Source organism: uncultured Methanobrevibacter sp., assembly GCF_902771435.1.
In the GTDB taxonomy this organism is placed as follows: Archaea; Methanobacteriota; Methanobacteria; order Methanobacteriales; family Methanobacteriaceae; genus Methanocatella.
On sequence record NZ_CACXXB010000019.1, the window covers coordinates 1 to 43,992 of the forward strand.

The 43,992-nt window shown below is 35.5% G+C and carries 52 protein-coding genes and 1 tRNA gene; 19 read left to right on the top strand and 34 right to left on the bottom strand.

The window, feature by feature from the left end; all coding sequences use genetic code 11:
• The 15 genes from QZU83_RS06420 to QZU83_RS06490 all read right to left on the bottom strand — a co-directional run.
• Positions 1-153: S1 RNA-binding domain-containing protein (locus QZU83_RS06420; protein ID WP_295610692.1), on the bottom strand; the 153-nt coding region annotated here is incomplete at its 3' end.
• A 63-nt stretch (positions 154-216) separates the two neighbouring features.
• Positions 217-396, bottom strand: coding sequence for a 30S ribosomal protein S27e (locus QZU83_RS06425; protein WP_067044971.1), 180 nt, complete (start codon positions 394-396; stop codon positions 217-219).
• 9 nt (positions 397-405) lie between these two features.
• Positions 406-684 (bottom strand): 50S ribosomal protein L44e, encoded by a 279-nt coding sequence (locus tag QZU83_RS06430; protein WP_295610613.1) that lies wholly within the window; start codon positions 682-684, stop codon positions 406-408.
• A gap of 237 nt (positions 685-921) precedes the next feature.
• Positions 922-1,776, bottom strand: a complete 855-nt coding sequence (locus QZU83_RS06435) for a hypothetical protein (RefSeq protein ID WP_295610614.1) — start codon at positions 1,774-1,776, stop codon at positions 922-924.
• Positions 1,777-1,833: 57 nt separating this feature from the next.
• Positions 1,834-2,568 (bottom strand): proliferating cell nuclear antigen (pcna), encoded by a 735-nt coding sequence (gene pcn / locus QZU83_RS06440; RefSeq protein WP_295610616.1) that lies wholly within the window; start codon positions 2,566-2,568, stop codon positions 1,834-1,836.
• A 71-nt stretch (positions 2,569-2,639) separates the two neighbouring features.
• The gene (gene trpA / locus QZU83_RS06445) at positions 2,640-3,413 is read right to left on the bottom strand and encodes a tryptophan synthase subunit alpha (protein WP_295610617.1); all 774 of its coding nucleotides are present in this window, start codon (positions 3,411-3,413) and stop codon (positions 2,640-2,642) included.
• Positions 3,406-4,590, bottom strand: coding sequence for a tryptophan synthase subunit beta (gene trpB, locus QZU83_RS06450; RefSeq protein WP_295610619.1), 1,185 nt, complete (start codon positions 4,588-4,590; stop codon positions 3,406-3,408). Before trpB ends, trpA begins: the two co-directional genes overlap by 8 nt.
• The gene (locus tag QZU83_RS06455) at positions 4,587-5,186 is read right to left on the bottom strand and encodes a phosphoribosylanthranilate isomerase (RefSeq protein ID WP_295610621.1); all 600 of its coding nucleotides are present in this window, start codon (positions 5,184-5,186) and stop codon (positions 4,587-4,589) included. The genes trpB and QZU83_RS06455 overlap by 4 nt, the downstream gene beginning before the upstream one ends.
• Complete coding sequence (gene trpC / locus QZU83_RS06460) at positions 5,179-5,955, bottom strand: indole-3-glycerol phosphate synthase TrpC (protein WP_295610622.1); 777 nt, start codon at positions 5,953-5,955, stop codon at positions 5,179-5,181. Before trpC ends, QZU83_RS06455 begins: the two co-directional genes overlap by 8 nt.
• A gap of 5 nt (positions 5,956-5,960) precedes the next feature.
• The gene (gene trpD, locus QZU83_RS06465) at positions 5,961-6,968 is read right to left on the bottom strand and encodes an anthranilate phosphoribosyltransferase (protein WP_295610624.1); all 1,008 of its coding nucleotides are present in this window, start codon (positions 6,966-6,968) and stop codon (positions 5,961-5,963) included.
• On the bottom strand, positions 6,965-7,549 hold the full coding sequence (locus tag QZU83_RS06470; protein ID WP_295610625.1) for an aminodeoxychorismate/anthranilate synthase component II: 585 nt from the start codon (positions 7,547-7,549) through the stop codon (positions 6,965-6,967). Before QZU83_RS06470 ends, trpD begins: the two co-directional genes overlap by 4 nt.
• Before the next feature lies 1 nt (position 7,550).
• Positions 7,551-9,047 (bottom strand): anthranilate synthase component I, encoded by a 1,497-nt coding sequence (gene trpE, locus QZU83_RS06475; protein WP_295610626.1) that lies wholly within the window; start codon positions 9,045-9,047, stop codon positions 7,551-7,553.
• A gap of 89 nt (positions 9,048-9,136) precedes the next feature.
• Complete coding sequence (locus QZU83_RS06480; protein WP_295610628.1) at positions 9,137-9,535, bottom strand: hypothetical protein; 399 nt, start codon at positions 9,533-9,535, stop codon at positions 9,137-9,139.
• 22 nt (positions 9,536-9,557) lie between these two features.
• Entirely contained in the window at positions 9,558-10,328 is a 771-nt protein-coding gene (locus QZU83_RS06485; protein ID WP_295610629.1) for a CPBP family intramembrane glutamic endopeptidase, read from the bottom strand.
• Between the two features lie 98 nt (positions 10,329-10,426).
• Complete coding sequence (locus QZU83_RS06490; RefSeq protein ID WP_295610631.1) at positions 10,427-10,630, bottom strand: helix-turn-helix transcriptional regulator; 204 nt, start codon at positions 10,628-10,630, stop codon at positions 10,427-10,429.
• A 156-nt stretch (positions 10,631-10,786) separates the two neighbouring features.
• Between QZU83_RS06490 and purB the strand changes: the two genes are divergently transcribed.
• On the top strand, positions 10,787-12,136 hold the full coding sequence (purB, locus tag QZU83_RS06495) for an adenylosuccinate lyase (protein ID WP_295610632.1): 1,350 nt from the start codon (positions 10,787-10,789) through the stop codon (positions 12,134-12,136).
• 8 nt (positions 12,137-12,144) lie between these two features.
• Positions 12,145-12,996, top strand: coding sequence for a hypothetical protein (locus QZU83_RS06500; protein WP_295610634.1), 852 nt, complete (start codon positions 12,145-12,147; stop codon positions 12,994-12,996).
• A gap of 5 nt (positions 12,997-13,001) precedes the next feature.
• On the opposite strand, the gene QZU83_RS06505 is transcribed toward QZU83_RS06500, so the two are convergent.
• From QZU83_RS06505 to cfbD, 10 genes are all read right to left on the bottom strand, one after another.
• Positions 13,002-15,494, bottom strand: coding sequence for a heavy metal translocating P-type ATPase (locus tag QZU83_RS06505; RefSeq protein WP_295610636.1), 2,493 nt, complete (start codon positions 15,492-15,494; stop codon positions 13,002-13,004).
• A gap of 203 nt (positions 15,495-15,697) precedes the next feature.
• The gene (locus tag QZU83_RS06510) at positions 15,698-16,912 is read right to left on the bottom strand and encodes an amidohydrolase family protein (RefSeq protein ID WP_295610638.1); all 1,215 of its coding nucleotides are present in this window, start codon (positions 16,910-16,912) and stop codon (positions 15,698-15,700) included.
• Positions 16,913-16,919: 7 nt separating this feature from the next.
• Positions 16,920-17,309 carry a DUF126 domain-containing protein gene (locus QZU83_RS06515; RefSeq protein ID WP_295610639.1) on the bottom strand — a complete coding sequence of 130 codons (390 nt, stop codon included), beginning with the start codon at positions 17,307-17,309 and terminating at the stop codon, positions 16,920-16,922.
• Positions 17,310-17,331: 22 nt separating this feature from the next.
• Positions 17,332-17,976, bottom strand: coding sequence for a zinc-ribbon domain-containing protein (locus QZU83_RS06520; protein ID WP_295610641.1), 645 nt, complete (start codon positions 17,974-17,976; stop codon positions 17,332-17,334).
• Positions 17,977-18,004: 28 nt separating this feature from the next.
• A complete protein-coding gene (gene truD / locus QZU83_RS06525) occupies positions 18,005-19,261 on the bottom strand; it encodes a tRNA pseudouridine(13) synthase TruD (RefSeq protein WP_295610642.1) in 1,257 nt (418 codons plus the stop codon).
• 21 nt (positions 19,262-19,282) lie between these two features.
• A tRNA-Arg gene (locus QZU83_RS06530) sits at positions 19,283-19,356 on the bottom strand.
• A gap of 50 nt (positions 19,357-19,406) precedes the next feature.
• Positions 19,407-19,844 carry a hypothetical protein gene (locus QZU83_RS06535; RefSeq protein WP_295610644.1) on the bottom strand — a complete coding sequence of 146 codons (438 nt, stop codon included), beginning with the start codon at positions 19,842-19,844 and terminating at the stop codon, positions 19,407-19,409.
• Between the two features lie 118 nt (positions 19,845-19,962).
• Positions 19,963-21,327, bottom strand: coding sequence for an AIR synthase-related protein (locus tag QZU83_RS06540; RefSeq protein ID WP_295610646.1), 1,365 nt, complete (start codon positions 21,325-21,327; stop codon positions 19,963-19,965).
• Between the two features lie 2 nt (positions 21,328-21,329).
• The gene (gene hisH / locus QZU83_RS06545; RefSeq protein WP_295610648.1) at positions 21,330-21,926 is read right to left on the bottom strand and encodes an imidazole glycerol phosphate synthase subunit HisH; all 597 of its coding nucleotides are present in this window, start codon (positions 21,924-21,926) and stop codon (positions 21,330-21,332) included.
• A complete protein-coding gene (gene cfbD, locus QZU83_RS06550) occupies positions 21,923-22,996 on the bottom strand; it encodes a Ni-sirohydrochlorin a,c-diamide reductive cyclase catalytic subunit (RefSeq protein ID WP_295610694.1) in 1,074 nt (357 codons plus the stop codon). Before cfbD ends, hisH begins: the two co-directional genes overlap by 4 nt.
• A gap of 88 nt (positions 22,997-23,084) precedes the next feature.
• Here cfbD and QZU83_RS06555 point away from each other — a divergent pair, with 88 nt between their 5' ends.
• The 3 genes from QZU83_RS06555 to QZU83_RS06565 all read left to right on the top strand — a co-directional run bounded on the left by QZU83_RS06555 (position 23,085) and on the right by QZU83_RS06565 (position 25,036).
• A complete protein-coding gene (locus QZU83_RS06555) occupies positions 23,085-23,483 on the top strand; it encodes a C-GCAxxG-C-C family protein (RefSeq protein WP_295610650.1) in 399 nt (132 codons plus the stop codon).
• 61 nt (positions 23,484-23,544) lie between these two features.
• On the top strand, positions 23,545-23,991 hold the full coding sequence (locus QZU83_RS06560; protein ID WP_295610652.1) for a hypothetical protein: 447 nt from the start codon (positions 23,545-23,547) through the stop codon (positions 23,989-23,991).
• Between the two features lie 31 nt (positions 23,992-24,022).
• Entirely contained in the window at positions 24,023-25,036 is a 1,014-nt protein-coding gene (locus QZU83_RS06565; protein ID WP_295610653.1) for a hypothetical protein, read from the top strand.
• Between the two features lie 5 nt (positions 25,037-25,041).
• Here QZU83_RS06565 and QZU83_RS06570 read toward each other — a convergent pair whose 3' ends face one another.
• The 6 genes from QZU83_RS06570 to QZU83_RS06595 all read right to left on the bottom strand — a co-directional run bounded on the left by QZU83_RS06570 (position 25,042) and on the right by QZU83_RS06595 (position 29,451).
• Positions 25,042-25,590 (bottom strand): DUF2115 domain-containing protein, encoded by a 549-nt coding sequence (locus QZU83_RS06570; protein ID WP_295610655.1) that lies wholly within the window; start codon positions 25,588-25,590, stop codon positions 25,042-25,044.
• A gap of 209 nt (positions 25,591-25,799) precedes the next feature.
• Positions 25,800-26,270 (bottom strand): DUF2115 family protein, encoded by a 471-nt coding sequence (locus QZU83_RS06575; RefSeq protein WP_295610657.1) that lies wholly within the window; start codon positions 26,268-26,270, stop codon positions 25,800-25,802.
• A gap of 44 nt (positions 26,271-26,314) precedes the next feature.
• Positions 26,315-27,328 (bottom strand): SLC13 family permease, encoded by a 1,014-nt coding sequence (locus QZU83_RS06580; RefSeq protein ID WP_366925382.1) that lies wholly within the window; start codon positions 27,326-27,328, stop codon positions 26,315-26,317.
• Positions 27,329-27,355: 27 nt separating this feature from the next.
• Positions 27,356-27,670, bottom strand: coding sequence for a TIGR04076 family protein (locus QZU83_RS06585; RefSeq protein WP_295610660.1), 315 nt, complete (start codon positions 27,668-27,670; stop codon positions 27,356-27,358).
• Positions 27,667-28,227: a DUF6434 domain-containing protein gene (locus QZU83_RS06590; protein ID WP_295610662.1), complete on the bottom strand. Its 561-nt coding sequence runs from the start codon at positions 28,225-28,227 to the stop codon at positions 27,667-27,669. The genes QZU83_RS06585 and QZU83_RS06590 overlap by 4 nt, the downstream gene beginning before the upstream one ends.
• Positions 28,228-28,260: 33 nt before the next feature.
• Positions 28,261-29,451, bottom strand: a complete 1,191-nt coding sequence (locus tag QZU83_RS06595) for a redox-regulated ATPase YchF (protein WP_295610664.1) — start codon at positions 29,449-29,451, stop codon at positions 28,261-28,263.
• A 78-nt stretch (positions 29,452-29,529) separates the two neighbouring features.
• Here QZU83_RS06595 and QZU83_RS06600 point away from each other — a divergent pair, with 78 nt between their 5' ends.
• Both QZU83_RS06600 and QZU83_RS06605 read left to right on the top strand, forming a co-directional pair.
• Positions 29,530-30,399 (top strand): metallophosphoesterase, encoded by an 870-nt coding sequence (locus QZU83_RS06600; RefSeq protein WP_295610666.1) that lies wholly within the window; start codon positions 29,530-29,532, stop codon positions 30,397-30,399.
• On the top strand, positions 30,396-32,519 hold the full coding sequence (locus QZU83_RS06605; RefSeq protein ID WP_295610668.1) for a phage holin family protein: 2,124 nt from the start codon (positions 30,396-30,398) through the stop codon (positions 32,517-32,519). Before QZU83_RS06600 ends, QZU83_RS06605 begins: the two co-directional genes overlap by 4 nt.
• On the opposite strand, the gene QZU83_RS06610 is transcribed toward QZU83_RS06605, so the two are convergent.
• Positions 32,508-33,359 carry a hypothetical protein gene (locus QZU83_RS06610; protein ID WP_295610670.1) on the bottom strand — a complete coding sequence of 284 codons (852 nt, stop codon included), beginning with the start codon at positions 33,357-33,359 and terminating at the stop codon, positions 32,508-32,510. The two genes, QZU83_RS06605 and QZU83_RS06610, sit on opposite strands and share 12 nt — an antisense overlap.
• Before the next feature lie 14 nt (positions 33,360-33,373).
• Positions 33,374-34,150: a protein-ADP-ribose hydrolase gene (locus tag QZU83_RS06615; RefSeq protein WP_295610671.1), complete on the bottom strand. Its 777-nt coding sequence runs from the start codon at positions 34,148-34,150 to the stop codon at positions 33,374-33,376.
• A gap of 121 nt (positions 34,151-34,271) precedes the next feature.
• Here QZU83_RS06615 and QZU83_RS06620 point away from each other — a divergent pair, with 121 nt between their 5' ends.
• The 5 genes from QZU83_RS06620 to QZU83_RS06640 all read left to right on the top strand — a co-directional run bounded on the left by QZU83_RS06620 (position 34,272) and on the right by QZU83_RS06640 (position 38,827).
• Positions 34,272-34,655 carry a helix-turn-helix domain-containing protein gene (locus QZU83_RS06620; protein WP_295610673.1) on the top strand — a complete coding sequence of 128 codons (384 nt, stop codon included), beginning with the start codon at positions 34,272-34,274 and terminating at the stop codon, positions 34,653-34,655.
• A gap of 1 nt (position 34,656) precedes the next feature.
• Positions 34,657-35,295 (top strand): cobalt-precorrin-7 (C(5))-methyltransferase, encoded by a 639-nt coding sequence (locus QZU83_RS06625; RefSeq protein ID WP_295610674.1) that lies wholly within the window; start codon positions 34,657-34,659, stop codon positions 35,293-35,295.
• 131 nt (positions 35,296-35,426) lie between these two features.
• Positions 35,427-38,297 carry a carboxypeptidase-like regulatory domain-containing protein gene (locus QZU83_RS06630; RefSeq protein WP_295610676.1) on the top strand — a complete coding sequence of 957 codons (2,871 nt, stop codon included), beginning with the start codon at positions 35,427-35,429 and terminating at the stop codon, positions 38,295-38,297.
• Between the two features lies 1 nt (position 38,298).
• The gene (locus QZU83_RS06635; protein ID WP_295610677.1) at positions 38,299-38,499 is read left to right on the top strand and encodes a hypothetical protein; all 201 of its coding nucleotides are present in this window, start codon (positions 38,299-38,301) and stop codon (positions 38,497-38,499) included.
• Positions 38,486-38,827, top strand: a complete 342-nt coding sequence (locus QZU83_RS06640) for a hypothetical protein (RefSeq protein WP_295610679.1) — start codon at positions 38,486-38,488, stop codon at positions 38,825-38,827. The genes QZU83_RS06635 and QZU83_RS06640 overlap by 14 nt, the downstream gene beginning before the upstream one ends.
• A gap of 37 nt (positions 38,828-38,864) precedes the next feature.
• On the opposite strand, the gene QZU83_RS06645 is transcribed toward QZU83_RS06640, so the two are convergent.
• Positions 38,865-39,929: an ArsA family ATPase gene (locus QZU83_RS06645; RefSeq protein ID WP_295610680.1), complete on the bottom strand. Its 1,065-nt coding sequence runs from the start codon at positions 39,927-39,929 to the stop codon at positions 38,865-38,867.
• Positions 39,930-40,161: 232 nt separating this feature from the next.
• Between QZU83_RS06645 and QZU83_RS06650 the strand changes: the two genes are divergently transcribed.
• The 7 genes from QZU83_RS06650 to QZU83_RS06680 all read left to right on the top strand — a co-directional run bounded on the left by QZU83_RS06650 (position 40,162) and on the right by QZU83_RS06680 (position 43,922).
• On the top strand, positions 40,162-41,337 hold the full coding sequence (locus QZU83_RS06650) for a tyrosine-type recombinase/integrase (protein WP_295610682.1): 1,176 nt from the start codon (positions 40,162-40,164) through the stop codon (positions 41,335-41,337).
• 722 nt (positions 41,338-42,059) lie between these two features.
• Positions 42,060-42,254, top strand: a complete 195-nt coding sequence (locus tag QZU83_RS06655; protein WP_295610683.1) for a hypothetical protein — start codon at positions 42,060-42,062, stop codon at positions 42,252-42,254.
• Positions 42,255-42,416: 162 nt separating this feature from the next.
• Complete coding sequence (locus tag QZU83_RS06660) at positions 42,417-42,740, top strand: hypothetical protein (RefSeq protein WP_295610685.1); 324 nt, start codon at positions 42,417-42,419, stop codon at positions 42,738-42,740.
• A complete protein-coding gene (locus QZU83_RS06665) occupies positions 42,733-42,867 on the top strand; it encodes a hypothetical protein (RefSeq protein ID WP_295610686.1) in 135 nt (44 codons plus the stop codon). Before QZU83_RS06660 ends, QZU83_RS06665 begins: the two co-directional genes overlap by 8 nt.
• A 10-nt stretch (positions 42,868-42,877) precedes the next feature.
• Positions 42,878-43,441: a hypothetical protein gene (locus tag QZU83_RS06670; RefSeq protein WP_295610688.1), complete on the top strand. Its 564-nt coding sequence runs from the start codon at positions 42,878-42,880 to the stop codon at positions 43,439-43,441.
• Positions 43,442-43,476: 35 nt separating this feature from the next.
• The gene (locus QZU83_RS06675; RefSeq protein WP_295610689.1) at positions 43,477-43,779 is read left to right on the top strand and encodes a hypothetical protein; all 303 of its coding nucleotides are present in this window, start codon (positions 43,477-43,479) and stop codon (positions 43,777-43,779) included.
• Positions 43,758-43,922, top strand: coding sequence for a hypothetical protein (locus QZU83_RS06680; RefSeq protein WP_295610691.1), 165 nt, complete (start codon positions 43,758-43,760; stop codon positions 43,920-43,922). The genes QZU83_RS06675 and QZU83_RS06680 overlap by 22 nt, the downstream gene beginning before the upstream one ends.
• Positions 43,923-43,992: the final 70 nt, after the last annotated feature.

Consider the following 43,992-nt stretch of genomic DNA (forward strand, 5'->3'; position numbering starts at 1 on the left):
AACCCAACCGGAAGATACTTCAGAAATATGAATAAAAGCTTCTTTGCCCTGATATTCTTCCAATTTAGCAAAAGCCCCATAATTAAGAACTTTATAAACAGTACCTACAATAAGTTCTCCTTCATCAGGCCATTCTTGACTTTTTCTTACCATACTCTCACCAACATTATATAAAAATTATAAAAAATAGTAAAAAATAAGTTAAAAACTAGATATCTAGTTTAAAACTTTTTCAATGTGTGCGGTGATTTTAGCTTTAGCACCGCGAGATTTGACAAGGGTTTTACCACAAATAATACATTTTACATCAGATGCAGCACGATCGAATATTACTTGTTCATTGTCACAATCTAAACATTTAACTTTTAAAAAGTTTCCTCTACCTTTACTAACCATGTTAATCACCTATTTAGCTACAAATTCAGGTTTTCCTGTTCTGAAAGATTGTTTGATGTGAGATTTACCACATTCTTTACATTTAAGTCTTAAGTCTAATTTTTTAACTGGTTTGTTTCCAGCAGGTAAAGGCCTTGGATAACCTCTGTAACCAGCAGTTACACGTCTGAATTGTCTTTGTCCCCAAGTTAACTCACTAGCTTTTCTTCTTTTAGCAGTGTGTACTTCATGTACTGTGTGTTTTTTACAGTGAGGACAGTATGTTCTTTTTTCTTTTGGTATTTTCATTTTTTCACCGTCTTATACACTTTAAAGTGTTTAATCAATTAATCATTGTAAATCTATTCATAAATTTATCTAACACAGGGTTTTATCAAAAAACGTTAGAGATTAAAACTGCAGTGTAACGCATCAAGTCTACAAACAGCAAAAATCCAAATTATAAAAATATAATTTTTTATTATCACAAATAGATATGTTCTTTATTTATATAATACAAGTTATATAAACTTAATGGAAAACTAGCTAAATTTTAACTAGACGACCCTTTCGATTTTTAAAAAATATTTTTGCATTAATCATGGGAAGGGTTACCAGATCTTGGGGTCGGAACGGACCATAAACTTTTTCATCAACACCCACAATGGAATCAACATCATCAAAAACAAGCATTGTTACCAATTCCATGTCTTTAGCTAATTTTTGAGATTCCAAATCATAAAATTCTTCAACTTCATCAGCTACATTCGGATTATCTTCAATGCTTGGTTTCGGAGCAGTATCCTTTGGTTTGGCATCAGCAACTGAAGGTTTTTTTGAATCTTCAGTCTGCTTTTCGACTGGTTTTGGCTTTTCATCAACAATTGGTTTTGCCCTGCTAATCTCATCCAGTCTGTTGAGAACCTCGTCCTTTTCAGGACTTTCACTTGGAGGAGTTAAAGTTGTATTTTGAGTTTCCTCCTGGTTTATTTCATCGTCTTCCTCGGATATTTTTTCCAATGAAATATTTCCTCTGTGATTTTTTAATGTCTCAATCAATGAGTAGTAAAACCTTTCCTCTTCAGGTGTCAGATTCAATGGGGTGGTATCGACCAGATCGAATTGGGGTTTGCCTGTAAAAAGATGGTAAGACCTGTGAATGTTAACTACTGCAGATTCTGTGATTTTCTTTTCTCGCCTTTCACAAATATCTGTAGCAATCATCTGGGCATTTTTAAGAATGCCGTGGACATTAGAGAATGGATCTTCAATAGCCTGTTTTCTTAAGCCATCCAAATACTCATGTAAATCAGTGTAAAAAGTTTCCTCTACACGAGCCAATGTGCCGTTATTTCGTTCTTTTTTTTGAATTTGACGCAATTCCTGATAAAATTGATCCACTTAATACCATCTCTAATATAATCTATTGAAAATAAAAAAAAGTTAAATCAAATGAAATTATTCATCTGATTCTAATCTAGGAGCGAGTAAAAAGCTTAGTTTACCATCGCCGGTAACCATATTAAGGGTTAAACTCAATGGCATGTCAGTACCTAAGCCAATTTCAGCTTCCTCTGAAAATTTATCTGCTTTAAGCATTTCTCTAATCTTATCCAATGAGAATAATGATTTTGCATGTTCGTTAATGTTTTCTCCGTGGAGATATTTAATGCTTGCATCACCGAATTCACCATCAGCAGATGCTATAAAGTAATCTTCATCAACTTGGAAAGCGATTTTGTCTGAAAATATATCAATATCGTTGATACAATCTTTTAAGATAGAGAAACGAACTTTAAATGATGTTGGGTGTTCGATTTGAGGAGGAACAGGGTTATCATATTCCATATCGATTAATCTTATTTTGAAAGTCCTTGTTGCATCCCCTTCAAAAGTAATGATGAAATTTCCTTCATCAACTGACATTAAAACTCTGTCTTGAGATTTTGCACGTTTAAGTACTCTCATGAATTCATCAGTATCAATATTGATTTTTTCAGGAACATCACAAATATATTCATCAAATAAACTAGATTTGAGTTCCAAATGTACGAAAGTTATGTGACTACGGTCTAAGGCATCTAATCTCATGCCTTCACTATCAGTTTGAATCTGTACTTCATCTACAATTGATGAAATAGCATCAAAACTGGTTTTTAATATACTAGAATCACTTAATTCTGCTTTAAACATAGATAATCCTCTAAATAGTAATATGTTTATATTTATTTTTTATATATTATAAGTTTTACTTTTTAGATAATCTATTCATTACAAGCCTTTTTCATGCTGGAAACATATTCCTTTAATGGTTCTGCAGCATCTTCACCATGCTCTTCGATGATTTTTACGATTGCACTACCAACAATGACACCATCTGCAATCCCTCCAATTTCAGATGCCTGCTTAGGAGTGTTTATTCCAAAACCTACAGCCAGCGGCAAATCGGTGACATCACGAATGTCATCTATTATGGCATTCAAATCTGTTTTAATCTCTGAACGCATTCCTGTGACTCCCAATGATGAAACTACATAAATATAACCGGTTGCTTCACTTGCTATCTTTTGAATTCTCTCCTTTGATGTTGGTGCAATCAAAGAAATGATGTCCACATCATATTTGCGAGCAATATCTGCAATTTCCCCCTTTTCCTCATAAGGAAGGTCTGGAGATATTATCCCATCGATACCAAGTTCATTGCATTTTTTAAAGAATCTTTCATAACCGTAAAAGAAAACAGGATTGATATAAGTTAAAAACACTATCGGAATATCTGATTTTTCGCGAATGGCTTTTATTGCATCAAATACATCGTCAGTAGTTGTGTTTTGTTTAAGCGCTCTTACATTAGCCTCCTGAATTACAACACCTTCAGCCATAGGATCTGAAAATGGAATACCTATTTCTATTAAATCACAGCCTGCCTCTTCCATTGCAAGTGCATATTCTACAGTTTTTTCAATATTTGGATCTCCTGCAGTGAAAAAAGGTATGAATGCTTTTCCGTTTTTAAATGCATTAGCTATCTTACTCATTTAACTCAACTCCTCTGTATTCTGCAATTGACCTGACATCCTTATCCCCTCTTCCTGAAAGACAAATCATAATTATATCATCATTATCCATTGTTGGAGCTATTTTCATGGCATGTGCAACGGCATGAGCACTTTCAATAGCCGGAATAATACCTTCCATTCTTGAAAGATATTCAAAAGCTTCTACCGCTTCCTCATCGTTGATTGGAACATATTCTGCCCTGCCTGTGTCTCTTAAATATGCATGTTCCGGACCCACACCAGGATAGTCAAGACCTGCTGAGACAGAATAAACCGGAGCAATCTGGCCGTAATCTCCCTGATTGAAAATTGATTTCATTCCATGAAATATTCCTATCTTTCCATTAGTCAATGCGGCCGCATTGTATGGGGTGTCAACACCTTTCCCCCCAGCTTCACAGCCTATTAGCTTAACTTCCTCATCCTCAATGAAATTATAAAATGCCCCCATTGCATTACTTCCACCACCAACACAGGCAACAACTGCTGTAGGAAGTCTTCCTTCAATTTCTAAAAATTGCTGGCGAGCTTCAGCACTTATTACCGCCTGAAAATCACGAACAATCATTGGAAATGGATGTGGCCCCATAGTAGAACCGATTACATAGTTAGTATCATGAACACGAGCAATCCAATCTCTAAATGCATCATTTACAGCGTCCTTAAGTGTTTTTGTTCCGGATTTGACTGAATGTACCTTTGCACCAAGCAATTCCATCCTATAAACATTTAGAGCCTGTCTTTTAGTGTCTACTTCACCCATAAATACTTCACATTCCATATCCAGAAGTGCTGCGGCAGTAGCGGTTGCAACTCCATGTTGACCTGCGCCGGTTTCGGCAATTACTCTTGTCTTTCCCATTTTTTTAGCAAGCAAAACCTGTCCTAAAACATTATTTATCTTATGGGCTCCTGTATGATTCAAATCTTCACGTTTCAAATAAATTTTTGCCCCGCCAAGGTCTTCTGTCATTCTTTTTGCATAATACAATAAAGAAGGCCTTCCAGCATATTCCTTCAATAATGTGTTTAACTCTTCTACAAAATCAGGATCATTCATATAATGATGATATTGCTCTTCCAGATACAGCAATTCATTCATTAATGTCTCAGATATGTATTGGCCACCGTATTCACCATATCTTCCGTTATTCAACGTATAACCTCCATAATTTCTTTAATCTTGTTTTCATCTTTATAACCGTCTGTTTCTAAACTTGAGCTTAAATCAATGGCATAGGGGTTGAACTGTTCAATAGCCTCAATGACATTGTCTGAATTAATTCCCCCCGCCAGGAAAAATTCTTTTTTTAAATCATTTCTTATTAAACGCCAGTCAAATGTTTTTCCACTGCCTTTTCCACTATCAAGAAGTAAATAATCCGCAGCAGAATCATCATATTCTGATAAATCTTCATTTTCAGACATTTCAATGGCTTTGATGATTTTTAGTTCATCATTAGTATTTTCTTTTAAATAATTAATATAATCTTCACTTTCCAAACCGTGAAGCTGAGCAATTTCTATTACTCCATCTTCATATAAACTTAAGATTTCACTGCAATCTGCATCAACAAAAACACCGACTGAAACTATATCCGGACTTAAATTAGCTTTTAACTGTGATGCAAGCTCATGAGAGACCTGTCTTTTTGAATCGGCAAATACAAAACCTATATAATCAGGCTCATACATATTTACAATTTCAATATCTTCCAAACGCCTGAGTCCACAGATTTTGATTTTAACCATTTTTCAACTCCAAAATCATAGACTTTTTATCATCACTTTTCATTAAAGTTTCACCAATTAAAACAGCATCAACATCATTTTCCTTTAATTTCCTTACATCTTCAGGTGTTTTAATGCCACTTTCAGAAATAAATATTACATCTCCACTAACACATCTACGTAAGCTGATACTATTTTCAATGTTTACTGTAAAATCTGTCAGGTCCCTGTTGTTTACACCAATAATTTCAGCGCCAACATTGAGAGCTGTTCTTATTTCATCACCGTCATGAGTTTCAACGATTGCAGAAAGGCCCAAATCATGTGCCAAATCCAAAAATTTCTTTAGCTCGACAATTGATAAAATGGAAACTATAAGCAACACCGCTGATGCACCAAGAGCCTTAGCCTCCCAAATCATATACTCATCAATGATAAAATCCTTTCTTAAAGTTGGTATGCTGACACATTGTGAAATTTCCTTTAGATAATCATTGGATCCTTTAAAAAAGTAAGGTTCTGTTAAAACAGAAATGGCTGATGCTCCAGCTTCCTCATACTCTTTTGCAATAGCCAGATAATCAAAATCTTCAGCGATTAAACCTTTTGAAGGAGATGCCCTTTTGACTTCAGCAATGATTGAAATTTCATCTTCGCTTAAGGCTTTTTTAAACGGGAAATCCTGATTAATCTCCAATTTCTGGACTTCCTCTTTAAGCTGGTCCAATGATTTGCTTTCCTTTGATTCTGTTAATCTTTCTTTGGTTTTTTCAACAATCTCTTCTAACATTTTAATCATCTATTAGTACATTCAATAAATCTTTCAAGCTGAGTTAGTGCTTTTCCTGAATCAATAATCTCTTCTGCCAATTTTACACCATCACGAAGGGAATCAACCTTGCCTGCAACATACAGTCCTGCTCCTGAATTCAATAAGACAGCATTTCTTTTAGGTCCCTTTTCGCCATTTAGAATTGATAATGTGATTTGAGCATTTTCTTTTGCATCCCCACCAACCAGATCTTCTTTGGATGCCTTTTCCATTCCAAAATATTCCGGAGTGATTTCGTAAGACATTATATTTCCGTCTTTAAGCTCGCAGACTGATGTTTTATCACTTACTGATATTTCATCCATTCCGTCAACTCCATAAACTGTCAGTGCGGACTTAACTCCCAAATTCTTTAAAACCTGTGTTAGCGGTTCCACAAGATATTCTTCATAAACCCCCAAAACTTCCATTGAAGCACCTGCAGGACTGGTTAGGGGCCCTAAAATATTAAATATTGTTCTTATAGACAATTCCTTTCTAACGCCTGCAACATATTTCATTGCCAAATGGTAGTTTTGAGCAAACAGGAAACATAAATTAATTTCTTTAAGGCATTTTAAACTTTTTTCGGGTTCGATGTAAATATTAACACCCAACTCTTCCAAAACATCTGCTGCACCACATTTACTGGATGCTGACCTGTTACCGTGTTTGGCCACAGGAACGCCTGCTGCTGAAATTACAATTGCAGATGTGGTGGATATGTTGAATGTGTTGGAACCGTCGCCTCCGGTCCCTACAATTTCCAATACTTCCTCGTCATTCAGCAATCTCACACAATGAGCCCTCATGGCTTCAGCAGAAGCAGTGATTTCATCTATGGTTTCCCCTTTCATAGACATTGCAGTCAAATATGCACTCATCTGCACTTCACTGGCTTCACCGCTCATGATTTCATCCATGGTTTGGTAAGCTTCATCATAAGTTAAATCTTCATGTTTATATACTTTTAAAATAGCTTCTTTAATCATAAAATTCCTCTGTTAACTTTTTCTATGAAATTCTTTATAATTGTTAAACCGTCAGGTGTTAATATTGATTCCGGGTGAAATTGAAGACCATAAACATTGAAATCCTTGTGTTTGACAGCCATAATCTCACCATCGTCTTTTGCTTTTGATATTATTTGTAAACTGTCTGGAAGAGTATCACCAAGTAAGCTTAGGGAATGATATCTGCCTACAGTTATTTCGGAGGGCAATTCCTTGAAAATAAAATCATAATCAAGTGATATTTCTGAGGATTTTCCGTGCATCAGTCTTTTCGCATGGGAAACTGTTCCGCCAAAAGCTTCACAAATTGACTGATGACCCAGACAGACACCTAAAATTGGGATTTTATCATAAAAGTTTTTTACCACATCAATACAAATTCCGGCATCCTTGGGTTTTCCAGGTCCGGGAGATAAAATAATGCATTCAGGACTTAAAGTCTGAATTTCCTCAACAGTTATTTTATCGTTTCTTACAACCTTAATGTCAGGATTGACCTCTCCGATTAACTGGTATAGGTTATATGAAAAACTATCGTAATTGTCAATTAATAATATCATATCATTCAATTCCCCCATTTGCAATTTTTAATGCATTTATTACCGCAGCCGCTTTGTTCAATGATTCCTCAAATTCCATTTCAGGTACGCTGTCAGCAACTATTCCCGCACCTGAACGGATGTATACCTTATTGTTTCTTGCAAATGCTATCCTAATTGAAATGCATGTATCTATGTTTCCGCTCAAGTCAACATAACCGATAGCCCCACCGTAAATCCCTCTTTTATTGTCTTCCAATTCATTGATTATTTCACAGGCCCTTATTTTTGGAGCTCCGGACAATGTTCCTGCAGGTAAAATTGAATCTATCGCCACAAGAGAATCCAAGTCGCTTCTTAATGTTCCGCTTACAGTTGATCCTATATGCATCACATGTGAGAACCTTTCAACTGAGAGATATTTGTCGACATGGACGGAGCCGATTTCTGAAATTCTTCCTATGTCGTTTCTTCCCAAATCAACGAGCATGTTGTGTTCGGCCAATTCCTTTTCATCACTCAGCAATTCTCTTTCAAGTTCCAAATCCTCTTCTTCAGTTTTTCCGCGAGGTCTTGTTCCGGCCAATGGGAATGTGTAAAGCTGCCTGTCTGTTAATTTTACAAGGGTTTCGGGAGATGCACCTGCAATCTCTATGTCATTGCTTGAGAAATAAAACATGTACGGTGAGGGATTTGTTGTTCTAAGTACCCTATAAGTATCAAATAGGCTTCCGGATATTTCCGCCTCTATCTTATTTGAAAGGACAACCTGAAAAATGTCGCCTTCCTTAATGTAATGTTTGGCTTTCAATACCATATCACAATATTTTTCACGTGAAAAGCATGGTTTGAAATCGGATTTTAATTTCAACGGTTCAATTTTGGCCTTTTTACCGTTTTTAATCAGGCCCGCCAATTTCCTCAAATCATCACATGCCTTTTCATAGTTGTTTTCCAAATCATCGGTTTTGATATTGGAAATTAAGATGATTTTCTGTTTGAAGTTATCGAATGCAATTACCTTGTCAAACAGCATCAGGTCAATGTCCTTAAACTGATCCTGATTTTCAGCATCTAGATTCAGGGAAGGCTCGGCATACTTTATATAATCATAGGCAAAATACCCGACAAATCCTCCTGTAAACGGAGGCAAATAATCTAGCTTTGGAGACTTATTCTTGTTCACCAAATCCCTAATTATTTCACTTGGATTATCTGTTTCAATAATGATTTCATCATCATTGAACTCATCGAAGTTTTCGCTGCCCCTAATCCTGACAGTACCGTCTTGGCATGTGAATTCTAAAAGCGGATTAAATCCTAAAAAAGAGTATCTTCCCCATTTTTCCGCATCCTCGATACTTTCAAGCATGTAACAGTGATTGCTTATTGCCTTTAAAACTCTTAAAACTTCTATTGGAGTAGCTATATCCGAAAACAATTCAAAGGATACCGGTATTCGCTTATACTCTTTGTTTTTTGAAATATTTTTTGCTTCTTCTAAACTTGGGGAAAACATTCTATCACAAATAATAATCTATACAATGTACTATTTAAAACCTTGTTGTCATTATTTGTACATTGGAAAAAATGTGAAAAAAAATATAGTTATAATTTATCTTGCTCTTTTGAAAATTGAATAACAATCTTTTTAATTTCCCTACTGCTCAAATAAGGGAGTTTTTCTGCTATTTCCTTTTCCAAATCTCTATTTAACTGCAATCTTTTTTTAACATATTCTTCGCCTTCAAATTCCTTTCTATATTGTTGATTCAAATTAGAATATTTTGTAATTAAAGGCTGAAGAATGCTTCCGATATCCTTATCCAGCTTATCATTGACAATCTTCTGTTTTCTGATTTCTGTAACAAACCCGACGACTGTTATGAAAAATCCCAAAACGGTGACAGTCAATGCCGGGACAAAAATCTTATCATTGCCGATGAACATTACTGTAACAAAGATTCCTACAAATATAAGAAGAATTCCAATTTTTCTTAAATCCATGTTAAAATATCTATATTCATTATTATTTAACTTTATTCAATTCTTTAGTAATGGATTTTAACAAAATTATGGCCGAAATTATTGCCAATATGCTGACAACAGACATTACAATACCATTGGTGAACAATAGATTATCATAATCGGCAATCCGTATTAGTTCGGCAAACAGATTGTTTAGAAAGTGAGCCAATATGGGAACACAGATGTTTTCTGTCTTCAAATATAATATGGCCATGCAAACCGCAAATACGAAAGCGGAGATTATGCTTCCAAAACTATGAAGGGCAGCGAACAGCAGTGAAGAAATCAAAATAGCGAATATCGCAGGAGTGTATAATTTCAACCTGTTCAGCAAAACTCCCCTGAAAATCAGCTCCTCCGATATTGGAGAAATTAATACAGTGGAGACAAATATGCCCAAAATCGGCAATGACCCAGTCAATGACATTGAGGGTACGTAAAATCCAACCAAAAAATTTAAAGCCGGAAAATGAACAACACATTCATTTGCCAGATACAGCATGCCATAGGAAAAGAAAATATTGGAAAAAACGATTACAAGAATATATTTTAACTCGATTTTTGAAAAGACATTGAAAAGATCCTCCCTAAAATCTGAAGAATAATCTTTTAATTTGATAATGAAATAGGCTATAATGACCACATACAACCATTTTTCATTAATAACTCCCGTAACCTTACCAAGAACATATAAAACAAAATATGAAACAATTATAAGAATAGCAATGTGATAAATCTTAATTTTCTTTAGATTATCGTTGAATAAAGACATATTATCAAAAATCAGTAAATTTAAATGAGTTCAAAAATTAAATAGCATATATATTAACATAACAAACTATTCAAATAAATACTATCCCAAAATCTCATTCAATCATCTTCATTAAACACAAAAACATCTTCAATGGAATTTTCACCCAAAATCTTAGCAATCTTATAAGCTAACAGTAAGGACGGATTATAACGAGCATTTTCTAAAGCGTTGATTGTTTGGCGTGTTACTCCAACAGATTCAGCTAATTCCTGTTGAGTAATGCCTTTTTCCTGGCGTAATTGCCGAATTTTTGTTTCCATATACTCACCCACCAATTAATCAAGAGATTAAAGTGGTTGTAATAATTTCTTTAAATGAAGTATATATAAATGTTTTGTAAACTAAACAAAATATAATATAAAAGAAAATATTAAATATATACTATATTTTAATGAAGTAAAATGAGTTGATAAAAAATGGCTATACATCCGATTGAATTTAGGTATGGTACCCCGGAAATGAAAAGAATCTGGGAAGAAGAAAATAAACTGCAAAAAATGTTAGATGTGGAATCCGCATTGGCTCAAGCTGAAGGAAAACTAGGCATCATCCCACAGGAAGTCGCTGATGAAATTGCAGCAAAAGCTAATACTGATTACGTCAAATTAGAAAGAATGAAAGAAATCGAAGCTGAAACAAACCACGATATTGCAGCACTGTCCAAATCAATAACCGAAGTATGTGAAAATGGTGCTGGAGAATATGTGCACTTTGGAGCTACATCTAACGACATTGTAGACAGTTCAAATTCATTGCTCATAAAAGATTCAATTGAAGTTTTAAAAGAGAAATTGGAAAGATTAACTAAAATAATGCTCAAGCTAACTGAAGAAAATAAAATGAAAGTGTGCATTGGACGTACTCACGGTCAACACGCTCTTCCAACCACATACGGTATGAAATTTGGTATTTGGGCTGATGAGCTCCACAGACAATATGTAAGATTGGAAAATGCAGAATCAAACGTTTGTATTGGAATGATGGACGGAGCCGTTGGTACAACCGCAGCATTAGGCGAACAAGGATGGGAAATCCACAAAACCGTTGCAGAAATTTTAGGCCTTCCTGCTGCAACAATCACCAACCAGGTTGTCCAAAGGGACAATCATGTAGAATTCATTAGCGTTTTGGCAAATATCGCAAGTACTTTGGATAAAATTGGATTGGAAATCAGAAGCCTTCAAAGAACCGAACTTATGGAAGTTGGAGAATTCTTTGATCCTGAAAAACAGGTTGGAAGTAGCACAATGCCACACAAAATGAATCCTATTACTGCAGAAAGAATTTGTGGTGTTGCCAGAATCATTAAATCCTATGTTAATGCTGCTTTAGACAACAATCCGCTTTGGCATGAAAGAGATTTAACCAATTCCTCATGTGAAAGAATCATGTTTCCGGAAAGCTGCATCTTAACAGATTACATCCTCAACCTAACAATCAAACTAATGAATAATCTTATTTTCTATGATGAAAATATCGAAAGAAATTTAAACCTGACCAACGGTTTGATTATGGCTGAAAGATTAATGGCAGAACTTACCCGTGCAGGAATGGGAAAACAGACTGCATACGGCATTGTAAGGAAAAATGCAATTAAGGCCAACAAAGAAAAACTGTTACTGGGCGAATTAATCCTGGAAGATGAGGAAGTTCAAAAATACCTAACTGAAGAGGATGTTGAAAAAATAATGGATCCACACACCTATGTCGGTTCCATTTCAATAATTATTGATGAATTACTCGAAAAATCTAAAGACTGGTTCTAGGTGTAATAATGAGTGGTTTTAAAGAGTTAAAATCAGTGGATTTAGCTTCCTACACAATAATTTCAACTGCCATTGCAGTATTATTTTCAATAATATCTTCAATAGTTTTAGTTATAGCGATTGGAATTGCAAGTCCTCAGGCCATGAGCGGTGCAATCTTCATAATCTCCACACTTATTGTAGGAACACTGATGTACACAGTATACAATGCGTTTTGTCAAGGATATCTCTATAACATTTTAACACAAAAGCTCAATTCAATAAAGATAGCTTTCAGGGACGATAAGGAAATCGTTAAGGTCTCAACCATTGAAACTGCAATCGTCATTTCAATGATTACTACAATTCAGGTAATTCTATTATACCTGGTTTCAGTATTCCTGTTCCCGTTATTGCTCAATTCATTGATTCAGACATTAATGTATTCCGGCCAGCAATTAATGGCATTCAGCATTTATCAATTCATGATGCTTTTAAGCCAACCTGTTACAATTGCCATGATTATTTTTGGTACATTCGTCATTACATTTGTATTTGTCTTGCTTGGATGTTACATTTACAATATTCTTGCAGGTACCGGAAGAGGAGCCATTGTAAACCTATCCAACGAAGACAACATGACTGCAATCGATTCAATTGATGTTTTAAAATTAGCTATTGTTTTTGCAGTTGTCGGAGGCGTTTTAAATTTAATCCTTGCACTCATTACATTGATAAGCGGAGGAGACGTGATGACTCTCATTATAAATGTAATCGTAGGATTCGTTGGCGCATTTGTAAACGGTGTACTTATGGCCATATTCTATAACTTCCTTGCACCAAAACTCGGAAAATTAAAATTAGAATTAATTGATCAATAGACCAATTAATTTTTACTTTTTCTTTTTATTTCAGGAACATATCTCTTAAGCATCAGTGATAGGGATATGACTGTCACGGAACTCATTGCCATTGCAAGACCTGCCAGTGCAGGTTTAAATGTTATTCCGAATGCAGGATATAATACCCCTGCCGCTACAGGAATCAGTATTGAGTTATATGCAAAGGCCCAGAAGATGTTTTCCTTGATTCTTCTCATTACTTTTTTGGAAAACTGTACTGCTGCAACTACATTTTCCAGATCACCTTCCATAACAACAATATCACCACTTTCCATAGCAATATCTGTTCCATTGCCCATAGCTACACCAATATCTGCCTGTGTCAGTGCCGGAGCGTCATTGATACCGTCCCCAACAAACAATACTTTTTTGGTATGGTTCGCCTGAGTTTCCTTTACAATATCAAGCTTATTTTCCGGAAGGACTCCTGCACGGACATTGTCAATTCCAACTTCACGGGCCACATTGAGTGCGGTGGATTCATTGTCCCCTGTAAGCATATATGTTTCAACATCCATTTTATGCAGTTCATCAATGGTTCTTTTGGAATTGGCTTTGATTTTATCAGATAAGCTTAAAATACCTTTAACGGATTTATCATATGCCAGAAAGATGATTGTCTTGCTTTGGCTTTCAAGTTCATGATACTTATCCTCCAACTCTTTGGAAACGTCAATTTCATTGGCCCTCATCAATGCGAGATTACCTGCAAAAACATCACTTCCATCCAGTTTGGCTTTCAAACCCTTACCTGTTACATTTTCAAAGTCGGTGGTTTGGTCCAAATCCAAATTCAACTCTTTTGCCTTATTTACAATAGCCTTTGCAATCGGATGGTTTGAATTCTGCTCCACGCTGGCTGCAAGCTTAATCAGTTCCTCATCTGAAATGCCATATGAGATTATATCGTCCACTTCAGGTTTTCCTTCAGTTATTGTTCCGGTTTTATCAAATGCAGCAACATCAATTTGGCCTGCATTTTCCAGAGTATCTCCATTTTTAATAAGGATTCCGAATTCGGCTGCCCTTCCAACACCAACGGTAACTGCAGTTGGAGTGGCCAATCCCAATGCACATGGACATGCAACCACCAGAATTGAAATCAGACATGTTAAAGAGAACAGCAATGTAGCTCCCAGTACAAAATACCAAATCAGGAATACCACAATAGCTATTGTCAGGATGACAGGAATGAAGTATGATACAATGGTGTTTGCAAATTTCTGAACCGGAGGCCTAGAGGATTGTGCCTTCTCGACCAAACGAATAATGTTTGAAAGCACTGTTTCCTTTCCGATCTTTTGAGCCCTGATGTGTAAAACACCATCCTGATTGATTGTACCGGCAAATACTTCTTCACCGTCTTTTTTAACTTTAGGAATCGGTTCACCGTTAATCATTGATTCATCAACATAGGATTCACCACCTACAACATCCCCGTCAACAGGAATTTTCTCGCCGGGCTTTACCAAAAGCAAATTGCCAATTTCAATGTCCGCTATGGAAACTTCCTTTTGTGATTTGATTTCACCGTTTTCATCAAGCTCTATGGCTGTTGCAACAGTTGGCTGAAGGCCAATAAGTTCACGAATAGAGTCTGAAGTTCTTTTCTTGGCTCTTGCTTCAAGATATCTTCCAATCATTAAAAATGCAGGAAGCATTACTGCAGAATCATAAAACATGAATGTATGGTCCAAAACAATGTGGAACGTTCCGAGGATACTTGAAACATAAGCCACCACAATACCCATAGAATACATCACATCCATATTCAAGTTCTTATGCATCAGACCGTTGAATCCCGCTTTTAGAATTGGCAGGGAAACATATAAAAACGGACCTATACTTACAATCAATGACAAAAGACCGACAGAAGATACGTCAAGACCTGTTGCCTGATTTAAACTGTTTACAATACCTGCCAAAGGATCCCACATTGTAAACATTAAAATCATTAAAATGACTGAAGCTATTAGGCCTACAATAATCCTGTTACGTTTTTCGGCTAAATCCTGTTGATAAATAGCTTCCTCATCAATTTCCGTTTGTCCTTCAACACCTAAAAGTTCAAATCCCAATGATTCTATTACCTTTTCAATTTCATCCAATGTCACTTTAGATGAATCATACCTTATTCTTGCTGATTGTGAGGTTAAGTCTGCCTTTACATCAAAAATTCCATCCAGCCTGATTAGGAAATTCTCAACGTTCATGGTACATGAAGCGCAGTGCATTCCCTGGATTCTTAAGGTCATTTCATCTGTGTGGAGTTCAAAACCCAGATTTTTTACCAGCCTTTCCATTTCTTCATAAGAAATTTTTTTGGTATCTACAGTAATATGTAATTTATTTGCTGCAAGGTCCGCATCGACTTCCTCTACGCCTTCAACTTTGCCAAAAGTTTTATTGACACTTAAAACACAGGAAGCGCAATGCATTCCCTCAATAGGCAAATCCATATGTTTATGCTTTACCATGAAATCACAACCGTTTTAGACTTATAGAAAAATATATCGTTTTTAATTGTTATATAAATTTAGGTTATACTAAAAATAATTCATGACAATTTCCACATGAGAATAGCTCTTTGAAATACTGCAATAGAATTGTTTATCTCAACAAATAATTGTCTTAAATGCACATTTTTCAATATAGTTTACAGACAGCAGATAACTTTTCATTAATTTTTAACTTCAATACCATCTTGAATTACTTTTAAGACATTGTTATTGTCGCTTAAAACAGAAACATCATCCAAAGGATTTGAATTAACCAGAATCAAATCTGCAACATAATTTTCCTTAACCAAACCCAGATTATCTTGGCCTAAAAATTCTGCCGCCTTAACTGTGCCACTGGCTATTGCCTCATCTTCACTCATTCCAATATCTGTCAAGTGAACAAGTTCCTCCAGGTTATGTCCATGAGGAATCACACCGCTGTCGGTTCCCATTAAAATATTGACGCCCTGCTGGTAAGCAACAGATATGTTTTCCTTGTGGACTTTGACTATCTCTTTCAATTTCGCTGTTTTTTCAGCTGCATAATTATCCCATGCCGGAAATCCTGCCTTATATAAAAATTGGTGAACCAGCAATGTCGGAACAAGAGTGACATTCTTTTTAACCATTTTACAGGCTGTTTTCTTATCTATGAATGTTCCATGTTCTATTGATGAAAATCCTGCATCGATGCAATTGTTCATTCCTTTTAAACTGTGACAATGAGCTGAAACCTTCATATTATTTGCATCTGCTTCCTTAACAATGGTTTTAAGTTCTTTTTTATTGAACTGTGCAAATTCGGGTGAAGTGTTTGTAGTCAAAACTCCTCCGCTTGCCATTACTTTTATAAAATCAGCACCTGCCCTTTTAATTTCACGTGTCTTTTTGAGAACTTCCTCAATGCCGTCGCATCTTCCCTTTGGAAAACCGGGATACATTATTTCCATATCAAAACCGGATGGCAGGAGCAGGTCAAAATGCCCGCCGGTCATGACCAATGGAGTAATTGATAAATAAACCTTAGGAGCAGTAAACAGTTTTCTTTGCTGAGCCAATTTAAAACTTAAATCGGCAGATCCGCAATCCCTAATTGATGTAATGCCAGCATTTATTGTTTGAAGTGAATGAGGAACGGCATTGTAAAAATGAATTCCCAATGGATTTGCCATATTTTCCTCTTTGTGAAAACCCTTTGCAAAAATATGAGTATGGCAATCGATAAAACCTGAAAGCAAGTAGTTATCCTCACCGTCAATAACATTAATGTTGTCCTTCGTGTTGATTGACGGAGAAATCTCTTTTATCAAATTATTTTCAATCAATACCTTTTGACCGGTTTTAATTTCTTCAAACGGATTGACTACATTAACGTTTTCAATTAGAGTTTGCATATTATCCCTAGATTAATTCTATTGTTCCATTATCCCCGTCAACTTCAACCATAGTTCCGTTTGTTAAATCTTTGGTTTCACTAGGAGAGTCGACCATTGGAATATCGGACATTATAGCGCCTGTAGCTATAATCGGTTCTGCATTTAAACAGATGATAGCTTTAGGAGCAGTATTGTTTTTCATCATCTGGAAAATTACATAAGACCCTACTGTAGATCCTTTTCCGCCAGGAATAAACAGGACCTTATCCTTGATACTTTGGCCTTTCAATTCATGATTGGGATCAATGACTTTACCATTTTCAGGATTGACACCTCCCAAAAAGCTGATAGGTTCTCCTGAAACAATCAATTCGCCTTTTCCTTTTCCTTTTGCAATACTTCTACATTCAATCATAACAATCACTCAAATTATGAAATTAGAATAATTTATCTTCAACAAATTCCCCATTGTTAATGGCTTCAGTGCATTTAATTGAATCAATTAAAGCCCAAATCCAGACTACAAATATCAATACAAAACCAATGAGGAAAAATACAAGTGCTGCAGATACAATATAAGCAATAATAAATGAAACACCTTTTTTGCTTAAGCCCAGATACAGATGACCTAAGCCAGGGAATAAAAAGCTTAAAATTGCAGACAATACCACATTTTTCTCTTCATATTGTCTGACATTAGCCACTCTAACACCACAATTAGGGCAAATCTCTGCGTTAATGTTGATTTTTTCACCGCAAGATTGGCAGAACTTAGTTTGTGGCTCTGCTTTATCTTCATCAAATCTGTAACCACATTGAGGGCAGAATGCTATATCTTCTTCCACTTCCCTTCCGCAGTTTGAACAGAATTTGGATTTTTTAACTATATTGGCTTCAATCTCTTCATTTTGAGGTTCTTCTATTACCTCAATATCAATATTATCTTCAATAACTTCTTCAACAGGAGCATTATCTTCAACTGCATCAACGGTTTCTTCAACAGGAGGTTTTAAAGTTGCTCCACAGTTTGAACAGAATTTTGCGTCTGTTACTTCTTTACCACAATCAGGACATGTCACCATATTAACACCATGTTTTACTATAACCCATTTAAATAATATCTTTTTTCATTATCTCCCTTAAAACGGCAGTTGCATAGGAACCCTTATCGATTGAAAATTCGCATAAAACACCTTCATCCATTGGAGTTGCACTGCAATCCCATACCTTGAATCTCATTTGACGTCTAAGTCCATGACTTCCTAATCTAGGCATTTTAGGAACTTCAAAATCCTCTTTTGTGATGCCGTATTTTTTTAGGATGTCCTCTTCCATCTCACCAACTTCGCCGCCTGCAAACGGAACTTTGGTACCGAACAGAGGACATGTCGGATTAGCTTCAAAGTTCTCAATCAATTCCTGATATTCCTGTGGAGTTTTATCGCGAACAATGTTCTCTTCAGGGTCAATGACAATGTCTCCTTCTACATATTTATCAATTCCCATTGCCACCCTATTGCTTACTGCTTCGTTGAACAGATAAGACTGATAAGCGTGAACAAACATTCTTTGAAGTGGTTTTGGAAGGGCATGCAATGCATTCATATATGATTTGTCTGTAAGTTCGCCTTTTTTGGAATCTCTGATAAGCTCCTTAATCATCATTTTTTCATATCTCATTCCCTTGCCCATCAATTCAAGGGATTCCTCAAGGTTTCCGTCATCATATGCCTGTCTGGCCTTTTGATTATCTTCACTTTCATCATCCTGAGGATTTCCAATGTAGGTGTTTACTGCCTTTTCAAGGTCATTTTCAACCAGTGCCTTTCCAACCAAATGGGTTATTGTTCTTGGTTTTCCAAATCTCTGCCATCCGAAATAGTTTGGAACTCCTGTTGTTTCCAATTGTGCCAATACCTCATTTGCAATATCTGCACTTTCTTCGATATCGTCCAGGTCTTTAATAAGAATCTTAAACTTGTTTCCTTTAAGCTGGCCCATCCTAAGCTTTTTGCGTCCTCGCACAATCTTTAAAAAATCAGTTTTGTAAATGTCCAAATTCTCAACTTGCCTAAACTGCTCTTCTGAGTCCATATTGGCTATGCAAATCCATTGGCGAGTTATGGCTTTTTTATCCTTCATTCCTGCAAAGCCCATTCTTTTTCTTGAGACATGCAAATCCCTGGCAATGTCAAGAACAACATCCAATGTGGTCCTTCCCAACTTTTCAATCCACACATAAACGTTAGGTCCCTCACCTTCAGGAATGATTTCGGGAATTTCTTCAACATAAAAATCTTCATATTGGTTTCTAATTGTTCCACCAATACCCTTTTGAGATGTAACATAAGTATTAGCATTTAACATAATAATCACGGAAAATAATCATGCCCTGGCCGGGATTTGAACCCGGGGAATGGGATCCGCAGTCCCATGTGTTATCCAAACTACACCACCAGGGCAACAAAATAAGATAACATATTAATATATTCAATTAATAGTATTTAAATTATTACCATACATACAATGTATATGAATAATCCCGATAAGTCCTTGTTGCAACAGTGACTTTTTCTGCATTGTCATAATTCCCTTTGGAAGCCAATACCTTTCCTTTTAATTTGTTATTCTCGCAGAACTTATAGTTTGTAAGTTTAAAACTGTCAAACTTATTTTTACAAATGTCTGAAACTTCACGTATGGATTTTTTTGAATTTTTATTCTCCTTTAAAATCGTTGATATTTCACCCAGAAATGTCTGGTCGGTAAAGTTAATTTTTCCGGATAAAATCTCCATTATGTCCTGAGCGGATTTCAAATCATGAGTTTCATAAGAATAATCCGGAGAAGGTATTGAAATCACAGTGTTTACAACAAAAACTGCCATTAAAAGAATTGTTATGGCCAGAATTGCCTCAATTATAAATAAATTTCCTTTCTTGTCTTTCATACATTAGGATTATAATGCCAAACAAATAAAAAAATGCAAAGTGCGACTTTATGATTTTGTGCATAGCTGCACTTTAAAAAAAAAATAGTGAATGGAAATAAAATAATTTCTCAAATATTTAATTTCCACGAATATGTTCTATTACTTTATCTTTTTTAGCAATAGCTGCATCTGAAGCTTTTTGAACTTTTTCTTTCATTTCCTCAAAGTCTTCAGGAGTTGTTTCGCCAACCAACTTTTTGATTTTGGTGTATGCCGCTTCCCTGAATAGCGGAACTAGTTTTTCTTCAGTTGAATCCTCTTTAATCAAGATAGGTTCGCCTGAGTTGTTGACTTCACCTATTTCTGATATTGCAACATCGTATTTGGAAACTGCCTTTTTGATGTCACCAACTATTTCAGGAGGTGCTATCAACATTAATGAATCTGTTGATACTCCCAAAGGATCAATATTCAATGTTTCAAGCATATTCAATACGTTTGGAGCAACCATCTGTCTTATTTCCTTTTCATAGAATTCCAATCCCACACCTGTTGTGTTGGATATTTCATGAGCGTCGCCTCTAAGACCACCATTTGTTACATCGGTCATTGCATGGATGTCCTTTACAAGGTCTGCTTCAAACAGTGCATGTGATGCCTGAACGAAGTTAACGTTCATTGTATCCCATACGACATCAAAGAAACCGTTGTATAATGCGGTTGTTGTTATTGTTCCTCCGCCTGATCCTTCAGTCAATAAAATTATATCTCCTTCGGTAGCTCCTTTTCTTGCAGTTGGAGGATATGCAGATACACCAACACTTCCAACTGCGGATACGAATCTGTCACCTAAAACCATGTCCCCTCCGACACGCAAGGTACTTCCAGCGACGATTGGAACATCCACAAGTTCTGATACTGCTGCAACCCCAGCTGTAAAGTCAAATATCTTTGCAACGTCACCGTCATCTGCAAGGTGAACGTCACTTAAAATTGCAACCGGGTCGGCTCCCATTACACAAACATCCCTTAAAGTAGCACGAGTTACATGAAAACCGCCTAAAAATGGATATTCGCTTAGGCGTGAGTGGATTCCATCAACAGCTGTGGTAATGTAGACCTCATCATTTTTCACCGGAGCTTTTACAACTCCACCATCATCCTGCTCGGACGGGTTTACCAGTGAAGCGGTGTCAGTTGATGATACGATTTCTGCGATTTTTCTGTGTACAAAAAAGTCTCCTGCACCGCGTGAACCGACTCCCATTTCTCCCATGAGAACATCAGCTTTGTTAACACTAGCTATTTCTTTTAAGAATTCATCATCACTTTCATTTAGTTTTAAAGTTGTTGATACTTCATCAATTACTGCTTTTGCCATTTCTACTGAATTTTCTTCAGTGATATTTTTGTATTCGCGTATTCTTACAGCTAAAATTTCTGCCAAGTCATCATAATCATAATCATCAATTCTAGCTCTTACAAAACCTTCAATATCCATTTTTAAATCTCCAAATTAGTGAAATTTTTTAAAATCTTAAGTCCAGCCACACCGCTTTTTTCAGGGTGGAACTGTGTTGAAAATAAATTATTCTGAGATAAGCTTGCTACAACATCCCCACCATACTCGCAAACTCCTGCAACAATGCCGTCATCGTCAGGAACCACGTGATATGAGTGGACAAAATAGAAATATTCCCCATCAATGCCTTCCAAAATTGGAGAATCATTCAAAACATTTAGCTTATTCCAACCCATATGAGGTATTTTAACACCTTCAGGAAGCATTTCCACATTGCCTTTAAACAGACCCAGACCTTTAACTCCAGGTGACTCCTCACTTTCGCTCATCAGCACCTGCTGGCCAAGGCATATTCCCAAAAAGGGCTTATCATCATTGACATGCTCGTTGATAACATCCTCAAATGGTTTTAGATTTTCCATAGCACTTCCAAAAGCCCCGACACCCGGCAGAACCAGATAATCGCTATTTGCTATAATTTCCTTATCGTCTGTGATTTGATATTCGCATCCAATCTTTTTAAATCCGTTGGAGATGCTTTTTAAATTTCCACTTTTATAATCGATTATTGTTATCATTCGTCTAACCACCCAATAGCTGATCTAATCATTCCACCAAAGTCTGAAAAGACAATTTCATCTGTTCCGAGAGTTTTTGAATGCGCATCAAGCTCTGCAACAACATGAGTATAGCCCAATTCTTTTAAAGGTTCAACCAAACGTGGCCCGTCAGTTACTGCGACAGATTCCACATCAAAGTCTTCTATTGGAAATGCATGTGGAACACCAAACACGACAATCAAATCCAAGTCCTTGTCTTTTAAGTAATCTGCAGCAACATTTGCGGTTATAGGATATTCATCAAGGCCACCTGTAATGAAATCCGGCTCAATATCAAGCTGGTTTTTAATGTTTACCGCATGCTGCCTTATTCTTGGAAGACCGATGTTTTCATCCAGATTGGCTACAAAAATTGGCCTGTTTTCCGGATTGATTTTTGTGTAGTCAAAATTTATAATATCTGCAAATAAATATGATGTTTCCTTTTTAACATTCAATACAAAAGCAACTTTCTTATTATCCTTTAAAGCATTAACAACTATTTTTGCCACTTTTTCCTTTGAATCTCCGAAGTTTGGCTTGATGTATTTGCCCTGTGCCATTCCACGGGTCTTTTCAACTTCAGTTGCCTTTTCAAGCATTTCAATCTGTCTGTCCGCTTCGCTTTGAGGTATTACGCCACATTCAACTGCAGCCTCTAAAACCATGATGGCACCAACGGTATTGTCACCTTCACCTGAACCCCCATGAGATTCAACAGGAATAACTGTACACGGCAAATCAGCATTGACTATTGCCTCCTTTAAATCCTCACCGATAATCATACTGGCGCATGTACCGGCAATACCCATCAGTTCCGGTTTAAATGTTTCATAAGCTTCGGTTAATGTCTCGACTAACTTTTCGCCAGCCCCTAAAATAAAATCATTTTCAGACATTCCAGTAGTTACAACACGAACTCCGTCGCCTTCCAGAAGCCTGGCTGTCCTAAAGCAGCAGCCTGTAGGGCCGTGCATAACAATAACATCAACATTCATGTCCCTTAATGTGTAAAGAGTAGCCGCAATCGGGCTTGGTCTCGGATGTATAATTTTTATCAACTCACAATTTTTAATAAATAATTATATAAAATTCTTAATTAATATAATTAATTAAACAAATTCGGGAGATTGCATTATGAAACTTGACAAACAAATTTTAGAGGAAAAAATCAGGGAATACAGAAAATCCAAAAGCTGTTCCGAATCCACATTAATGGGCCTTTGTGAAACAGCCGAATATCCCATCTCTCAAGATGAAATGGTAAAATTAGGATGTGGATTTGCAGGCGGAATCGGAGGTACATTTGATGAAGGAACCTGCGGTGCCGTAACCGGTGCAATAATTGCAAACGGCCTTGTCGTTGATGATCCTGCCACAATTAAAGCAAATGCCAAAGAAATATTCAACACATTTAAGGAAGAATATGGAAGCGTATGCTGCGGTACAATAACCAACAACGGCGAAGACAAATCCCCATGCGTTGACTGCTGCGTGTTCATTGCAAATAAAGTAGCAGATTTATTGGACAAATAAGATAATTCCATGGTTAACATTCCATTCTTTAAATTATTAAAGATACATTAAGCTGTTTAAAATGAATAAAAGTATTATCTTCATTATTATTTTACTTCTAGCCGCATTATCATTAGTTTTTGTTTATTCGGTAGACAACAATCTGCTTTCAGAAAACAGAACTGAACTGACCGTATCGACCGAAGGCCCCATAGAGTTGTCAAAAATTATTGATGACGTTAAAACCGGACAATACTACAAAGGGCATGACAACAAAACTCTTGCATGGATGGAATCCTTAGGAAACAAGCAGGCATTTATGGGAAACGGCATGATTGTAGTGATGAGCGATTATGATGCGGGCAAACTTCGCTCCGAATATGCATGTGACGCATATATTACCCAAAATTTTGAATGCAATATTGTGGAAAACCATTCTCTGGGCAATGTCAAATATCCAAAAGATGTCTTACTGGTTGAAAACGTGAAATATGTTGATGAAGAAATCCATTTCCTTCAAGACAGTTAATACCTAAAAAACATAATAACCCTGTGAAAACATGAATCCGAAAGAAACCTTTTACAAAGACTGGAAAAACTGTACCCTTCCAGTTTATCACATAGAAGAGAAAATTACTGACCCTACACTGAAAAAAATTGATGAAATATATGGTGTGGCAGATATTTTAAGCATTGAAAATGCAAAAAAACATGAAAGGAATCTTTGGTTGTTATCTGCTTTTGGAACAATAATTACTATACTGTTTCTTCTTTATGATGAAGCGGAACTGCATTTGCTTATTTTCGGATGCCTAATTATCATAGTTGGAATATATCAATTGTATAAACTAGCTGAACGGAATAACTGTCATAGAAAATATATACAATATCGAGTGCTTGCCGAAACGCTTCGAGTCCAATATTTTCTTTCCAAAGCAGGCGTAAAAAAGCAAGTCACAGACCTATTGCCATGGTTTATTAAAAATGGCCTCCCCTGGATTAATGAAATTCTTTTGGAACTTCCACTGAAAAAAATGGACAATAAGAATTCCATCATTAACTGTTGGGTCAGAGATCAGTTAAAATATCATCAAAATGCACTTGTAAGGACAACCAACAGAAAAGAAAGGAACGATAGAATTACAAAAATTGTGCTGACCGTAACAATTGCAACCTATATTATTGCAGTAATATTTGAGATTTATATTCTTACAATTCCTTCCGGAGAGATAACATCAGACATGCTCAGTTCTTTTCTAAAAAGTCTGCAGGATTGGGGAATAATGGTCGGATTTACACCAACCGACATGATCCGTTCAATCATGAAAATTGTAATCGGAACAATGTCTGCCGCAACATTGTTTACTGGAAGTTACTATGGAAAAATGTCATTATCTAACATCATCGAAGACCACAGAAGAATGGCAATGCTTTATGAAAAAGTTGAAAACGAAATTTTGCAAAATGGTGAAACTGAGGAACTGATAATCACATTAGCAAGAGAATTTTTAATTGAAAACAGTACATGGTATTCCTATCAAAGCAAAAACACACCCAATCTGACAATAGAATGAATTGCTTAAAATTCCAGCTGCTCGGCAATGCACATTTTACAAACGGCATTAGGAGACTCCAGATTGGCGTCTTTAACAGGACAGTAAAATTTTCCGTCCTTTTCTTCCACATATAAAGATCCCGGAAACGGAGTGCCCACAGGATGTATCGGCTCTTCTAAAATAAAAGTGGTGTAAATCGAAATGATTCCATAGATTAATGGAAATTTTGTTTTGGAAGTAACAGATTCGTTAATATGATAGGATTTCAATGTAGCAACTGCATCGATGAACTCTTCCTTGTCAATGTCATGTTCATAAGTGTTATTGTCACTGTGAACATCCTTAATGCGAGCAAGGAAATATTTGACATAGACCGCATGGCTTTTGTCCTTATAATTTTCCTGCACATACTTGCTTTCCTCTATCATTTCCGCATTTACAGCCATCAAATCAAATACTGAAATATTGCCTGAATACTCCTTTAAAATATCCAGAACAGATTCGGTTGATATGCTCTGCTCATTTGAAACGACATTTGAAAAATCATCATACATGCCTAATGCATCATTCATAATAACCATCTAAACTATATTTTCAACATTGACATTTAAAGAATTTTCGACTGATTTAACTTGATTTTAGATAATCGCTTGTACAAATTATTATCCAAGATTTACAATAACGACAAAGTATTGAAAAATTAAAATAAGAATAGGTCAGGGATATATATCCTCAAATGAAATTAACAGGTTTTCTGAAATCCCAACCGTTAATGTTGAATTCAGTGAAATCCGAAAGAATAACCTGCATTTTTGCAGACACAGTATCTGCATAATGACTTTTCATCCTTAATGTAAACTATCCTGCCTCTGCACTTATATTCACCATTTTCCAAAAACACATCATCTTTTGACGGATTGTCTCCAAATGGATGCAATGGCTTTTTGCCAATTAATGCCAAATAAAGAGAAATGTATTTAGTGAATTCCCTTGTTTCAATATCTCCTCCGGCATAATTGTCAAAATAAAAGTCAATATCCTCCTTGATATTGTTAACAACACCGTCCTTAATGTCATAATCTTCATCAATATCCAGTGAAAATATTTCATCCCAAGTATCCGAATTGTATTTAGCCAATTTTTTAACAGTAACATCCTTATACCTATCATCAGTAACCTTATTTCTAAGATAATCAATAGGATAATCTTTTAAATTTTCTCTAATTTCTCCCAATAATTCTGTAGCTTTCATAATACCCTCAATTAAGTATATATCAAAAAACATAATTAAATTTTCTAAATCAATACATTGACACCCACAAGGACAACAAGCAAAATAACATTCAAAACAGTGAATATGACCAAATACCTTACCTTGAATTCATCGCATTCTCGAACAAGAATTTTATATGAGATTAAATTGGCCATTGACGCAATGAGAGTACCGAAACCTCCAATGTTAATTCCGACAATAATTGCTTCGTAATTTGTGCTGAAACCGCTGAGAAGAATTGCCGCAGGAACATTTGAAATCACCTGAGATGCTACAATTCCCCATAAAACCTCATTTCCTGTGATAAACTGCCTGAATAATGAATTGAAAAAAGGAATGTTTTCAAGGTTGCCTATTAGAATAAAAAGAGCAATGAAAGTTAAAAGTAAAAAATAATCAACACCTGAAAAAACCCTTTTAAGGAAATTTTCCATACTGACACTGATTTTTGACATCTCAGGCAAAGTAATTGCATCTCTCGGAATGAAAAATAACAAAATAACCAAAAATATCATTGAAACAAGAATATAGGGTAAAAGTATTAGGAAAAATGATTCAAATGGAATATGAGACACTGTAAACATCACGATATTATGCGGAGCCCCAATTGGAAGAACCATGCAACCAACATTAGCCGCAATTGTCTGCAGACAAACGGTTAATATTATTAAATCAGAACGGTTAACTTTCTTTAAAGCCAAAATTGAAAACGGTACGAATATAATTAACGAAACATCATTTGTTATGAATATTGAACTTAAAAAGCAAGTAAATACCAGAACCATAACTAACTGACGGGCATTGGAAATCTTGGTTAATAGCTTGCGAACCAACATCTCAAAAACTGATAGGTTCTTTAAAATCTCCACAACAATCATTATCACTAAAAGCAATAAGATCGTATCCCAATTAATATAATTCAAATAATTAGTAGTTGGTTGGATAAAAAAACAAGAAATGATTGCAAATATTAATGATATTGAAAATATAATTTCTTTTTTAAAAAAATTAATAATTTTATCCATTAATTGAACCATACTATCTGTTTAAGTAAATTTTTAAAGTTATTCTGCATCTTCTTCCATTGTTTCCAAAAGAAAGCTTACAGGCCTGAAACCATCATTGCAGGATATCATCGCAGATTTTTTATTTTTCATCCAACCGCCATAGAAATCTTCCGCCCCATTAGCCAATCCCATTACGAAAGCAGATAAACTTTCCCAGGCACTGTCACAGAATCCTTCCGGTTTTTCCCAGCCGTTTGCAATGAATACCTGTCCCTCTTCGACATCACATTCATGTTCCAACGGATTTTCATATTTTTCAATCAAATCATCATGTCTGACTTTTCTCATGACAGTAATTTTAACTTTTTTCACATTAACACCTCCAAATCGCTTTCTTCATATTTATTATGGCCTTTAAGGCTTTTTTTGTATTTCCAACATTTAATTGCATCATCCAATGACTTATCATTATTGTTTTCAAAGAAATCCCTTATGTACTGATTGTATTGAAATTGCTTGCCTATTTTGGTTTTCTCACCGGAACCTTGAATTTTAAAATATGCATCAATTGCATCCCCATATGTTTTATCGGGATTTGCTTTCAGCCACTTTTGAAATTTAACTTTAAATTTAAAGCCTTTACCAATTTTTTCCTCAAAAAATGCTCTTTTATCTTCACTGCATTTGAAGTTTTCACCCAATTTTGAATCCAAACTGATTTCAGATGAAGAAACCGTCTGAATCCTTTTAACACCGCTTTGCTTTAACTCTTCACCAGTAGCAAGATAATGAACAATCCTATTTTCCAAATCCTCTTTGGAACCTCCTATTCTTAAACCTTCAGCTCTGCAGAAATCCTTCAATTCCTCCTTTAAAAAATAGTATTCCTTAAATTCTTCTGGGCTTAAATCTCGAGTTAACTTAGGCATAAAAATCTAAAAAAATAAAAAAAAGTAGAGGAGTTATCCTCTTGTAATGATGCTTATGATGTCACCGTCTTTAAGCTCATAGTCACTGGCTATGCGCATTTTTGATCTTGCGTCAACAGCATGCATAAAATTATCTCCAATATCAGTGTGGACAAGATAAGCTAACTGACGTGGATTTGAACCTCTTTTAAGCAGTATTCCATCAGGAAGAACATTTCCCTTTTGGTCTGTGTATTTGTTTTCATCCTGAACAGGATACACGACAATCTGGTCGAGCAGGTCAAAAACGCCGTAATTCAATACGTCCTGAATTCCTGTACTTCCATACCTGTCCAAAATATTGGTTTGAATATATTCCAAACCTTTTTTCTGTGCTTCAGACAGCTCTTCAGGCTTCAATATTTCAAAATGATCATCACCAGGCATATAGCTGATTAAACCGCTTTTGGCAGCATTTACAAGCGCCAGCTCAGAGCCTGCAGAAGTTGGGATAACATTCGGATACTTTTCCTTTATTCTTTTAATGTTTTCTTCTGAGGTAGGCAGGTCTGCCTTGTTTGCAATAATCATCATAGGCTTTGCAATATGCAGGATATTGCGGGTAAGTTCAATCAAATCTTCCTCTTCCCATTTATTGAAATCAGGTTCTATAGTTCTTTTTGCTTCTATAATATCTTCAATAGCTATTCCGGTACCTGACAATTGGTCAAACAATACTTTTGCAATGTCCAGGTGTTCCGCACCTATCTTTCTTACAAGCCTCACCCAATTTTTTGACAATATTCCATACATCCACATTACGATTTCATTTTCAAGAAAATCCAAGTCTTCAAGAGGATCATGACTGCCAGCATCAACAGGGTTTCCTTCAAGGTCAGTTGATCCGGAAGCATCAATAACATTAATGAATACTTTAGCCTGCATTAAATCATCTAAAAACTTATTACCTAATCCTTTTCCTTCATGTGCTCCAGGAACCAATCCTGCAACATCTATCAATTCAATTGGAAGCAATCTTTTTCCATCAATACAGATTGAATTGTGAGGATTGCATGTAACACCCAATTCTTTACATGGACAATCCTTAATTACATGAGCAACTGCCTTATTCGCATCTATTGTTGTGAATGGATAATTTGCCATTTCTACGGTAGATGCTGTTGCTGAATTGAAAAAAGATGATTTTCCAACATTCGGTTTTCCACAAACTGCAATTTGAAGCATAATAATCACTTTTCATCTAATAACATCTTAATGTATGTTATTAAAATTATAAATAGTTTCAGAAATAATGTATATTTGATGAAGGATGAAGACATTGAACGACCCCCAGCTATGAAAGTTCGCCAGGGAATCCAGGATGCGATGACATATTCACTGCCTGAAAAACATTTTAGTGAAAACCATATTGATTTGGTTGACATAGACATTGCACTTAACAATTTAGGCTGGAACTTCAGCAATTATAAGATTTTGAATTTAACTGACATTCATTTAGGCCAGTGGATTAATCCGGAGTATTTGGATGAACTTATAGACTATGTAAATACATTGAATTTTGATTTAATCACATTGACAGGAGATTACTTTTCATATAATCTCGATGACTATGACAAATCCCTGGAAAAATCCCTTAAAAAATTGAAGGCAAGAGATGGAAAATACGGAGTTTTAGGAAATCATGACCATTGGATGAATGCTGATAGAGTTAGAGAAATCTTTAAAAACGCAGATATCATTGACTTAAGCAATGATGTTGTTACCCTTAAAAAAAATGGGGACTGCATAAACCTTTGCGGCGTTGACAGCTATACAGTCTGTGCCGACAATTTGGATAAGGTCATAACCAAAATGCCTAAAAACATTCCAAGTATTTTGCTTGCCCATGAACCCGATTTTGCACAAGAATCATCACAAACAGGATTATTTGACCTTCAGATTTCAGGCCATTCCCATGGAGGGCAATTTATAATTCCAGGAGTTGAAACAACACCATTCAGGGGACCGAACTCAACAAAATATCCTGTCGGACTTTATAAAGTTGGAGATATGCTTCAATATACCAGCAAGGGCCTTGGAACAAATTCATTTAGGATTAGAATCAATTGTAAACCAGAAATTACAATAATAACATTGAAAACCACTAAAAGAAGAAAAATCATGATAGAATGATAAAAAACAGATTGATTTCCTCTTTAAGGACAATAATTACAACATTACTTTTTGTATTAGCCAACATTTTGGCAGTATATTTGGTGGACTATATCAGTACCGACTTTACCGTTGGCCCATGGTATAATGCAGTAATTATTGTAATAGCCGTTGCAATTGCAAATGCTCTTTTATGGCCGATATTCAGACGTTTCTTAATGAAAATCATCATATTTACCTTTGGAATCGGATCTCTTTTTATAAACTCGATTATCTTTTATATCGCATCATATTTCATTCCTGGAGTTTCAGCAGGAATCTATGGAGTCCTTCAGGTCCCGATTGTAATGGCAATAGCGACAACCCTAATGGCAAACATTACAAACACCAACTACTACGACAATTACATCAAAAACATCCTAAAGTATGCATTGGAACAGAAGACCCCCTACAAAAAAATATATTCAGGAGTGATAATGCTTGAAATTGACGGCCTTTCAATAAACATACTCAAAAAAGCCATCGATAAAGGCGTGATGCCGAATATTAAAAAATGGCTGGATGAGGGAACCCATACCATGAAATGCTGGGAAACAGACCTGTCCTCACAGACAGGTGCGAGCCAGGCAGGAATTCTTCATGGAAACAATCAGGACATTGTCGCATACAGATGGATTGAAAAGGAAAATAACAATCAGCTTGTGGTTTCCGGAAAATTGAGTGATGCCCCATTAGTTGAAAAAAGAATAAGCAACGGCAAAGGATTGCTTGTAAACGGAATAAGCATTGCAAACATGTTTTCAGGAGACAGTAAAATTCCAACATTGACATCATCAAAGCTTGGAGGATTATCAAAAATATACAACAAGACATTGAATGCGGCATTTTTAGATGCCTACAATTTTCAAAGACTGTTCATACTGTTTTTATGGGACATCATTCTGGAGCTTTCCTCACAGACCGTTCATTATCTGAAAAATATACGGCCAAGACTTAGAAGAACAATAGTTTATGCCGCCGTCAGGGCAGGAGCTAATGTGGTTTTAAGAGAGGTGACAACAGACGTCCTGACAAGTGAAATACTTGCAGGAAATATTGATACCGCCTATGCAACATACATGGGCTATGATGAAATCGCACACCACTCCGGAGTTGAGGACAATGATGTTTGGGGAGCCTTGAAAAGGATTGACGCACAATTCGCAAAAATAACTTCAGCAATTGAAATGAGCGACAGAGACTATAAAATAGTGGTCTTATCAGACCATGGGCAGTCAAAAGGAGCAACCTTCAAGCAGAGATATGGAATAACATTGGGAAATTATGTTAGGAAATTGCTTCCGGATGATTTGATGGTGTTTAAGACAGAATACAATATTGACCACTTCAGAGATGCGGTAATTCCTGAAAACCTGCAGATCAGACGCCTTAAAAACAAGTTTGGAGACATTCATGATGACCTGTTTGAAGATTTAAAATCGCTTCAGGACATAAAAGATCAAGTTGAAAAAAGAAAACCAGCACTGATTTTTGAAAATGACAAATACAAAAATCTAAAAGACAGATACTCTAATAGCTTGGACTACATTAAAGGCTATGAAAGTACACCGCAAAGTACTAAAAAAGCAAAAGACTCCGAACTGATTGTTTTAGGTTCAGGAAATATGGGGCTGATATATTTAACCCAATGGAGCGAGAGATTAAGCTACGAAGAAATTGTGATGCTATTTCCGGATTTAATTCCAGGCCTTGTAAAACATTCAGGAATCGGTTTCATTTTAGTCAATTCAATAACCAATGGAGGAATGGTCATCGGTCAGAATGGAATTTACTATTTGGACAGCGATAGGATTGTCGGTGAAAATCCACTTAAAGACTTTGGCGTTAATGCTGCCAGACACCTGAAAAGACAAAATTCCTTCAAGAATATGCCCGATATTTTAGTGAACAGCTTTTATGATGCAAAATTCGATGAAGTGTGTGCATTTGAAGAGCTTATCGGGTCTCATGGCGGTTTGGGCGGAGACCAGACAAAACCGTTTATTCTATTCCCTTCAGAGTGGGCCGATCCCGGCGATTTGGTCGGTGCAGAATCAATATACGCATTCTTAAAAAGGGAAATAGAGAATTTAAACTCTTGAAAGCCAATAGTCAAAAATTTCTGAAATCTCTTCATCAAAACTTATTGTCTTATCCTTATTTTGTGGTATCGGTTGAGGATAATCCCTGTTCAGCCTTATTAATGTAGTGTTGGGATTGTCAAATGTCATCTGCTCAAACGGATATCTGATAATGACCGGAGTGTTGAATCCAACACCCAACTCCAAAAATACTATGTTTTTGGTTTCATCAACATGTTCTAAAAATTCAGAATATCTTCTGCTCATCTGATGCCAATTTTCATCCTCAACAAAGAAATTGTCCTTTCTGACATTGATTTCCATATTTCCGCCGCACACCGGACAGACCGGAACCAGTTCAGTTGGAATCTTACAGTCTTCAGTCTTTTCAATAGCTTCAAAAACCAATTCCTCATTTGAATACAGCTTATCATGACATGCCTTTTCACATTGCATAAGCCCATAATCGCCCTGAGTTGCAAAAATTCTCTCATCTTCAAATCCATTTATCCAGAACTGGTGCTCCACATTTGTTGTCAGAACAAAATAATCCTTATCCCTAACCAATTCCAACAATTGTCCATATAATTTTGTTTTTCCAACAGAATATCTGTTTACATAGACATGACGTGCCCAGTGAGCCCATTTTTCCTCCTGGGTTTCATAAGGATAGAATGTGGCGGAATACATGTCCTGCACCCCATACTTTTCAATGAAATCCTGAAAATTGTCATCGAAACGCTTGCCGGAATATTCCAAACCTGCTGCGGCTGAAAATCCTGCTCCCGCACCAATTAAAATATAATCTGCATCTTCAATAGCCTTGTAAGCCTTATCCAATCTTTGTACAAAACGGTCCACATTAACACCCCCCATTAGAATAATAAATTTTTATATATCAAATAGTCATCATCCGAAAAAACATCAAAAATCACATTTTTCAATGTTGTTTCATTCAAATCCAAATAATCCTTAACTGTCCTGACTGCAATTTCTGCAGCCAGTTTCTGTGGAAAATTAAATACTCCTGTTGATATGCAGCAGAAAGCTAATGATTCCAGATTATTTGAGGTTGCAATTTCAAGACAGGACCTGTAGCAATTAACCAATGATTCACAATCATTTTTAGAAGGTTTTAAGCCTTGAGGGATTGCAGGACCAACAGTATGTATCACATATTTTGAAGGAAGATTATATGCAGAGGTGATTTTGGCCTTTCCAACTTCCTCATCCCCGTCCTGCATTTCCATGATTCTATTGCACTCCTCCCTCAGCTGAAGTCCTGAAGCTGAGTGAATCACATTGTCAATGCAGTTGTGAAGGGGAACAAAGCATCCCAGTAATTTTGAATTTGCGGCATTTACAATACCGTCGACCTTTAAGGTTGTTATATCACCTTGCCAAAGCATTATCTTTCCGTTGACCTCCCCAATATCCTCAACTGAAGTCAGATCCTTATTCAATGTTTCCTGTGTTAAAAAATCATCCTGAACTTTCAAAAATTCATCAGACACTTCAGAAGGCATCCTTACATTCATCAGTGCACGAAGCAAATTTCTTTTATCATGATAGTTTTGGGGAATTTCAATAGCTTCATTTCTCTCGCCAATCAAATAACCAATTAAAAAATCCAACTGTTCCTGCCTGTCCATTCAATCACCTCCAATTCGTTAATAATAATTGAATTTTAGTATTTAAATGATTTTTGTAACCTTTAGGAAACCCGGTAACTGAAAAGTAACTAATATATAATAATTTAATCAAAATATGACTATGGATAGTGAAAAAATAGTCTGTCCGGTTGATAAGACTCTAAACCTGATTAACAAAAAATGGAGCATCCAAATTATAAGGGACATGTTCTTTGGCAAAAAGCATTTCAAAGAGTTTAAAGAGGATAAACCAAAATTGTCCAATAAGGTATTATCCAATTGCCTTAAGGAATTGGAGGAAAATGGATTAATTAGAAAGGAAGTTTTGAATACCACTCCAGTTACAACAGAGTATTATCTGACCGAATACGGCAAATCCATGAACAGAATCATCTATGAACTAGCCATGTTTACGCTGCAAAACGATGATGAACATTCTTACTCAGATGAGGTAAGAGCTGACTTGAAAAATACGTTTAAAGAAAAATTAGAAATAAATGATTAAAATGACCGGAAAAATTTATATTGTTGGAATTGGCCCAGGTTCAAGCGAATATCTAACCAAAAAAGCTATTGATACCGTTAAAGCCAGTGATTATACTGTTGGAAGTACACGTGCAATCGACCTTTTTGATGATGTGAAGAACACTATTGCATTCAATGTCAAGGAACTATTGGATACCTTAAGGCAGGGAGTTCAGCTGGCCTGTGACGGCAATGTCGTTTCAATATTATCTACAGGAGACCCTGGCTTTTCAGGAGTTTTGAATACTGTCTTAAGATTATCAGATGAACTGGACTTTCCAAAAGAGAATATTGAAGTCGTACCGGGAATCAGCTCACTTCAGCTGGCCGCAGCAAAATGCCACATTCAGTGGGACAATGCAAATGTAATGACATTTCACGGAAGGGAAAACATAGAAGATATCCTGCCGGTCATCAACAACGGAAAAGTGACAATTGCCCTTCCATCAAGAAAAGTGAAGGACATGGCACAGTTTCTGCTTGACAATGGCGTTGAGGCTGACCGAAGGGTTGTCGTGTGTGAGCGCCTGAGCTATCCTGATGAGAAAATTGTCGAGGCAACTTTGAAGGATATTGCCCAGAGTGAATTTACTTATATGTGCATTATTGTCATATATTAGAAATAATTACTCTTAAAAGTTATTTTAAAAGTCATTTACCATTTAATTTTAAAATTAAAGTTCATATATCCCATAATACATACTTTAAGTGTTAATTTAAATTGAAAAAATTAACATTTAAGGTAGATATTATGAATAAAAAAACAAACACCATATGTTTTATTTTCATATTGCTATTTTTAATTTCGGCCGTTAGTGCAGCGGACAGTGAAAATGAAACATTGCAACAGATCCAACCAGATTATCAAAAAGATTTAAGTACCGTTAATGTTGAAAACAGCGAAACGAAAAATATAGAAAAATTAGGAGAAACGCAAGAAGTCGAAAGGAAAAAGGTCACATTGACAGCACCCGACGTTAAAATGAATTATAATGACGGAAGCAAATTTACGGCAACGCTGAAGTACAAAAAGAAAGTGATTGCAAATGCAAAAATACAAATTCAAATTAATGGCCAAACATTCACAAAAACAACGGACAAGACGGGAAAGGCATCAATAAATCTCAATTATAAAAGCGGGACCTACAATGTTTTAAGCATTTGCAGGGAAAACGGTGAATTTGAAGGTGCGACTGTAAAAAGCACAGTGACGATTAAAAGCACCATAAAGTGCAGTGACTTTTCAAAATACTATAAAAACAGTGCAAAATACCCATCCACATTTTATGACAAAAAGGGAAAGCCTCTGAAAAACAATGCCGTCAAATTCAAACTGGATAAGAAAATCTACTCTGTTAAAACAAATTCTAAAGGTATTGCAAAGTTGGCCATTGACTTGAAACCCGGAAAATACAGCATTTTGCTAACCAATCCAAAAACTACCGAATCAGTGACGAAAACTGTTACGGTAAAATCACTTATTGAAACTAAAGATTTGACATTGACTGAAGACAAAAAGGCAAAATTGAATGTTAAAGTTCTAAACAGCAACGGCAAGGCTTCGCCCAACAAAAAAGTTACAATAAAACTGAACGGCAAAACCTACACCAAAACAACGGACAAAAATGGAATTGCAAGGCTAAACGTCCGTTTGAATTCTGGAAAATACACTGTAACGATACAATATGGCGGACTGACCTGCAAAAACAAAATAACCGTGAATAAAGTAATCAGAGCTACAAAATTTATGCACACAACTTTAATTCCGGACTACGTTAATGTGACCTGGACCCATGTAGCTGAAAACTCTGTCTACTCTGTGAAAACCGGATTAAACGGAATTATAAAAATGCCAAAAAATGAGATTTTTGCCATAAAGATTGGTGATAAAAGCTATCTGTTTTCAAATACGAAAATAAGTGGCACAAATTCCACGGTGATAGGATATAAAAGTCATCTGATACCATTTGATGGAAGTGAGGTGAAAAGCGATAAAAACAGAAGTAACCTGAAGGGCAGCGGGATAATCATTTCAAGAGCAAACGGTTTTACGCAAATAGATTACCTGTCAAACACCAATGATAATGTGGAAATTTTCGGATTTTATGCAGATAAAGGCCCTGAACATAGCGAAACATTGAAATACATGCAAAATGATAAAATTACTGCAACAGTGACATTTTATACTCACAGCTATGATGAACTGGGCTTAAAATATAGCTTAGGGAAATTTTATCAAAAAACGATTTATGATTTCAACTACAAAAGCTATGATGAAATAACAAAACACAATACCGGCACAATACGATTTACAAACACGAATACTCCAGTGACATTCAGCTACTTTGGAAACAGTATTGCAGGATATCCATCAAAAGAGAATATAATTACCAAATTTGAGATAAACGGAAAGGAAAATCTTGTAAAGCAGGAAACTATCAGTTATGGCCTTGGTGAAAAATACAGGAGAACTTTGGGCTTTGAAGTGCTGCAGGCATATTCCATCATTAATGAAAAGATCACCAAAGACATATTGAAATCATGGGTGGGAAAAAATAAGCTCTATTTAGACAGGTTTGGTGTGATGAATGTTTATGGAATGCACCTTGCAAGCCTTGAAACGGTCTGGCTTGCCGATAAGCTGGCTGATGAATATGCATCCAAATTTGATGTCAGCTGGAAAAGAGATCATACTGTAACAATTCTGGGAGGAATAAATCTTGAAGACACATATTTGGACATTTTGAATGCGGATATGGGAATGGGAGTCAAAGGAAGTGCAGACAATGTTGTCTCATTCAGGTTTATGAATTCCCTTCAGCTTCCTAATTTAGAGGAATACAGTCTGGAAGAAGTTGCAACACGATTTTGGAATTTTACGACAAATTCACAGGATAACATGTACAATGCCATACACAACAGCAAAACCAGCATTGCAATAATGGGGGATATGATGTACATATTTGCTGAGGACGGAAGCTCTTCAGCAATCATCGCCAATACCACAAACGGAATCGTTAGTCTTATCCATTCACACAACAATGCTACCTACAAAGGTGCTTCAATAGCTACTGCCTGTGATTGCTGCAGTGTTGGAACAATACCTAATGACATCATTTCAGGAATCAATAATGCATTAAACCTGTTTTCGCCAGCAGAATCAAAACTAGCAGAATTGTTAAATCAAATTCATCCAATGAGCAAAATGGCATATAAGACCTTATCGTTTCTGGGAGGAAAGGTCCTTAAAGGAATCACAAAAGCCTGTTTGAGCATTTTAGGAACCATGGTTTTTATACAGCAAACTGGTGTAGAGATCAGGGACGAATATTTTGATGATGGGGACTGGTATAAATTAATGGACACCGTCACATTTACACGGCCAGGATACAACCAAAACAAAAAAATATACAATATTCCAAACAATAAGGGCGGATACGATTACATTGAAGTTGAAATCAATAAAGACCTCAGTTTAAATAGAAATAACGCAATATATATTAGTAACGGACAAACAAGGAAACTGACAAAAGCTGAAACTTATAACTATTTCAGTGATGAAACATGGACCCCTATAAACGTTCCTGCAAAATATTGGGATGAAAGCTGGAGGGGAAATTAAAATGAAAATTATTGATTCTTTTAAAAAGCAGCCAAGAACAATCAAAATACTTGACATCGTATTCGCCATATGCATCATATATGAATTTGTCCTGATAATGTTCGACAAACAGCTAAATGCGTCAATGTCACTGCTGATGCTGTTTATAATCTTTGCAATTACCATCCACGGACTAGGCAGGGGATTTGATGAACAGGACTGAAACAATATTTTTGATAGCCGCAACAATATTGCTTTTGATATGCGTATCCACAATGCTTGAATATTCATTCATATTTATTTTCCTGTTGGTTCTGGCGATAATAGTCATAATAATGTCATTGTTCTCAAAATACAGTGCAAAATATGAAAATGAAAAACTGTCTAGGATATTCTGCATTCTGGGAATAGTTATTTTTGCAGCATATCTTATAAATTCTGTTTATGGTGACTTTACCGGCAATAAGCCTGCAATTGACGGATTGTTGCTTGTAGTCATATTTATCATTGCAATGGGCTTAGGATGGTTTTTTGAAGAAAAAAAAGATTGAAGTTAAAATAATTAATTTATTTTAACTTATTTTATTTTTAAAGCTGAATAGCTTCCTGGACAACTTCATCGTTGTCTTCATCATCATAGAGAATGTGAGCTAATTTCAATAATTTTTCCTGGCCTTTAACTTCATCCTTGAATAAAGGAACTTCTGCAATGTGCTGGTCCGGGAATTTTTGGTCGATTAAAGCCAAACGTTTTTGCTGTAATTTGTGTCTTGAATGGCAGAAATCACAGTCACAGATATCAGGCATTACCTGATTAACAATAACGCTGTCAACAGTAATGTCATATTTGCCCAATGCTTCTAGAGCTCTTTCTGATTCATAAATTGACATTTCTTCAGGAATTACAACCATTTTAAATGTTGTTCTGTCAGGATCGGACAATACTTCTTTTGCCTTGTCGATTTGCTCTTTTGTTCTTTGCAAATCTTCAGATGTTTGAGGGTCATCAACCGCATCCATAAACGGCATGATTTTTTTAAGTGCATTAGTGGCACCACCCAATTTTGCCTTAAGCATCATCATTTTACCTACCCATGAATCCATTACTTCAGGGAATGACAATAATCTCAATGTGTGTCCTGTTGGTGCGGTATCGAACACTACAACGTCAAATTCATCGGAATTCATAACACCCATAAACATTTCAAACGCCGCTGCCTCATCAGCTCCCGGTGAAGATGATGCCATGTCCAATTGATCAGTTAAAAAGTCCATGCCCAATAGACCACCATCAGAATCAGGATTAGCTGCCTTTTCCGCTTCAAGTTGTGCTTGCTTTTGAGCCATTGCTACTTCAGGATCGATTTCAACAGCGAATAAATTTGTTTTGATTTCACGAGGATAGTTTCCAATAGGAACTTCGAGTGAATCGGACAGAGAATGTGCAGGGTCAGTTGATACAATCAAAGTTTTTTTGCCCTGTTCAGCCAGCCATAATGCAGTTGCAGAGGATATGGAAGTTTTTCCAACTCCTCCTTTTCCACCAATGAAAATAAATGTGGTTTTATCTTTGTTAAATTTAAAATAATCTTTAAATGCCAAGTAATTTACCTCCTTAATAAACTTACTTTTAGTAAGCGTGCGTATTTTCATACACTTACCGCCAATTTTGAGGGAATTTTTGTCACCTCATTTTCCGCAATAATTTGGTAAATATATGAATTATCTTTAAACTTACCTTTGGTAACTATATTTATTTTCATATAGTAACTATATACTTTTCGGTATGAAAATTCCAATACTTACCAAATGCTCTCTAGGACAATTTATAGTATAACTAAAATATAAAAATATGTTATAACTAACTTATAACGAGTTGACCAAAATGAGAGAATCAGACGAAATAATAATTAAGAATATGGCAGAGAGTAGAGGATTATCCAATGCCTCTTATCTAGGTTTTAAAAATGTTTTAAGACATTACACAAACTTCCAAGGAAAATCCTTGTTAGAACTAATAGAAGAAGCAGAAAACGAAGAAGAAGAAAAAATAAGATGGAAAAACAGGACCATAAAAACAAGACTCATCAGCTACATGAACTACTGCAAAGACAACATGACCATCAATTCAGCAAAACACTATTTAAAACTGGTTAAAATCTTCTACCACCACCATGAAATTGAAATTCATAAATTGCCAAGATTCAACGATAAAAATGCAAAAGTTAGAAGTCCAATCCAAACAAGTGACCTTCCAACAAAAGAAATATTGCGTGAAGCTGTAGAGATTGCAGATCCACTGATGCAAGCATTGATATTATTTTTAGCTAGCAGCGGCATGAGTAAAATCGATGCCAGAAGTCTAACCATACAAGATTTCATAGATGCAACTAGCAGATACCACCATAGCAAAGATTTGAAAACTGCAATTAAAAAGATGAAAGAATTTGAAGGGGAAATAATACCTATCTGGCACAGCAGAAGGAAAAAAACAAACAAATTCTTCATAACATTCAACAGCGATGAAGCCACCAGATTTATGATTCATTACCTTGAATACCGTAATGAAAAACTTAGATATAATCCGAACAAGAAACATAGAACATTAAAACCATCCGATCCATTATTTAAAATTTCAGAACAACACTTCAGCATTAAATTCCAGCAACTGAATGATGCGCTAGGATTGGGAACAATTGGAGATAATCCGGATAATGGCGTTAAAGGATATAACCGTTTAAGAGGACATATACTACGTAAGTTCCATGCAAGCAGTCTTGAGAAAGCAGGAATGGACATATATTCTATTAATGTTATGCAAGGAAAAAGTAACGGTTCTGTTAATGATGTTTACTTCTTTGCAGATGAGGAAGTCCTTTTAGATAAATATATCAACGCTATGGACGGAGTATTAATATTGTCAGAGGTTAAAGAGTATGACAGATATTCTCCAGAGTTTGCTGAACTTGAAAATGAGAACAAAGTATTAAAAGATGAAATAGATGATTTAAGAGGCGACATTGACAATATTAAAGCACTTCTTAAAAGCAATCGAATATGATTGACTACTATTTTATACAATCTACTAAATTTTATTTTTTTTGCTAAACACCGATTTGAAAAATATCGGTGTTTATTTTTTTAGGGTGTACAATTTAACATGCTAACTTCTTTTAAAATGAATATTATTCAATAAATAGAAAGGAAAAGGTTTATATATTCAAAAAACAAAAGTACTAATTGCCCTCACTTAATAAAATTGACCTCACCTTGAAAAATTGTTCTCATTGTGAAAAAAATTTTTTTAAGTAAAGATCATTTCACAAAAAAATAATATCTACAGGAGAGTGAATTAAAATTTAAAAAAATAGAAGTCTATAAACATAAGTTATGGGGTTAGTAATGAAAAATAAAAAAAGTTAAACGAGTCGACCAAAACATGTTTAAAAATTAATACAATTCAAAACTTAACCCAATTAATCAATTTATTCCAATAAATATATAAACATTTCCACATAGATGAGACCATATTTATTTTACTTAAATTATTTGGGTTTATTTTGATAAAATTTAATTTTTTATTCTTTTTTTATTAATTCACATATTACTTTTAACCAACATAGCTGAAACATTGATTGTGGATGTTGAAAAATTATTTTTAAGGATTATCCTTATGATATTTATTTCATGTTCACAGATTATGTATGAAACCAGACCATTAATAATCTTCAATGACTTGTTCAAAAAAAAGAGCAATGAGAAGTTAAAAGAGTTGACCAAAACATGTACGAACTAAGAAAATGGATAAGCAAACCGTTGCTAAAAGAAAGCATATGTCCGCCAATGAGTTTCAATGAACTTAATGAAACCATTGTTGAAATATGTGAAAAAGGAAATATCAGCAGCAGACAGGAATTCTTTGATTTGTATGAAATTGAAGAATTAGAGACGGGATTGAAAAATAATGAAGTATTATAATTAATCCTGAAGACTGACGAATTAAATATAAAATATCATTAAGAGTTGACCAAAACATGATAGAACAAACAATTAATGGAAAATCCTATGTTTTAGTCCCAAAAGATGCATGGGAAAAAATATTGGAAGTATTTGATAAAATTGAAAAGAAAGGTGAATAGAATGAATGCCTATTCACCATATCCTAAAATTAACACAGATTCTGAAGTTAACCAATTCGAAGACAACTACCATGGCATACTCACTCACAACGGTGAGATTAAGGTTGCCAAAGGTGATGTGGAACAAGTTATCCTACACATTGATGACAATGAAACCGTACTGGTTATGGGTAGAGAAAAGGCATATGTCGCACAAATTCATGCTAAATTATTGTCATTAATGCACTATGCTTCAAAAGGAGATATTGGATTAATAAAGTTCCGTAGAGGCGAAGCATTCATTGTTGGATTTAGGAAAAGTAAAGGTGCTGGTAAAAATGTCTAAGCCCGCCAGATTATATCCTAAAGAAGACCCCATGGATGTTAATCCAAGATTGATTTGGATTGGAAGCATAATATTCGCCATAGTAATAGGATGGATTGGAATTGCAACAGCTACTGTAGGAATATAAAGGTGATTAAATGGTTAAAGCTGAACTTATAGAAAATCCAGAAGAATCTAAAGAAACTGGATTAATAAATGTTGACAACGTTCCTAATGTTGATATAGCTATTGAACAATGGGACGCATATCAAAAACTTTGTAAAGGATTATTAAATGAATCAGATTATCAAGAAATAATCGTTAAAGAGAAAGATGAAGATGGAAACTACGTTAAAGTGAAAAGACACTTTAAGAAAAAATCAGCATGGCAAAAGCTATCACGTGCATTCAATGTTGACACCCATATTGTTGATCGTGACATTGAAAGAACAAAAATGGGAAGAGTGCGTGAAGCTTACTATTGCGTTAGAGCAACATTACCAAACGGCCGTAGTGTTGAATCTGATGCACTATGCTCCAGAAGTGAAAGAGGCAAAGATAAAGTTTCAGACCACACTATAATGTCTACCGCTAAAACACGTGCAACCAACCGTGCAATAGCTGAGCTAATAGGAGCTGGAGAAGTTAGTGCTGAAGAAATGTCAGCTGAAAAACTGGTAACACAAAACCAGTCAAAATTTTTAAAAGAGGATGCAAACTAAATCCTCTTTAATATTTTATTTAGGAGAATGTTAAAATGAGTTTTAATGATAAACAAACCATATTTACAGGTACACAATTAGATTACGAAGAAATTGTAGAAATTCCAGAAGGATATGAAAAAGCAGAATTAAAAGACTTTGAAGATGGAACTCTCATCACCGGCAGACCTGAAATGTCTTCAGTTAACTATTCATTTTCAAAGATGATGAAAAATTGTATGTTGAAATCAATGTCAACCTCAAAAACGATGGAGACCTTCACAAAAACATCAGGAAAGGAAGCGTGCTATTTGACTTTATCACATCCGTTCTTGAATTGGAAAATGCAGGTTCAGTAGGTAAATCCAACATTGTCCGCAACGTAAACCTTGCTGAATACAGGGAATTCGTAAACAGATTATCTGAAATGACAATTCAAGTCAAAGAAAAATCCGGAACTTATGTTTACTACAGTTTCGTTGTACGTGATGTCCAAGTCTAAATGGAGAGAATAGAAAAATGAGTAATGTAGCTGAATTACCAACAAAGGATACAATAACCCTCATTATCAA

Coding starts and splice junctions, on each gene's coding strand:
- QZU83_RS06425 (WP_067044971.1), bottom strand. CDS start 396: ATGGTTAGTAAAGGTAGAGGAAACTTTTTAAAAGTTAAATGTTTAGAT.
- QZU83_RS06430 (WP_295610613.1), bottom strand. CDS start 684: ATGAAAATACCAAAAGAAAAAAGAACATACTGTCCTCACTGTAAAAAA.
- pcn (WP_295610616.1), bottom strand. CDS start 2,568: ATGTTTAAAGCAGAATTAAGTGATTCTAGTATATTAAAAACCAGTTTT.
- trpA (WP_295610617.1), bottom strand. CDS start 3,413: ATGAGTAAGATAGCTAATGCATTTAAAAACGGAAAAGCATTCATACCT.
- QZU83_RS06455 (WP_295610621.1), bottom strand. CDS start 5,186: ATGGTTAAAATCAAAATCTGTGGACTCAGGCGTTTGGAAGATATTGAA.
- trpC (WP_295610622.1), bottom strand. CDS start 5,955: ATGTTAGAAGAGATTGTTGAAAAAACCAAAGAAAGATTAACAGAATCA.
- trpD (WP_295610624.1), bottom strand. CDS start 6,968: ATGATTAAAGAAGCTATTTTAAAAGTATATAAACATGAAGATTTAACT.
- QZU83_RS06470 (WP_295610625.1), bottom strand. CDS start 7,549: ATGATATTATTAATTGACAATTACGATAGTTTTTCATATAACCTATAC.
- trpE (WP_295610626.1), bottom strand. CDS start 9,047: ATGTTTTCCCCAAGTTTAGAAGAAGCAAAAAATATTTCAAAAAACAAA.
- QZU83_RS06480 (WP_295610628.1), bottom strand. CDS start 9,535: ATGGATTTAAGAAAAATTGGAATTCTTCTTATATTTGTAGGAATCTTT.
- QZU83_RS06485 (WP_295610629.1), bottom strand. CDS start 10,328: ATGTCTTTATTCAACGATAATCTAAAGAAAATTAAGATTTATCACATT.
- QZU83_RS06490 (WP_295610631.1), bottom strand. CDS start 10,630: ATGGAAACAAAAATTCGGCAATTACGCCAGGAAAAAGGCATTACTCAA.
- purB (WP_295610632.1), top strand. CDS start 10,787: ATGGCTATACATCCGATTGAATTTAGGTATGGTACCCCGGAAATGAAA.
- QZU83_RS06500 (WP_295610634.1), top strand. CDS start 12,145: ATGAGTGGTTTTAAAGAGTTAAAATCAGTGGATTTAGCTTCCTACACA.
- QZU83_RS06505 (WP_295610636.1), bottom strand. CDS start 15,494: ATGGTAAAGCATAAACATATGGATTTGCCTATTGAGGGAATGCATTGC.
- QZU83_RS06510 (WP_295610638.1), bottom strand. CDS start 16,912: ATGCAAACTCTAATTGAAAACGTTAATGTAGTCAATCCGTTTGAAGAA.
- QZU83_RS06515 (WP_295610639.1), bottom strand. CDS start 17,309: ATGATTGAATGTAGAAGTATTGCAAAAGGAAAAGGAAAAGGCGAATTG.
- QZU83_RS06520 (WP_295610641.1), bottom strand. CDS start 17,976: ATGGTGACATGTCCTGATTGTGGTAAAGAAGTAACAGACGCAAAATTC.
- truD (WP_295610642.1), bottom strand. CDS start 19,261: ATGTTAAATGCTAATACTTATGTTACATCTCAAAAGGGTATTGGTGGA.
- QZU83_RS06535 (WP_295610644.1), bottom strand. CDS start 19,844: ATGAAAGACAAGAAAGGAAATTTATTTATAATTGAGGCAATTCTGGCC.
- QZU83_RS06540 (WP_295610646.1), bottom strand. CDS start 21,327: ATGGATATTGAAGGTTTTGTAAGAGCTAGAATTGATGATTATGATTAT.
- hisH (WP_295610648.1), bottom strand. CDS start 21,926: ATGATAACAATAATCGATTATAAAAGTGGAAATTTAAAAAGCATCTCC.
- QZU83_RS06555 (WP_295610650.1), top strand. CDS start 23,085: ATGAAACTTGACAAACAAATTTTAGAGGAAAAAATCAGGGAATACAGA.
- QZU83_RS06560 (WP_295610652.1), top strand. CDS start 23,545: ATGAATAAAAGTATTATCTTCATTATTATTTTACTTCTAGCCGCATTA.
- QZU83_RS06565 (WP_295610653.1), top strand. CDS start 24,023: ATGAATCCGAAAGAAACCTTTTACAAAGACTGGAAAAACTGTACCCTT.
- QZU83_RS06570 (WP_295610655.1), bottom strand. CDS start 25,590: ATGAATGATGCATTAGGCATGTATGATGATTTTTCAAATGTCGTTTCA.
- QZU83_RS06575 (WP_295610657.1), bottom strand. CDS start 26,270: ATGAAAGCTACAGAATTATTGGGAGAAATTAGAGAAAATTTAAAAGAT.
- QZU83_RS06580 (WP_366925382.1), bottom strand. CDS start 27,328: ATGGTTCAATTAATGGATAAAATTATTAATTTTTTTAAAAAAGAAATT.
- QZU83_RS06590 (WP_295610662.1), bottom strand. CDS start 28,227: ATGCCTAAGTTAACTCGAGATTTAAGCCCAGAAGAATTTAAGGAATAC.
- QZU83_RS06595 (WP_295610664.1), bottom strand. CDS start 29,451: ATGCTTCAAATTGCAGTTTGTGGAAAACCGAATGTTGGAAAATCATCT.
- QZU83_RS06600 (WP_295610666.1), top strand. CDS start 29,530: ATGAAGGATGAAGACATTGAACGACCCCCAGCTATGAAAGTTCGCCAG.
- QZU83_RS06605 (WP_295610668.1), top strand. CDS start 30,396: ATGATAAAAAACAGATTGATTTCCTCTTTAAGGACAATAATTACAACA.
- QZU83_RS06615 (WP_295610671.1), bottom strand. CDS start 34,150: ATGGACAGGCAGGAACAGTTGGATTTTTTAATTGGTTATTTGATTGGC.
- QZU83_RS06620 (WP_295610673.1), top strand. CDS start 34,272: ATGGATAGTGAAAAAATAGTCTGTCCGGTTGATAAGACTCTAAACCTG.
- QZU83_RS06625 (WP_295610674.1), top strand. CDS start 34,657: ATGACCGGAAAAATTTATATTGTTGGAATTGGCCCAGGTTCAAGCGAA.
- QZU83_RS06630 (WP_295610676.1), top strand. CDS start 35,427: ATGAATAAAAAAACAAACACCATATGTTTTATTTTCATATTGCTATTT.
- QZU83_RS06635 (WP_295610677.1), top strand. CDS start 38,299: ATGAAAATTATTGATTCTTTTAAAAAGCAGCCAAGAACAATCAAAATA.
- QZU83_RS06640 (WP_295610679.1), top strand. CDS start 38,486: ATGAACAGGACTGAAACAATATTTTTGATAGCCGCAACAATATTGCTT.
- QZU83_RS06645 (WP_295610680.1), bottom strand. CDS start 39,929: ATGAAAATACGCACGCTTACTAAAAGTAAGTTTATTAAGGAGGTAAAT.
- QZU83_RS06650 (WP_295610682.1), top strand. CDS start 40,162: ATGAGAGAATCAGACGAAATAATAATTAAGAATATGGCAGAGAGTAGA.
- QZU83_RS06655 (WP_295610683.1), top strand. CDS start 42,060: ATGTACGAACTAAGAAAATGGATAAGCAAACCGTTGCTAAAAGAAAGC.
- QZU83_RS06660 (WP_295610685.1), top strand. CDS start 42,417: ATGAATGCCTATTCACCATATCCTAAAATTAACACAGATTCTGAAGTT.
- QZU83_RS06665 (WP_295610686.1), top strand. CDS start 42,733: ATGTCTAAGCCCGCCAGATTATATCCTAAAGAAGACCCCATGGATGTT.
- QZU83_RS06670 (WP_295610688.1), top strand. CDS start 42,878: ATGGTTAAAGCTGAACTTATAGAAAATCCAGAAGAATCTAAAGAAACT.
- QZU83_RS06675 (WP_295610689.1), top strand. CDS start 43,477: ATGAGTTTTAATGATAAACAAACCATATTTACAGGTACACAATTAGAT.